Here is a 54,795-nt window from a genome sequence, read left to right as displayed (position 1 = left end):
GGGTGCGGCCGTGGGTCCTGGCCGCCTGGGTTCCGCTGACCCTGGGAATCACCCTGGGCAGCGCCTGGGCCTACTACGAGCTCGGCTGGGGCGGCTGGTGGTTCTGGGATCCCGTCGAGAACGCCTCGCTGATGCCCTGGCTGCTGGGCACGGCGCTCCTGCACTCGGCGCTCGTGCTGGAGCGGCGCGGCGCGCTGGTGAGCTGGACGATCCTGCTCGCGATCCTGACCTTCTCGCTCAGCCTCGTGGGCACGTTCCTGGTCCGCTCCGGCATCCTCACCAGCGTCCACGCCTTCGCCGTCGACCCGGAACGCGGGGTCTACATCCTGGGCATCATCATCCTGACGACGGGCCTGGCGCTCGGGCTCTACGGCTGGCGGGCCTCGGCCCTGCGGCCCGGGGCGGTGTTCACCCCGATATCCCGCGAGGGCGGGATCATCCTGAACAACCTGTTCCTCAGCGTGCTCTGCGCCGTCGTGTTCTGGGGCACCTTCCAGCCGGTCTTCATCGAGCTGGCCAACGGCGACAAGATCTCGGTCGGCCCGCCGTACTACACGCTCAACTTCATGCCGTTCGCCGCGGCGCTCATGCTGCTCGTGGTGGCGGGGCCGATGCTGAACTGGAAGCGCGACGAGGCGAAGCGCGTCTTCCAGAGGCTGCGCATCCCTGCCGCGCTGGCCGCGCTGGTGCTGGCGGCCGCCGCCGTCACGGGCGGCGTGAAGGGCCTGGTGACCGCGGGCGGCCTGGCGCTGGCGACCTGGCTTCTGGCGGGCTCGATCGCGATCCTGGCCCGGCGCTGGTGGGCGGGGCGCGCCTATCTGGCCCGGTCGATCCTCACGACGCCCAGGGCGATCGTCGGGCTGACGCTCGCCCATGCCGGCCTTGGCCTGCTGACGCTCGGCATCACCGGCGTGACCGCCTGGGAGACGGACAAGGTCCTCAACATGCAGCCCGGCCAGACCGTCGCCTTCGCCGGCCGCGAGCTCACCCTCACGACGGTGGAGACCACCCGGGGCCCCAACTGGGAGGCCCGGACCGCCCGATTCGCCGTGAAGGGTCCGGGACCCGACTTCCAGTTCCGCAGCGAGCGGCGCTTCTTCCCGTCGGCCCAGTCGCAGACCACCGAGGCGGGCATCCGCGTGGGACTGAGCGGCAACCTCTATGTCTCGGTCGGCGAAGAGTCGGCGCAGGGGATCGTCGTGCGCCTGTGGCATCACCCGCTCATCATCTGGGTCTGGATCGGCGGCGTCGTGATGGCGCTGGGAGGCGCGGTCTCGCTCAGCGACCGGCGTCTGCGGATCGGATCCACCGCCAAGGCCGCCCCCACGCGGCCGCAACCCTACGCCGCGCCCGCCGAATGAAGCGTCTCCTGTTCCTGGCTCCGGCCGTGGCGTTCGTCGCGGTCCTGGTGGTGTTTTTCGCAGGCCTCGGGCGCGACCCCAGCCGGCTTCCGACGGTCTATCAGGACAAGCCCCTGCCGGCGTTCACCGCGCCGCCGCTAAGGCCGGGCGACGTGGGGCTGTCGGCCGCCGACCTGCAGACCGGCGGGCCGGTGCTGCTGAACGTCTTCGCCTCCTGGTGCGGGCCTTGCCGAGTCGAGCATCCGGTGTTCATGCGGCTTCGGGCCCAGGGCGTGATCATCCACGGGCTGAACTGGAAGGACCAGCCGGGGCAGGGGCTGCGCTGGCTGGCGGAAAACGGAGACCCTTACGTCCGTGTCGGCGATGATCCCACCGGCCGCATCGGCATCGAGCTCGGGGTGGCCGGAGTGCCGGAGACCTTCGTCATCGATAAGCAGGGCCGCGTGCGCTATCGGCACGTGGGCGCCGTGACGCCCGAGGTCTGGAGCGGGAAGATCGAGCCCCTGATGGCCAAGCTGAGGAGCGAATCGTGAGGCGCATGGCCGTCGCCGCCCTGGCCCTGGCCCTGATGGCCGGGCCGGCCGCGGCCGTGAACCCGGACGAGCAGCTCGCCGACCCGGCGCTGGAGGCCCGCGCGCACAAGCTCAGCAAGGAGCTGCGCTGCGTGGTCTGCCAGAACCAGTCGATCGACGACTCCGATGCGGCGCTCGCCCGCGACCTGCGGATCATCCTGCGCGAACGGATCGCCGCGGGCGCGTCCGACGAGGAGGCCGTGGATTTCCTGGTTCAGCGCTACGGCAGCTTCGTCCAGCTCAAGCCGCCCCTGCGGGCCGACACCCTCGCGTTGTGGTTCGGGCCGCTGGGCGTCCTGCTCCTGGGCGGGCTCGGCGCCTACGCCTATATGCGCAGCCGTGCGCCGCAGAAGGTGGGCGCGCTCACCGCCGAGGACGAGGCCGAGGCCGCGCGACTGCTCAATTCCGACAAGGCGGGCTGAATGCTCTGGATGATCCTGACGCTGATGACGGTGCTTGCGGCGGTGGGCCTCGCCGTGCCGCTCGTGCGCCGCCGCGACGCCCAGCGCGCGCAGCGCGCCGACGCCGTGACGGTCCTCAAGGACCAGCTCGGCGAGATCGAGGCGCAGGCCGCCGCGGGCGTCATCGCCGAGCCCGAGGCCGAGGCGCTCAAGAGCGACCTGAAGCGCCGCGTGCTGGCCGAAGGGCGTCGCCCGGACGCGCCGGCCCGGCCGTTCGCCGAACGCACCCTGCTGATCGTGGCGCTGGGCGTGGTCGCCATCGTCACGCTCGCGGGCACCGGGCTCTACCTGAACATCGGGCGTCCCGACGTCCCGGCGAAGCCCGCGCTGCCGAAGGCCGCCGCATCCGCCGGCGATCTGCCCGGAGACCACCCGCAGGGCGACGTGGGCGCCATGATCGCCATGCTGGAGCAGCAGATGGCCCAGCGGCCCGACAACGCCGAGGGCTGGCGCATGCTGGGCTGGTCCTACCTGCAGACGGGCCGCAACGCCGAGGCGGCCACGGCCTACGGCCGCGCGGTGGCGCTCGACCCCGACAACGCGGAGTACCTGTCGGCGCAGGGCGAGGCCACGGTGCTCAGCCAGGATGGGCAGGTGGGGCCCGCCGCGCAGGCGCTCTTCCGCCGCGCTGTGGCGGCCGACCCGGGCGATCCCCGGGCCCGCTACTACCTGGCGGTCGCGAAGGACCAGTCGGGCGATCGCGACGGGGCCATGAACGACTGGATCGCGCTCATCCGCTCCGCGCCGCCTGAGGCGCCGTGGGCCATGGAGGTCCGCGCCTTCGTCGAGAAGGTGGCCGCCGAGCGCAAGATCGACCTCACCGGGCGGCTCCCGCCGGCGCCGATGGCCCAGGGCCAGGCGATGCCGCCCGGCGTCGGCGCCGCGCCGCGGGGGCCAACGGCCGAGCAGATGGCGGCGGCCCAGGACATGAGCGAGGGCGACCGCCAGCAGATGATCCAGGGGATGGTCGGCGGGCTTGCCGAGCGGCTCAAGCAGAACCCCCGCGACCGGGCCGGATGGGAGCGGTTGATGCGGGCGCGGATGGTCCTGGGGCAAAGGGATGAAGCGGCCCAGGCCTACCGCGACGCCACGCGAGCCTTCGCCGGCGCGCCCGCCGAGCAGAAGGCGCTCCGCGACGCGGCGGCCCAGCTCGGCGTGCCGGGCGCCTGACGCCATGGGCGGGGCCATCACCTCCGCCGGCGCCGGCGCGGCCGCCCAGATGATCCTGGAGCTGCTGCCGGAGCCCGTCATCCTCGTGCGCGGCCGGGACGGCGAGGCGCCCGAGATCGCCTACGGGAATCAGGCGGCGCGGGAGGTGTTCCGGGTGGAGCTCGCCGGCGCGCCCCTCGGGGTGGCCCTTCGCCGCCCGGAGGTGCTGGAAGCGATCGAGGAGGCGCTGTCCACCTCGACGGGCGTGGAGGTCGCCTTCGAGACCATCGGCGTGCAGCCGCGCTACTGGCGCGCCTTCGCGCGGCCGCTCGAGCCGGTCGACGGGCAGCGTCAGCTGGTGGTGGTCCTGCGCGACGAGACGGATGCGCGGCGGACCGAGCGCATGCGCGCCGACTTCCTCGCCAACGCCAGCCACGAGCTGCGTACGCCGCTGGCGTCGCTGGCGGGGTTCGTCGAGACCCTGCGCACCCACGCGAAGGACGACGCCCAGGCGCGCGAGAAGTTCCTGGGCATCATGGCGCAGCAGGCCACGCGGATGGCCCGCCTCGTGGACGACCTGCTCTCGCTCAGCCGCATCGAGCTCAACGAACACATCGCGCCGTCCGGCAAGGTCGACCTCGCCCGCACGGTGCAGGACGTGGCCGATGCGATCCGGCCCCTCACCGAGGAGCGCAAGGTCTCGATCGCCACCCGCGCCGGTCCTGGCGTGGGCTCGGTGACGGGGGACCGCGATCAGCTGGTGCAGGTCATCCAGAACCTCGTCGACAACGCGGTGAAGTACACGCCGCCTGGGGGGCGCGTTGAGGTGGCGCTGGAGGCCGCGTCGTCGCTCGAGGCCGCGCGGGCGCCCAGCCGCCAGGGCGTCGGGCTGTCGCTGCTGTCGCCGGACGCCGCCGACGGCCAGGGCTACGTGGTGCTGCGGGTGATCGACCAGGGCCCCGGCATCGCCCGCCAGCATCTGCCGAGGCTGTCGGAACGCTTCTATCGTGTCGAGGGACAGAAGAGCGGTGGGACGGGCCTGGGCCTGGCCATCGTGAAGCACGTGGTGAACCGTCACCGGGGCGGCCTGATGGTGGAGAGCGCGGAAGGCGAGGGGGCCACCTTCAGCGTCTACCTGCCGCTGGCGGCGGCGGGGTAGGGCGACGCTGTCGCAAAAGTGTCGTCGGACCGCAGTACTTTGCCCGCGGACCGAGAGAGGGCTTCGTGACTCGTTCGTATCAGGCGGAACTGCGCCAGCTCGTGGCCGAGGTCATCCGCATGGGCGGGCTTGCCGAAGCCCAGGTGGTCGACGCCGTGGACGCCGTGGTCCGGCGCGACGTCCCGCTGGCGCAGGCCCTCATCGTCCGCGACCTGCGGCTGGATACGCTGCAGAGCGAGGTCGAACGCCGGGCCCTAGACCTCATCCGCCGTCACCGCCCGGGCGACGCCGACCTGCGTCGGGCGATCTCGACGCTCAAGCTGGCGATGAACCTCGAGCGTTGCGGCGACCTGGCGCGCAACATCGCCAAGCGCAGCCTCGTCCTCTCGGCCGGCGAGCCTGTCCTGCCCCTCACGGGCGCCATCGAGCGGATGGGACGTCTGGTGGCCGCGCGCCTGCGCGAGGTGCTCGACGCCTACGCCGCCGGAGACGTGGAGCCGGCGCTGGATGTCTGGCGACGGGACGGCGAGGTGGACGAGCACTACGAGAGCCTGTTCCGCGAACTCCTCGCGATGATGCAGAACCACTCCAACTCGGTGGCGGCGGGCGCGCACCTGCTGTTCGTGGCCAAGAACCTCGAACGCATCGGCGACCACGCCACCAACATCGCCGAGATCCTGCACTTCCAGATGACGGGCGAGGAACTGGTGGGCGAGCGCCCCAAGGTGAGCTTGCCCGAGCTCGGAACGGAGGGCGGCGCGTGACGACGCCCTACCTGCTGGTGGTGGAGGACGAGGACGCCCTCGCCACCCTGCTCGACTACAACCTCGTCAAGGAGGGCTTCCGGGTCGAACGCGCCGCCGATGGCGAGGAAGCTCTGCTGCGGGTCGCCGAGGAGCCGCCGGATCTGGTGGTCCTGGACTGGATGCTGCCCAAGGTGTCCGGCGTGGAGGTCTGCCGACAGCTCCGGGCCGGCGTGGAGACCCGCCGCACGCCCGTGCTCATGCTGACCGCCCGGGGCGAGGAGGCCGACAAGGTGCGCGGCCTCGACACCGGCGCCGACGACTACGTGGTGAAGCCGTTCGCCATGAGTGAACTGGTGGCCCGCATCCGGGCGCTCCTGCGCCGCACGCGTCCTGAACTGCTCGAGGAGCGCCTCGAGTACGCGGACCTCGTGCTGGACCGGGCCCGGCACCGGGTCACCCGAAGCGGACGCGACATCCATCTCGGCCCGACCGAGTACAGGCTGCTGGACTTCTTCATGCAGCGGCCCGGCCGCGTCTTCTCGCGGGAGCGGCTGCTCGACGCCGTCTGGGGCGCGAACACCTACGTCGAGGTCCGCACGGTCGACGTCCACGTGGGCCGGCTCCGCAAGGCGCTTCGCCAGAACGGGGAGCCCGATCTCATCCGCACGGTGAGGTCCGCCGGCTACGCGCTAGACGCGGACGGCTGAGCCGTCACCGCACCGTCATCGACTCGCCGGAGCCTCGGAAGCGGCTGGCCGTTGGGGGCTCGAAGCAACATGGACCACGACCCTGCCGTCCGCTGCCGGACGGCGTTCATTTCGGACACCCACCTGGGCACGCGCGGCTGTCAGGCCGAGCTCCTGCTCGAGTTCATCCGGGAGTTGGAGTGCGAGACGCTCTACCTCGTCGGCGACATCGTCGACGGCTGGAAGATGAAGTCGGGCTGGTACTGGCCGCAGGCGCACAACGACGTCGTCCAGAAGATCCTGCGGCTGGCGCGCAAGGGCGTGAACGTTGTCTACATCCCCGGCAACCACGACGACCGCGTGCGGGACTTCTGCGGCGTCCACTTCGGCGGCGTGGTCGTGGCCCGCGACGCCATCCATGAGGCCGCCGACGGGCGGCGCTACCTCGTCACCCACGGCGACGAGTTCGACGGCGTGGTGCAGAACGCCCGCTGGCTCGCGTTCCTGGGCGACTGGAGCTACCGCCTGCTGCTGGCGATCAACACCCACTTCAACCGCGTCCGCCGGCTCCTGGGCCTCAACTACTGGAGCCTCTCGGCCTTCCTGAAGCACAAGGTGAAGGACGCGGTGGCGTTCATCGACCGCTTCGAGGCCGCCATGGCCGACGAGGCCCGCCGCCGCGGCGTCCAGGGCGTCATCTGCGGCCACATCCACAAGGCCGAGATCCGGGACATGGACGGGGTGGTCTATCTGAACGACGGCGACTGGGTCGAAAGCTGCACCGCGCTCGTCGAGGATTTCGACGGCCGCTTCCGCATCGTGAACTGGCTTGCCGCCCGCAAGACGCTCGGTTCGCGCGCGGCGCTCGCGCTCGCCGCCTGAGGCGCAGAAAAAGACGGCCGCGACCGAGGGGGAGGTCGCGGCCGTTGCGGCTTGGGGGCGCCGCTTGGAGAGATCTGCGAGGTAACGTCAGCAGACTAGCCGCCGGGCGTGTCGGCGCCGTGACGGATAGAAGACGCCTTCTCGGCGCCGCCGCGGGTTGGCGGTCAGTCGCCGCCGACGACGCCGTGGTCCCACATGTGGTCGGCGGCCGAGCCCAGCATCTGCAGGAACATGCGGTCGCCGCGCTCGGTCTGGGTGACGATCATGGCCGCGAAGAAGGCCGTCCCGAACAGGAGGTAGGCGCCGCGGGCATAGTGACGCCGCAGGTCGTCCATCCCGTAGCCCTGCACGCCGAGGCCCGTGAGGGTGTCGAGGTAGAGCTGCAGGAACTCGTCCTCGTGCGCGCGGCGGACGTCGCGAGGCAGGGCGCCTGCCAGGAAGTAGGCCAGGTCGGTGGGGCCAGACCCGTACGCGTACGATTGCCAGTCGAGCACCGTGACCGGGTAGCCGCCCGCCGCGGTGGCGAACATCATGTTGTCGGGCCGGAAGTCGTTGTGGGTCAGGCAGCGGGGTCCGTCGTGCGACGCGCCGAGGCTGCCGAAGCGGGGCGCGAGCCACTCGCCGGCCTCGATCCACTCAGGGGCCAGGTGCGGGCCGTAGCGCCCCTTGAAGGCCTCCCACAGCATCTTCACCGCGTCGGGGTTGGCCGCGCTGGCCGGCGCCGCGCGCGAGCCCGACACGAAGGGCATGTCGTCGAGGGCGTCGTCGCCCCAGTGGGATGCGTGCAGCTTGGCGGCCTCGATGGTGACCAGGCGCGCCTGCTCCAGGCTCACGCCCTGCAACTGGTCGCCCTGCTCGGCGGGCGCCAGATCCTCCATCATCAGCACGAACTCGCTGGTCGCCTCGTCGACATCGGTGAACCAGCACCTGGGCGTGTGGATCAGGGCCGTGGGCGCCAGGCGCTGGTAAAAGCGGACCTCGCGCACATAGTTGCCGAGCGCGATGCCGGTGTTGCGGCTCTCGTCGCCGGCCGCGGGGAACTTCCCCACCAGCGAGGCCGGGGCGCTCTCGCCGCCGCGTTCGTACTCGAGCTTGAAGCGCACGCTGTCGCCGATCTGGCCGGTGCCCACGCCCTTGGCCGTGAAGCTGCGGACGACCGCGTCGACGCCGGCGGACTGCAGCACGGCCGTCAGCCAGGCCGCGTCGATCGCCTCGGGCCGGCGGATGTCGGGTCGGGCGAGGACGGTCACAGCTGGTGCACGTAGACTTCGTTGAGCGCGATCCTGTCGCCGTCGAGGATCACCAGGTCGAACCCCCGCATCCGTCCGCCGCCTTCGATGTCGCAGTACCAGCGGCCGCAGAATCCGCCGGGGATCGGCCAGGTTTCGTCGGGCGTGTAGGTCATCTTCGGCGTCGCGCCGAACAGGCCGGTCAGATACTGGCGCAGCGCGGCGGCGCCGGTGAGGCCGGCGGCCGTCTGCGGGTCCTTGTAGACGCAGTCCTCGGCGTAGAAGGCGCACAGGCGATCCACGTCCTTGTCGCTCCACGCCTTCAGCCAGTCGGCGTTGTAGGCGGCGATGTCGAGGCTCATGCGGGCTCTCCCATGACGCGGTCCCAGGCTTCCTGCGTGAAGGCTTCCGCCGGCAGCGCCTCCGGCCCCGCCATGACGGCGAAGCCCTGGACCTTGAAGCTGGGGTCGGCGGCCGACTTGGCGAAGACGCGTGCGCGGCGGGCGCGGGCGGCCTCGTCGAACTCCATGTCGAGCGCCGCCTGCATCCGGGCCGCGAATCGGAGGCGCCGCATGCGCTCGGCGCGCTCTTCAGCGTACGGGGCGAACGACAGCTCCGCCCAGTCCTCGGTTTCCTTCAGCAGTTCGCTGACGATCCGCACGTCCCGGTAGGTGATCGACAGGCCCAGTCCCAGGATGGGGTCGTTCCATCCCGCGGCGTCGCCCACCAGGACGACGCCCGGCGCGAACGGCTCGTCGGTCCAGGAGTCGTTGTTGAAGTAGCTGAAGAGCGGGCCCGCCGGCTCGCCCGAGACCAGGTGGCGGTTCTGCGGGCTGCAGCTCATGGCGAAGGCGTCCAGGAAGCGCCGTGCGCCGTCCGGGCCCTTGAACCGCTGGGCCTGGTCGAGCGCGTAGCCGCCGTAGATCCGCACCTTGCCGCCGCCCTGCGGGAAGGCGAGGAAGGCGAAGTCGCCCTCGGTGCCGATCGCCTGCATGTCGGCGGGCCATTCGTCCGCGCCGTCGATCAGGAGGCCCCCGAACCAGTGGTGGGGCTTGTCCTGGTGCAGGGTGATGCCGGCCGCCTCGCGGACCTGCGACGTGCGGCCGTCGGCGCCCACCAGCAGGCGCGCGGTGGCGATGAAGGTCTCGCCGTCGACCTCGTACACGACCCTGGGCGTGGGGCCGCCCTGGAGCTCGGTCACGCGGGCCTGCCGCAGCGTGACGGCGCCGGCGGCGGACGCGGCGTCGAACAGCGTCTGGCAGTGGTGCGGATGGCCGAGGCAGAGCGGTCCGGGCACATCGGGCCGGAAGATGCCCAGCGGCAGCGTCCGGGCCTCGGCCGCCGCGGGGTCCAGGGTCTCGTCGTAGGTGACGTGGCGGTGCAGGTGATGGCCGCCGGCTTCGATCAGCAGGTCGTAGAGGCCGACGCGCTTCACCTCGTCGACGCCCCAGGGCGCGATCCACTCGCCGCGCACCCGGTCCTCATAGGCCGCCGACTGCTCCAGGAGGAGGACGGACGCCCCGGCGCGCGCCATGACGGTCGCCAGAGCTGATCCGCCGATCCCGCCGCCCACGATGATCAGGTCATACGCCGACACGTCCGTACTCCGCTTGTGCTTCGCCCGACTCTATTGATCCGCCTTACCCGGGGGCCGGCAAGCGCAGCGTGCGGCCGCTGAATCTGCGGATAAGTCCAAGCCTCGGGAAAGACGGCCGTTTGGCGAACGCTCCTCCGGCGCTCCACAGGTCCTCCACCCGCGGCGCCGCCGTCGCTCCACAGCCCCGCGCCGTGCGGCGGTTGCGCCCTGGGCGGGCCTCTGAGACGCTCCACTTGCCGAGAGGGACTGCGGCGCGGCGGACCGGGCGACCGGAACGCGGAGCGGGCAGGAGGCTCTCCAGGGCAGGCGGTGCGACACGGGGGCGACCCCAGGTGGCGCCGGCGGTTCCGGAGGTGGCACGGAGGGTGCGGTCGACGCCGAGCTGGGTTCGCCCAGCGAAGTCGAGACGGCCATCCACCTCGAAGGCTCAGATCCCCCAACGGATCTGGAAGAGAGGGCGGGGTTCCGGGCGACCGGGGCGCCGCCCTCTTCGTATGGACCCTGCGGCCCTGCCGCCCGTCAGCACCCGCTCGAGGGCCATGGCCGAAGGTTCGGGGACGGGGGCGCCTCGCGGCCGCCCCCCTCTTCGCGTCAGCCCATCTCGAGCTTCAGCTTCAGCGCCTGCGCGAGCGTCTGGGCCCGGCGCGTCGTCTGCTCGCCGAGCAGCATGTCTTCCCAGCCCGCCAGCACGTTCAACGCCAGGCGATCGCCGCGGATCGTCACGCCCGACTTCTCGAGCAGGCGCGGGTTGTGGCCCGAGAGGTCGCAGCCCAGCCGTATCGCGGAGCCGAGCGCCCGCGCTCGTTGCCGGCGCTCGGCGCTGAGCACGCGCGCCACCGTCGGGTGGGGCGGCTGCGCGGCCGAGTGGCGCGAGAAGGCGACGGCGGCCAGGAAGACGCGCTCGGGATGCCGCATGCCGGCCAGAGGCGCGCGCAGCACCTGGTCGAACGCCAGATCCGCCCGGTGGTCGGGATGTAGCCGCGCGCCGAGGTCGGCCAGGCGGCAGGCGGCGGCGACGAGGACCCGGTCGCGATCCCCGAAGAGCGGCGGAAGGCTCTCGAAGAGAGGCCCGACCCAGGCTTCCAGCGCGTGTCCCAGCACCGGCGAGATTCCGCGCTGCGCCGTCAGCGCCTCGCAGCCCTCGATGAGGGGATCGAGGCGGCGGACCTCGGGGGGCATGGCCTCGAGAAGCATGCCTTCCCGCACCCCGTAGGCGCTCACTACCACCTTTTCCACGCCCAGCCGCTCGAGGACGCGCTCGAGCACCAGCGCGGCGTACGGCAGCGTATCGAAGCGCTTCTTCGAAAGGCCATCGATGCCTTCGAGCGACGAGCGGGACTGCCGCTGGACGAACCGGGCCAGATCCAGCGCATCGCTGCGGCCGATCTCGTACTGATGCGCCACGTGCAGGGGATAGTCCGCCAGTTGCATGTGCAGCAGCGCGAGGTTGCGCCAGGCGCCCCCAACGGCATGGAACGCCGGGCTCGCGAAGCGCCGGGCCAGGGGCGCGAGATGGTCGTCGACGATGCGGCGCGTGCGCTCGATGTTGAGGCTCTTGGGAGCGCCCAGGGAGAAGGGACCCAGGGGCAGCGTGACGCCCTCCGGATTCGCCACGCCCCCGAGCCGGACCAGCTCGAGGCTGGATCCGCCCAGGTCGCCGACCACGCCGTCCGCCTCGGGCTGGCCGCACAGCACGCCCAGGGCGGCGTAGCGGGCCTCCTCCTCGCCCGAGAGGACGCGGACGTCGAGGCCCGTCTGGTCCAGGACGCGCTTCAGGAACGCGCGCCCGTCCGCCGCCTCGCGCACGGCGGCGGTGGCGACCGCGCTCACCTCCTCGGCGCGCCAGCCTTCGAGCAGGGCGCGGAAGCGTCGCAGGGCGCCCACCGCGGCCTCGACGCCCTCGGCGTTCAGCCGGCCCGTGGCCGGAAGGTCGCGGCCAAGTCCGGCGACCACCTTTTCGTTGTAGATGGTCCAGAGGGCCCGGCCGTCCACCCGGTAGATCACGAGGCGGACGGAGTTGGATCCCACGTCGATGACCGCGGCCTGCCGGCCGTCGGAGCGCGGCGCGCTATCCTCGCGAGGCCACATTTTCGATCGCGCGCGGCATGTCCTTCACTCTCTGCCCACGACCGGAAAGGCTCGGATTGGTCATGAAGTACTCGTGCGCCGAGAAGGCGTTCGGGTGGTCCCAGGCAGGATCACGCCTATAGCCGCCGTCGCCGTCGAGGGTCCAGCTTTGCGCTTCGTCCTTCAGGTTCGCGAGCATGATCTGCTGCAGGACCTGCTGGTGGACGGTGGGGTTCTCGACCGGCGTCATGCACTCGACCCGCCGGTCGAGGTTGCGCGGCATCCAGTCGGCCGAGGAGATGAAGACCCGGGCATGGGGCGAGGGCATCGCGTGGCCGTTGGCGAAGGCCACGATCCGCCCGTGCTCGAGGAACCGCCCGACGATGGACTTGACCCGGATGTTCTCGGAGAGCCCCGGCAGGCCGGGACGCAGGCAGCAGATCCCGCGAATCACGAGGTCGACGGGAACGCCCGCCCGGCTGGCCTCGTAGAGCGCGTCGATCACTTCCGGGTCGACCAGGGAGTTCATCTTGGCCCAGATCCCGGCCGGCCGGCCGGCGCGCGCGTTGACGCTTTCCTCGCCGATGAGCCGCAGCAGATCCCGCTTCATGGTGACCGGCGAGAAGGACAGCCGTTCAAGGCTCACCGGCTGGGCGTAGCCGGTGACGTAGTTGAAGAGCTTCGCCGAGTCCCGGCCGAAGGCGGGATCGGTCGTGAACAGCGACAGGTCCGTATAGATGCGCGCGGTGATCGGATGGTAGTTGCCGGTCCCGAAATGGCAGTAGGTGCGCAGGACGTCGCCCTCGCGCCGGACGACCGTCGAAAGCTTGGCGTGCGTCTTGTACTCGATGAAGCCGAACACGACGTGCACGCCGGCCCGCTCGAGGTCTCGCGCCCACTTCAGGTTCGCCTCCTCGTCGAAGCGCGCCTTGATCTCGACGACGGCGGTGACGTTCTTGCCGTTCTCGGCGGCCTCGATCAGCGCCGCGACGATGGGGCTGTCCTGGCTGGTGCGGTAGAGCGTCTGCTTGATCGCCAGCACGTTCGGATCGCGCGCCGCCTGGCGCAGGAACTGGACCACCACGTCGAAGCTCTCGAACGGGTGGTGGACCAGGATGTCCTTCTCGCGGATCGCGGCGAAGCAGTCCCCGCCGTGGTCGCGGATGCGTTCCGGGAACCGCGGCTCGAAGGGCTTGAACTTCAGGTCGGGGCGGTCGGCCGGGATGATCTGGGTGAGCTCGTCCAGTCCCAGCAGGCCGTCGAAGACGATGACGTCCTCGGGCTCCACGCGCAGGCTCTGCAGGATGAAGCTGCGCAGCTCCTCCGGCATGTCGTCCTCGATCTCGATGCGAACGACGGAGCCCAGGCGCCGCTGCTTCAGGCGCGCCTCGAACTCGCGCACCAGATCCTCGGCCTCTTCCTCCATCTCCACGTCGGAATCGCGGATCAGCCGGAACACGCCCTGTTCCTCGATCTCACAGCCGGGGAACAGGTGGTCGAGGAAAAGGGTGACCATGCTCTCCAGCGAGATCACCCGTCGTTCGGCCTTGCGCCGCGTGCTCTGGCGGCCGGGGGCGATGTCCCAGAAACGCGCCACCTGGGCCGGCAGCGGCGCCAGCGCATAGAGTTGCCGACCGTCGGCGGTCCGGCGGATCTTCAGCACCAGCGAGAACGCCAGGTTCGGGATGAACGGGAACGGATGCGCCGGATCGATGGCCAGCGGGGTCAGCACCGGAAACAGGTCGTTCAGGAACCGTTCCTCGAGACCCGCGCGCTCGGCGTCGGTGACCTCGGCGGCGGAAACGTATCGCAGACCCTCGGTGGACAGCTCGGCGCAAAGCTCGCGCCAGCGGGTCTGCTGGTCGGCCATCAGCTCGGCGGCGGCCGCGTTCACCCTGACCAGCTGCTCGGCCGCGGTCAGGCCGTCCTGGCTCACGACGCGTATGCCCTCGCGGACCTGCGCCTTCAGACCCGCGACCCGCACCATGTAGAATTCGTCGAGGTTGTTGGCGCTGATGGCCAGGAACCGCAGGCGTTCGAGCAGCGGATGCCGCGGGTTCATGCTCTCGGCCAGGACCCGGCGATTGAAGGCCAGCCACGAGAGCTCGCGGTTGAAGAAGCGCAACGGCGAGCCGGACAGGTCCTCCATCGCGAGCGCACCGGCGTCAGCCGGCGCGGGCGTGTTGGCGCTGATCGGAACGGCGTCGTTGGGCATGCAGACTCTCGGGCGGCGTCAGACGCTCTCTAAACGTGGTCTCGAAAGGTTAAGGTCCTCATGATCGTTCGGGGCCGACCAGTAGGGCTTCAGCTTCCGATACGCCTTGAACGTCGCGTTGGCCGCGTCGATGGCGTTATCTTCGCCTCTCGCGATGCGCCCCACCTCAAGCCCGGCCGCGAACGCGAGCTCCCCGCCACGCCGCCCGACAGCCCGCGCGGCCACGGTGCGGGCGACTGCGATGTCGTTCAGCAGTCCCAGCCGGTCCTGCAGGGCCCGCAGCACCGTCATGAAGCGCGCGCGTCGCTTCGGATGCTGCGGGAAGGTCTCGCCGAAGAAAGCGGCGGCATAGCGGAGCTTCTTGGCCTCCTTACGCAGGTCGTGCCGCGCCTCCGGGTCGAGCCGCCGGAAGCCGTGCGAGCGGCGGCGCAGGCGCCGGTCCTGGCGGTCCATGAGGGCGGCCGCCAGCGCGGCGGCCGATCCCTCGCGCAGGCGCCGGGCCCGTTCGTTCGCGAGACCCTGCCACGCGCCGACCTCGATCCACTCGCCGAGCGTCACGAGGAGGCTGCGGAAGCGCTGGGAGCGGACGGCCGCCAAGGCCTTCTCATAGGCTTCGGCCTGGGCGTGACGCAGCGCGCGGAAGAACGCCGCGCGGCCGGCGCTTTCCTCGATCTCGTCGGGCGTCGCCGCGAGCTGCAGGAACACGTCGAGGTCGCGCGCCTCCGAGAGTTCGCCGGCGAGCCACCGCGTCTCGGAGCGCGCCAGGTTGAGCCCGTTCGGGTCGAGCATGTTCCGGAAGACCGAAAGCGCCGCGCGCAGCCGCCGCAGGCCCACCCGCAACTGGTGCAGGACGTCCGGGTTGTGGGCCCGCTGCAGCAGGCGCGCATTGCCCGCGATCTGGACGAGGGCGTCGCGCGCGATCGACTGGAACGCGGCCGCTCCGGTCGTGTCCGGTCCGATGGCCGGGGACTGGGCCTTGAGCGCCGCGACGCCGTCGTGGCCCGCCAGCCGGTAGCCCCGCTCGGCCTTGCTTTCGAACGACAGCGTCAGCGCGGCGCGCTGCTGAAGGTCGCGCGCGAGGTCGAAGAGGTCCTGCTGGCTGCCCGAGATCAGCTCCAGCTCCAGTTCCGCGACCGGCTCGGTCCTCTCGCCGGCCGTGATCACGCCGGTGTCGAAGGTGACCTCGATGTGGATCTCGCCACGCACCCACGCATGCGTGCGCCGCTCGACCTCGACGGTGAAGGCCGGGTTCACGGCGGCGTCGGCCAGCACGTTCGCGGCCGGCGTGCCTGCAAGGGCGGCGAGGTCCAGGTCCGGGCCGGCGACTTCGGTCTCCCACTCGTCGCGCTGGAAAAGGCCGCCGCCGTTCCGGTGCTTGAGCGTCTGGATGTAGGTTTCGTCGCTGCGGCGGACGCGAAGGCTGAAGCCGCCGTCCCGCAGCCTGTGATCGGCGGTGTCGAAATAGACGGCGTGCAGGCGGGCGATGCGAGCCGCCTCGACGGGGAAAAGCGCCTGAAGGGCTTCGACGGCGCCATCGCCCAGCTGAAACTTGAGTTCCAGCTCAGGCGCCGCCGTCCCTGGGCCTGGCGCAAGCATCCGAACGTCCCGAAGCCGTGGCCCCGCCGCCACGGGTCGAACCAGTGGAGGAAAAAGAATCGGTTTGTCTATCGCGCCGGAAAATATTTCGGCCCTCACAGGTCGAGTTGCTGCGCGTCCTCGAGAATCTGCCGCGCCAGCACGCGGGTGACCGGCCGGAATCCCGCGTCGCCGGCCTCGTCCAGGCGGCGCACGATCTCCTCGGCGTCGGGGATCGACCGGTTCATGCGCGCCAGGAGGTAAGGATAGACCTCCTCGGGCGGCCGGATGTTGCGGTTCCGGAAGAAGCGCCGCAGCACGCCCTCGAGCACCGCATCGTCGGGCGGGGCGATCTCGGCCACCGGCAACGCGTTGAGGCGAGACCGCAGGTCGGGCAGGTCGGTCTGCCAGGTGGCGGGCCGCGTTCGGGCCGTCAGCAGCAGGCCGCCGCCGGCGCGGCCCGCCAGGTTGATCAGGTGGAAAAGGCCCTCGGCCGAGAAGCCGCGGTCGACGTCCTCCAGCAGAACCGGCCGGCCCGCGGCGGCCGCGAGATCGGGCGATTCAGGATCTGTCCGCGCAGCCTCGGCCCGCCGAGCCCAGGCCTGGGCGATGTGGCTCTTGCCGACGCCCTGCGGGCCGATCAGCGCCAGGCACCCGCCGGGCCACCGCGGGTAGGCCAGGACGGCGTCCACGGCGGTCGCGTTGGACGGGCCGAGCTCGAAGTCGCCGAAGGAGGGAGGCGTCTCCCTGCCGAGGTTCAGCCGAAGCTGCCGCGCCATGCGCTTGATCGAGGGGCTGACTTCACGCCCGCAGTCTATGGGCTTCTTCGGCGGCTTGCCACAGGTTGCGAACGCCGCCCCCGGGTTTCACAGGGTCAGGCCGGACGCACCGGCAGGTCCCGCGCGGCGGCCAGCGTCCAGCCGTCGGGCTTGAGGAGCTCGATGGGGGAGAAGCGGGCCTTGTAGTCCATCTTCTCGGAACCGCGGACCCAGTAGCCCAGATACACATAGGGCAGCGCGGTGAGGCACGCCTGGACGACATGGTCCAGGATCATGAACGACCCGAGGCTGCGCCGGGCGAGGGTGGGGTCGTAGAAGCTGTAGACCAGCGACAGGCCGTCGCTCATCAGGTCCACCAGGGCGCAGGCGATGAGGTCGCCCGGACCGCCGTCCCGTGTCTTGAGCCGATACTCGATGATGTGCGTGCGGACCGCCGTGTCCTCGACCATGGCGACATAGTCGGGCCAGGTCATCTCGGCCATGCCGCCGCTGGCGTGGCGCGCCAGCAGGTAGCGGCGGAGCAGGTCGAACTGCTCCATCGTCGCCTCGGCCTCGACGAGGTGGCGCTCGATGTCGGCGTTTCGGGCGAGGATCTTCCGCTCGGAGCGCGAGAAGACGTAGTCGGCGGCGGGAAGCCGGGCGGAGACGCAGGCGGAACAGGCCTCGCACGCGGGCCGATAGGCGATGTTCTGCGACCGGCGGAAGCCGACCTGGGTCAGGCTGTCGTTGACCTGGGCGCCGTCCGACAGCGGCAGGTGGGCGAAGACTTTCCGTTCGAACCGCTCGGGCAGATAGGGACACGGCGACGGCGCGGTCAGGAAGAACCGGAGCTGTCGGGTGGGAAAATGCTGCGTCACGGATCCGCGGTCGCCCTTTTCGCGTCGAGCGCCTTTCGCCCGAGATTAGGCGTCATGCGCGGCCTCCACGCAAGGACTACGCTAGAGTCCCGGTTCCGGAGGCAGCACCGGCGCCTCACGCAGCAACACGATGGCGATGCGGCGGTTGCCGGGCAGCATCGGATCGTCGGGATAAAGCGGTTCGGACCCGGCCTTGCCCGACACCTGGTAGACGCGGTCGGGGTCGACGCCGGCGCCTTGCAGCACCTTGCGGGAGCTGTCGGCCCGGGCCGACGAGAGCGACCAGTCCGATTCCGGCTTGGCGCCGTTGGCGCTCGCCGAGGTGTGGCCGTAGATCGAGATCCTGTTCGGAAGCTGGTTGATCACCTTGGAAACCGCCCGCAACAGGAGCTTGGCCCGGTCGTTCGGCTGGGTGGAGCCCTGGTTGAACATCGACCGGCCTTCCTGGTCGATGAGCTGGATGCGCAGGCCCTCGGGCGTCTCGTCGATGATGATGTTCTTCGAAAGCTCGGCCAGTTCGGGCATCGACTGCATCGCCTGCCGCAGGGACTGGGCGGCAGAGGCGAACGCCGCGTCCTCCCGGGCCGCCTGGGCGGCCGCCTGCTCGGCCGCGGCGGCCTCCTCGGCGGTCATCGGCTTGCCGCCTTCCTTCGAGTCGCCGTCGTTCGGATTGCGGGAGGACGGCGCCAACTCCTCGATCACGTCCGACGAGCCGGAGGCCTTGGAGCCGTCGTTGGCCAGCGCCGCGCCGCCCAGGATGCCGCCGGCGCCCGAGCTGGTCTGCGACACGCTGGCGGGGGCGAAGTAGTCGGCGATGCCGCGCTTCTGCTCGGGCGAGGTGGTGTTGATCAGCCACATCAGCAGGAAGAACGCCATCATCGCGGTCACGAAGTCGGCGTAGGCCACCTTCCAGGCGCCGCCGTGGTGCCCGTCGCCGCCACCCTTCTTGATCCGCTTGAGGATGATCGGCTGGTCGCCGCCCACCGCCATGGTTCACCCGCCTTAACTGTGTTTCGCCGGGCAAACTGCGCGAGCCGCGTTAAGATGGTGTTGCACGAGGGGGAGTTGCGGCGTGGCGGTGGTTCTTGAAACCGAGCGGCTGGTCCTGCGCGACGTCGAGGACGACGACGCGCCGTTCCTGGTCGATCTCCTGAATTCCCCGGGCTTCCTGGAAAACATCGGCGACCGGGGCGTGCGGAACGTGGCGGACGCGGCGCGCTTCATCGAAGACCGCATGCGCGCGAGCTACCGCGAGCACGGCTTCGGCATGTGGGTGGCGGTCCAGAAGCGCGACGGCGCGCCCGTGGGCATGGCCGGCCTCGTGCGGCGCGAGGGGCTGGATGTTCCCGACGTCGGGTACGCCTTCATCGAGCGGGTGTGGGGCCAGGGCTACGCCCAGGAGGCCGCGGCCGCGGTGCTGGCCCATGCGCAGGGGCCGCTCGGCATCCCGGCGCTGGCGGCGATAACCACGCTCGAGAACTTCGCCTCCATGGCGGTGCTCCGGAAGGTGGGCTTCACCTACCGGGGCGTCATCCAGCTTCCCGGGATGGACCGGGAGAGCGCGCATTTCACATGTCCCTGAGGGCCACATGACGATCACGACCCGCACCGTGGAGGCCAATGGCTTCCGCTTCGCCGTCGACGAGGCGGGGGAGGGCGATCATCTCGCGCTCTGCCTGCACGGCTTCCCGGAGAGCCGGTTCTCCTGGCGCTTCCAGCTGCCGTTCCTGGCCAGCATGGGCTACCGCGCCTGGGCGCCGGACCTGCGCGGATACGGCGAGACCGAGCCGAAGCCCGCGGAGGTGAAGGCCTATCTCATCGACCGGCTGATGGAGGACGTCGCCGCGCTCATCGACGCCAGCGGGGCGCGGAAGGTCACGCTCATCGGCCACGACTGGGGGGCGGGGCTGGCCTGGACGTTCGCGACCCACGCGCCGCGTCCGCTGGAGCGCCTGGTGATCATGAACGTCCCGCACCCCGGCGTGATGGCGCGGCACCTGTCGAAGGGCAACCTGCGCCAGCTGGGCCGCTCCTGGTACATGTTCTTCTTTCAGATCCCGGGCCTGCCCGAGGCGATGATGACCGCGAGCGACGCCCGCGCCATCCGCCGCGCGTTCCACGGCATGGCGGTCGACAAGTCCAACTTCGGCGACGACGTCCTCGACCGCTATGCGCGCGACGCCCAGCGGCCCGGAGCCATCCGCGGCATGATCAACTGGTACCGCGCGGCCTTCCAGCTGGGGGGCAAGATGCGCGGCCCCTGGCCGCGGATCGAGACGCCGACGCTTATCGTCTGGGGCGAGGAGGACGCCGCGCTGGGCGTCGAGCTCCTCGACGGCACGGACGAGTTCGTGCGCGACCTCACCATTCGCCGCCTGCCCAAGGTCTCCCACTGGGTGCAGCAGGAGGCGCCGGAGAAGGTCAACGCCATCCTGGGCGAGTGGCTTCCCGGGCCGGGCTGATCGCGGGTGACAGCCCGGGTCGCACGGCCGATCATGGGCGCCGCACGCTCGGGGAGACGCAGATGGGACGGACGACGCGGGAGGTGGCCGCCGGGCTTCAGTTCGGGGAGGGGCCTCGCTGGCGGGACGGCCGCCTCTGGTTCAGCGACTTCTACGATCACGCGGTGAAATCCGTGTCGCCCGCGGGGGACCTGCGGACGGAGTTCACCATCGACGACCAGCCGTCGGGACTGGGCTGGCAGCCGGACGGCTCCATGCTGATCGTCTCGATGACGCGCCGCCAGCTTCTGCGTCGCACGCCCGACGGCCGGATCTCGGTGCACGCCGACCTCGGCCACATCGCCACCTTCCACTGCAACGACATGGTGGTGGACGCGCAGGGCGGGGCCTACGTGGGCAACTTCGGCTTCGATCTGGACGCCGCGATGGCCAAGGGCGGCGTGGCCGCCGGCATGGTCAAGGCGAAGCTCGCCTATGTGTCGCCGGATGGACGGGCGCGCGTCGTGGCCGACGACCTGGCCTTTCCGAACGGGACGGTCATCACGCCGGACGGCAGGACGCTCATCCTGGGGGAGAGCTTCGGCCGCGTCCTCACGGCCTTCGACGTCGCTCCGGACGGCGGGCTGTCGAACCGCCGCGTCTGGGCCGAGCTCGGCGCCCGGGTCCCGGACGGCATCTGCCTCGACGACGAGGGGGCCGTCTGGGTCGCCAATCCCAGCGCGCCAGAGTGCGTCCGCGTGGCGGAAGGCGGCAAGGTTCTGGAGGTGATCGAGACGGGGCAGCCCTGCTACGCCTGCATGCTGGGGGGCGAGGCGGGACGCACGCTCTTCATGCTGACGGCGGCGGGGCTCGGCGGCGGCGCGGCCGGGCGCACCGGCAAGGTGATCGCGGCCGAGGTCGATGCGGGTCGGGCGGGCTGGCCCTGAGTTCAGGCCCCCAGCAGCCGCGCCGCCCGCGGGGCGAAGTAGGTGATGACCCCGGCGGCGCCCGCGCGCTTGAAGGCGCCGAGGCTTTCGAGGATCGAGCGCTCCTCGTCGAGCCAGCCGTTCCGGGCCGCGGCCATGATCATGGCGTACTCGCCCGAGACCTGGAAGGCGAAGGTCGGCAGTGAGAAGGCGTCCACCACCTGCCGGACGATGTCGAGGTAGGGCATCCCCGGCTTGACCATCACCATGTCGGCCCCCTCGGCGATGTCGAGCGCCACCTCGCGCAGCGCCTCGGCGTGGTTGGCGGAGTCCATCTGGTAGGTCTTCTTGTCGCCGGGGTTCTCGACCGAACCCGTGCCGAGCTTGCCCGAGCCGATGGCCTCCCGGTACGGCCCGTAGAAGGCCGACGCGTACTTCGCGGCGTAGGACATGATCATCACGTCCTGCAGGCCCTCGGCCTCGAGGGCGGTGCGCAGCGCGCCGACGCGGCCGTCCATCATGTCGCTGGGCGCAAGGATGTCGCAGCCGGCCTGCGCCTGGACCAGGCCCTGCGCGACCAGCGCCTCGACCGTGGCGTCGTTGACGATCCGGCCGTCCTGAAGGAGCCCGTCATGGCCATGGTCGGTGAAGGGGTCCAGCGCGACGTCGCACATGATCCCGACCTCGGGCGCGGCGTCCTTCATGGCCTTCACGGCGCGACACACGAGGCCGTCGGGGTCGGCGGCGAGCCTGCCGCTCGCGTCCTTCTTGGCGCCGTCGATGTGCGGAAAGACGGCGATCGCCGGGATGCCCAGCGCCTTCGCCTCCCGGGCCGCGGCGGCCGCGTCCTTCACGGACAGGCGGGCGACGCCGGGCATGGAGCCCACCGGGACCTGGCCCTCGCCCTCGTGCACCACCATCGACCAGATGAGGTCGGCCGGGGTGAGCACCGTCTCGCGGACGAGCCGGCGGATCCAGTCCGACTGTCGAAGCCGCCGCATGCGCAGGGCGGGATAGGCGGCGAGGCGAGCCTTGGTCATGCGCGGGCGTTTGAACCCGCTTCACGATCGACGCAACCCCCGCGACGCGGCGGGCGACCGAGCCGGCGGCTAGCACCGATGCAGGATGTGGCAGCGGACTCCCGGAAAGCCCGCAGCCCCCGGCGCTTCCCGGTAGCGGCGAAGGGCCTCGTTGTGCCGCGCCTCCCGGGCGAAGTCGCCGGCGCCGTTGGCGGGGTCGGCGTTGCGGGTCACGGCGGCGTCGATCTCACGCTCGCGCCGGCATTCGGGGGAACTGAGGTCGGGATCCTTCAGTGGATCGCAGCGCCGCAGCACGAGGCGTGGTCGCGGCCAGCGTCCGTCAGCGAACACGGGGCCGTACAGGTCGACGCCGCCCTGCTCACCGCCTGCGCCGTGGGTCGGCGGCGCGGCGTAGCGGGGTTGCGGGTCCGTGGCGTCGGGCGTCGTGCGCGCAGGATCGGCGCGGCGGGACAACGATGCGGTCGGGTCCGCGCGGGCTTGCCGCGGGGCTTCGACCAGCTGCACCTCGATAGCCGGCGTCTCGGAGGGTGGCGTCGCGCTGTCCTGGCGAAGCGCGAACCAGCCGAGCACGCCGCCGTGGAGGGCGAGCGAGAGGATGAGGGTCAGGAGCAACCGGCCGCGACGGCGGGCGAGCCCACGCAGCTCCAGCGCGCTCTCCACCACGTGCATACGCGCCCTCCCGTCGACGCAGCCAAGCTCGCAATAGCGTCGCCGATATGGCGCCGATTGACAGCCCGAGCGCGCCGCGCTCAACCGCGCCCATGGATTTCGACCTGACCGAAGACCAGCGCGCGATCGAGGACGCCGCCCGCGCCTTCGCCCTCGCCGAACTCGCGCCCAATTCCGCCCGCTGGGACGAAGAGAAGACCTTCCCCGTCGAGGTGATGCGCAAGGCGGCGGAGCTCGGCTTCGCCGGCCTCTATGTCCGCGAGGACGTGGGCGGATCGGCTCTGTCCCGGCTCGACGCCTCGATCGTCTTCGAGCAGTTGAGCTACGGCGACGTGACCACGGCCGCCTTCATCTCGATCCACAACATGGCCTCGTGGATGATCGACCGGTTCGGCGACGAGGACCTGCGGCGCCGCTTCCTGCCGAAGCTGACGACCATGGAGCTTATCGCCTCCTACTGCCTGACCGAGCCCGGCTCCGGCTCGGACGCGGCCGCGTTGACGACGACGGCCGTGCGCGACGGGGATCACTATGTGGTCAACGGCTCCAAGGCCTTCATCTCGGGCGCCGGGAGCTCGGACGTCTATGTGGTGATGGTCCGAACCGGGGGGCCGGGCGCCAAGGGCGTCTCGACGCTTGTGGTGGAGAAGGGGACGCCGGGACTCTCGTTCGGCGCCCAGGAGCGCAAGATGGGCTGGAACGCCCAGCCGACGGCCCAGGTGAACTTCGACGACTGCCGCGTGCCGGTGGCGAACCGCGTCGGCGAAGAGGGATCGGGGTTCAAGATCGCCATGGCGGGCCTCGACGGCGGACGCATCAACATCGCCTCGTGTTCGCTGGGCGGCGCGGGCTTGGCCCTCGACACCGCCAAGGCGTACCTCGAGACGCGCCGGCAGTTCGGTCAGCCGCTGAGGGAGTTCCAGGGGCTCCAGTGGCGCTTCGCGGACATGGCCACCGAGCTGGACGCCGCGCGCCTGATGGTGCGCCGGGCCGCCCACGCGCTGGACAACAGGGATCCCGCCGCGACGCGCTACTGCGCCATGGCCAAGCGCTTCGCCACCGACGCCGGATTCGAGGTCGCCAACCAGGCCCTGCAGCTTCACGGCGGCTACGGCTATCTGCGCGACTATCCGCTGGAGCGGATCGTCCGCGACCTGCGGGTCCACCAGATCCTCGAAGGCACCAACGAGATCATGCGGGTCATCACCGCCAGGGAGCTGTTCCGGTCATGAGCGAAGCGCAGGAAGTCCTCTGTCGGGTCGAGGGGCGCGTGGGGCGGATCACGCTGAACCGGCCGCAGGCGCTGCACGCGCTCACCACCAACATGTGCCGGCTGATGACCGACGCGCTGGTGGCGTGGCGGGACGATCCGGCGGTGGACCTGGTGCTGTTCGACCACTCGGGCGAGCGCGGCTTCTGCGCCGGCGGCGACATCCGCATGCTGGCGGAGAGCGGCGCGGGTGATGGACGGCTGGCCCGCGAGTTCTTCTTCGTCGAGTACCGGCTCAACCACCTTCTCTTCCACTATCCCAAGCCCACCGCGGCGATCATGGACGGCGTGACCATGGGCGGCGGCGTGGGCCTCTCGCGCCCCTGCCGTTACCGGGTGGCGACCGAGCGGACGACGTTCGCGATGCCGGAGACCGGGATCGGCCTGTTCCCCGACGTCGGCGGCGGTTGGTACCTGAGCCGGATGCCCGACCACATCGGCCTGTGGCTGGCCCTGACGGGCGCGCGGATCAAGGCGGCGGACTGCGAGCTCCTGGGCCTGGCGACGGACTTCGTGGAGAGCGGGAAGGTCGCCGACCTCAAGGCTGCGATCCTCGCCGAGCCGACGCGCATCGAGACGCTGCTCACCGAGTTCGAGGGGGACTCCGGACGGCCTCCGATCGCCCAGCATCAGGACGAGATCGCGCGCCTGTTCTCGGGCGACAGCGTCGAGGCCATCGTCGCGGCGCTTGAAGCGGCCGACACGGACTGGGCCCGCGAGCAGCTAAAGGTCATGGCCACCAAGTCGCCCCAGACCATGAAGGTCGCGTTCCGCCAGCTGCAGCTGGGGGCCCGGGCGAAGGACTTCGCCGAGAACATGGCGATGGAGTACCGCATCGGCGCGCGGGTCGTGCAGCGGCACGATTTCATCGAGGGCGTGCGCGCCGTGATCGTGGAGAAGGACAATGCGCCGACGTGGAGCGAACCGCGTCCGCACGACGTGAGCGAGGCGACGCTGGACGCCATCTTCGCCCCGCTGCCTTCCAACGAGGAGTGGTCGCCTCTAACGTGACCGCGACCGGCCGGTGCTGGCCGGCGGGAGGAACCCCATGAAGCCGATCCTGTTGCTGGCCGCATGCGCCGCCGCATCGCTGTCCTCGTCAGCGTCCGCAAGCGCTGCGCCCACCGCGAACCAGCTCGCCGCGGTGGCCGACAAGTCCCGACCGGAAGCCGACACGAAGCGCGACGCCGACCGCAAGCCGGCTGAGATGCTGGAGTTCGCGGGGGTCAGGCCGGGCCAGGCGGTGGCGGATTTCATCCCGGGCGGCGGATACTTCACGCGGATCTTCGCCAAGGCCGTCGGGCCCAAGGGGAAGGTCTATGCCGTGATCAACGCACCGCCGGCGGGCGCGGCCCCTCCGGCGAACCCGCCGCCGATCCGCGCTGTGGCGGCCGACCCGGCCTACGGCAACATCGAGGTCGTGCAGGTTCCGCTCGTCGAGATGAAGCTGCCGGCGCCGGTCGATCTGGTCTGGACGTCGCAGAACTACCACGACGTCTACGTCCGCAACCCCGAGAACGGGCGCAAGGCGACCAAGGCCATCTTCGACGCCCTGAAGCCGGGCGGCGTCTTCGTCGTGCTGGACCACGCCGCCGCCGCGGGCACGCCCCCGGATCCGCAGGACCGGCTGCATCGCATCGACCCGGCGCTGGTGCGCAAGGAAGTGGAGGCCGCGGGCTTCAAGTTCGAGGGCGAGAGCACGCTGCTGCGCAATCCCGCCGACGACCACGCGAAGGCGGTGTTCGACCCCGCCATCCGGGGCCGCACCGACCAGTTCATCTACAAGTTCCGCAAGCCCAGATAGTCACGAGATCGAAGAGGTAGTCATGACCCGCGTTGCGTTCATCGGCCTGGGCAACATGGGCGGCGGGATGGCCGCAAACCAGGCGAAGTCGGGGCGCGAGGTCATGGCCTTCGACCTGTCGCCTGCCGCCGTGGAGAGGGCTGCAGGCGCCGGCTGCCGCAGGGCCGGTTCCATCGCCGACGCGGTCAGCGCCGCCGAGGTCGTGATCACCATGCTGCCCGCCGGGCCGCACGTGCGCAGCGTCTACGCCGAGCACATCCTGCCGAATGCGCCGCCGACGGCCCTCCTGATCGACTGCTCGACCATCGACGTCGACAGCGCGCGCGCCGTGGCCGCCCAGGCGAAGGCCGCCGGCTTCCGCTTCGCCGACGCGCCGGTCTCGGGCGGCGTGGCGGCGGCCGATGCGGGCACGCTGGCGTTCATGGTGGGCTGCGACGAGGCCGACTTCGCCGCTGTCGAGGACGCGATCCGGCCCATGTCGCGTGCGACGATTCGCGCGGGGGATCACGGCGCCGGGCAGGCCGCCAAGATCTGCAACAACATGGTGCTCGGCATTTCGATGATCGGCGTCTGCGAGGCCCTCGCGCTCGCCGAGAAGCTGGGCCTGGACCCCGTGAAGTTCCACGAGATTTCGTCGCAGTCGTCGGGCCAGTGCTGGAGCTTGACCAGCTATTGCCCATGGCCCGGACCGGTGCCCGCCGCCCCTTCGAATCGCGGCTACGAGGGCGGATTCGCCACGGCGATGATGCTGAAGGACCTCAAGCTCGCCCAGGACGCCGCAGCCAAGGCGGGAGCGGCCGCGCCGCTCGGCGCCGCCGCGGAGGGGCTCTACGCATTGTTCGACCGGCTGGGCGGCGGCGGGAAGGATTTCTCCGGAATCCTGGAGATGCTGCGCGGCAATCTGCCGCCTGCGCAGCAGCGGACGAGTTGATCGGCGTCAAAGCCGAGCGTCGTTCACGAATTCTAGGTACTCGTTCACGAAACGTGGCCCGCGTGCGACAGCCGAACCAATGGACAACCTGAAATCAGGGCGCCAAAAGGCAGGCGTTGAAGAGGGGCCGGGGAACGCGCGCTCGCAAGGGCCCGCAGCCGGGATCGAGTCGATGGACTACAGGCAGGCTTTTGCGACGGCGCTTGAGCGCGTCCGGTCCGAGGGGCGGTATCGGGTCTTCGCCGATCTCAAGCGGCATCGCGGCGCCTTCCCGCGGGCGACCTGGACCCGCGACGACGGCTCGACCTCCGAAGTCACCGTGTGGTGCTCCAACGACTACCTCGGCCAGGGCCAGAACCCGATCGTGCTCGATGCGATGCACAAGGCGATCGAGGAAGCCGGCGCCGGCTCCGGAGGCACGCGCAACATCTCGGGCACCACCCACTACCACGTCGAACTGGAGCGCGAGCTGGCCGACCTTCACCAGAAGGAGGCGGCGCTGCTCTTCACGTCGGGCTACGTGTCCAACGAAGCCTCGCTGTCGACGCTCTACAAGATCCTGCCCGGCCTGATCATCTTCTCCGACGAGCTGAACCACAATTCGATGATCAGCGGCATCCGCGCCGGCAAGCGCGAGCAGCGGGTCGTCTTCCGGCACAACGACCTGGCGCACCTCGAGGAACTTCTGGCCGCCGCCGACCCGGCCGTGCCGAAGCTCATCGCGTTCGAGAGCGTCTACTCCATGGACGGCGACATCGCCGACATGCGGGGCACGGTCGCGCTCGCGAAGAAGTACGGGGCCATGACCTACCTCGACGAGGTGCACGCGGTCGGCATGTACGGCCCGCGCGGCGCCGGCGTGGCCGAGCGCGACGGCGTGATGGCCGAGATCGACATCGTCGAAGGCACGCTGGGCAAGGCGTTCGGCGTCATGGGCGGCTACATCGCCGCGGACGCCGTGATCTGCGACGCGATTCGCAGCTACGCGGACGGCTTCATCTTCACGACCTCGCTGCCGCCGGCGCTTGCCGCAGGCGCGGTGGCCTCGATCCGCTACCTGAAGGAACACGACGAGGTCCGCGTCGCGCACCAGGAGCGGGCTGCGGCGCTGAAGGCCAAGTTCCGCAAGGCCGGGCTTCCGGTCATGCCCAGCGTCAGCCACATCGTGCCGGTGCTGGTCGGCGACCCGGTCCACTGCAAGATGATCTCGGACATCCTGCTCGAGGATCACGGCGTTTACGTGCAGCCGATCAACTACCCCACGGTCCCTCGCGGCACCGAGCGTCTTCGGTTCACCCCGTCGCCGGCCCACGACGACCGCATGATGGACGAGCTCGTCGAGGTCCTCGAAGCGCTGTGGGTCCGCTGCAACGTGCAACGCGTGGGCGGCTACGCCGCCTGAGGCGGCCTTCGGATACGAATTCCGGGCGAACCCTCGGCCTCGCGCGCCTGCGCGACGGGCTGCGCATGCGCGCGCCCTGACGGCGCTCTCGTCTGCGGCGCCATGGCGCAACGCGGCCAAGGCCGAGGCGTGCTCAACTGCAGGAGAGGGCTCTGCGCCACCACAACCCGACATAGGGGTGGAGTCCCAGGGCGCCCCTGCTTCGCGCAGGGGCGTCCTCCGGTGCGCAGGCCGGGCCGATCGTCACTTCCGCCGGCGCACGCCCCGGCCGAGGCCGATCTGCTTGGCGAAGTCGGACCGGCGCGCCGCGTAGGCCGGCGCGACCATGGGGTAGTCCGGCGGCAGTCCCCAGCGGCGCCGATAGTCCTCGGGGCTCATGTTGTAGCGGGAGCGCAGGTAGCGCTTCAGCATCTTCAGCCGCTTCCCGTCCTCCAGGCAGACGATGTAGTCGTGCTGGACCGAGCGCCCGACGGGCACCGCCGGCTTGGGCCGCTCCTCGACAGGCGCGGGCGATCCGCCCGAAGAAAGCTGCGCGAGGGCCTGATGCACGGTGCGGATCATGTCGGGCACCTCCGCGATCGGCACCTGGTTGCGGCTCACATAGGCCGCCACGATGGCTGCGCCCAGGCGCAGGACGTCCTCGCCGGCCGAGCCCTCGTCGTTCATCCCTGCAGTCATACTTACGCCCCCCTCGATAAGCCACGCGACCGCCAGACCACCGCCCGCGGCGTCCCCGGCCTTTGGCCGCAACGTGCGGAGATCGAAACGAGTTCCCAGAAATACTGCGGGCGGCCGCGGTTGGAGCGGGAGGCGTTCGGGAGTAAAGGAGGCGCCTCCGCCGCTCAGACTCGGCGCTCCCGCGAAAGGCCTTGCCCTTGAACCTGCACGTCCAGTCCCAGCGCCCGTCCGAAGACTTCTTCCAGGGGGGAGTCGGCCAGACCGACCCGGCCATCGCCAGGATCCTGGACGGAGAGCTGAAGCGGCAGCAGGACCAGATCGAGCTGATCGCCTCGGAGAACATCGTCTCCAAGGCCGTGCTCGACGCCCAGGGCTCGGTGCTGACCAACAAGTACGCCGAGGGCTACCCCGGCAAGCGGTACTACGGCGGCTGCGAGGTGGTCGACGAGGCCGAGCTGCTGGCGATCGACCGCGCGAAGCAGCTGTTCGGCTGCGAGTACGCCAATGTGCAGCCGCACTCCGGCAGCCAGGCCAACCAGGCGGTCTTCATGGCCACCATGACGCCCGGCGACACGTTCATGGGCATGAACCTGGACCACGGCGGCCACCTGACGCACGGCAAGAGCGTCAACCAGTCCGGCAAGTGGTTCCACCCTGTCGCCTACGGCGTGCGGGCCCAGGACCACCTGATCGACTACGACGAGGCCGCCGAGGTCGCCCGGGCGCACAAGCCCAAGGTGATCATCGCCGGCGGGTCGGCCTATTCGCGCCACATCGACTTTGCGAAGTTCCGGCAGATCGCGGACGAAGTGGGCGCGCTGCTGATGAGCGACATCGCGCACTACGCGGGCCTGGTGGCCGCGGGCGAGTACCCCAACCCGTTCCCGCACAGCCACATCGTCACGACGACGACCCACAAGACGCTGCGGGGACCGCGCGGCGGCCTGATCCTGACCAACGACAAGAAGCTGGCGAGCAAGCTCAACTCGGCCGTCTTCCCGGGGCTCCAGGGCGGACCGCTGATGCATGTCATCGCCGCCAAGGCGGTGGCGTTCGGCGAGGCGCTGCGGCCCGAGTTCAAGACCTATGCGAAGCAGGTCATCGCGAACGCGCGCGCCCTGGCCGACAGCCTGCAGAGCGTCGGCTTCAAGATCGTGTCCAACGGCACCGACAGCCACCTGATGCTGGTCGACCTGACGCCCAAGAACGTCTCGGGCGCCCAGGCCGAGGTGGCGCTGGAACGCGCCGGGATCACCACGAACAAGAACTCGATCCCAGGCGATCCGCTGCCGCCGATGCAGACGTCGGGGCTTCGGGTGGGTTCGCCGGCCGGCACGACGCGAGGCTTCGGACCGGAGGAATTCCGCCAGGTCGGCCGCTGGATCGGCGAGGTTCTCGACGCGGTTTCCACCGGCGAGGACTCCTCGGCCGTCGAGCAGAAGGTCCGGAGCGAGGTCGTGGCCCTGACGAGGCGCTTCCCCATCTACAGCTAATAGCGTTAAGTGGCTGCAGGAGGGGCTAGATATGCGTTGCCCGTTCTGTGGTCATGACGAGACCCAGGTGAAGGACAGCCGTCCGTCCGAGGACGGCGCCGCCATCCGCCGTCGCCGCCTGTGCCCGGCGTGCGAGGGCCGCTTCACGACCTTCGAGCGCGTGCAGCTGCGCGAGCTGACGATCCTGAAGCGCTCGGGCCGCCGCACGCCGTTCGACCGGGACAAGCTGGCCCGCTCGATCTCCATCGCCATCCGCAAGCGCCCGATCGAGCCCGAGCGGGTCGAGCGGATGATCTCGACCATCGTGCGCCAGCTCGAGAGCATGGGCGAAACCGAGTTGCCGTCGTCGACCGTGGGCGAACTCGTGATGAAGCAGCTCAAGCAGGTCGATGACGTCGCCTACGTCCGCTATGCCTCGGTCTATCGCGACTTCCGCGAGACCCAGGACTTCGCCCGGTTCCTGGGTGAAGAAGGGCTGAGCGAGGCCGGGGCCGAGCCGAGGTAGCGGCGTGACGATCACGTTGAAGCTGGCCACCTCGCTGGACGGACGGATCGCGACCGCATCGGGCGAGAGCAAGTGGATCACCGGACCCGCCGCCCGCGAACAGACCCATCGTCTCCGGGCGGCGCATCAGGCCGTGGTGGTGGGAATCGAGACGGTCCTGGCGGACGATCCCGCCCTCACGGTCCGGCTGGCGGGATACGATGGCCGCCAGCCCGCGCGCGTGGTCCTGGACAGCCGCCAGCGGCTGCCGCTTGACGCCACGCTCGTGCGCACGGCGCGCGAGACGTCCACCTATGTCGTGGCCACCGGCGAGCCGGACCCGGCTTTGACCGCGGCGGGCGTCCGGGTGGTGACCGTGCCGGCGCTCGGCGAGGATCGGCCCGACCTTCACAAGGCGGTGGAGGCGCTGGCGCGGGAAGGCCTGGCGGACCTCCTGGTGGAAGGCGGCGGGCAGGTGGCGGGCAGCTTTCTCCGCTGCGGGCTCGTGGACGCGATCGAGTGGTTTCGCGCCCCGATCGTGATCGGCGGCGAGGGGCGGCCCGGCGTGGGCTCGCTCGCTGTTGCGGCGCTTGCCGAAGTCCCCCATTTCCGGCGCGTGGAGGTGAGCCAGCTCGGCGAGGACCTCTGGGAGCGCTACGCGAGGATCTGAGATGTTCACCGGCATCGTCACCGACGTGGGGCGCGTGCGCGCGGTCCGCGACACCAACCGCGATCGGCGGTTCGAGATCGAGACCCGGTTCGACCTGTCCACGATCGACATCGGAGCGTCCGTCAGCCACGCGGGCTGCTGCCTCACCGTGGTGGAGAAGGGCGACGGCTGGTTCGCGGTGGAGGTGTCGGGCGAGACCCTCGGCCTCACGACCCTCTCCGACTGGAAGGCGGGGGATCCGGTCAACCTCGAGCGCGCCGCGCGGGTGGGCGACGAACTGGGCGGCCACATTGTCTCCGGGCACGTCGACGGCGTGGGCGAGGTGCTTTCGGTCGAGAGCGAGGGCGGATCGCACCGTGTCCGCATCCGCGCGCCGCGGCCCCTGCATCGCTTCATCGCGCCCAAGGGCTCGATCACCGTGGAAGGCGTGTCCCTGACCGTCAACGCGGTGGAGGACGACGTCTTCGGGGTGAACCTGATCCCGCACACCTGGGATGTCACCACCCTGGGCCGCCTGCGACCGGGCGCGCGCGTGAACCTCGAGATCGACATGCTCGCGCGCTATCTCGCCCGGTGGCGCGAAACGGCCTAAGAGCAGCTTCCAACTGCCTGCAGGGACCGCCATGAGCGACGAGCCGCTTCACCTCCTGATCGTGGAGGCGCGATTCTACGACGACCTCGCCGACGCCCTTCTCGAGGGCGCCACCCAGGCCCTCTCGGCCTTCGGGGCCGAGTACGACGTGGTCACGGTGCCGGGCGCCTTGGAGATCCCCGGCGCGATCGCGCTCGCCGAGGAAGCCTCCCACCGACCCACCGGCAAGCACTACGATGGCTACGTGGCCCTGGGCTGCGTCATCCGCGGCGAGACCTACCACTTCGAGATCGTCTCCAACGAGAGCGCCCGGGGCATCATGGAGCTGACGGTCGGCAAGCGCCTGTGCATCGGCAACGGCATCCTCACCACAGAGGACGACGAGCAGGCCTGGGCGCGCGCGCGCATCAGCGAGGGCGACAAGGGCGGCGGCGCCGCGCGGGCCGCCCTCTCGATGATCGCCCTGAAGCGGCAGCTCACGGGCGGGCGTCGATGACCTCGCACGCCTCGCGCTCGGTCGCGCGTCTCGCGGCCGTGCAGGCCCTCTACCAGATGGAGGTCTCGGCGGCAGGCGTGGAGCACGTCATCCGCGAGTTCACCGACCACCGCTTCGACCGCGACGTGGAAGGGCCGGACGGGGAGGGGCAGAGGCTGGCGTCCGCCGACGAAGGCTTCTTCGCCGAGCTGGTGCGCGGCGTGGTGGCCCGCCAAGCGCAGGTGGACGCCGCGATCGCGCGCAGGCTGGCGGAGAACTGGCGGCTGGAGCGCCTGGACGCCACGGTCCGCGCCATCCTGCGGGCGGGCGCCTATGAGCTCACCCACCGCCCGGACGTTCCGACCGAAGTGGCCATCGACGAATACGTGGAGATCGCGAAGAGCTTCTTCGAGGGGACCGAGCCGGGCTTCGTCAACGGCGCCCTGGACGCCGTCGCGCGCGATGTCCGGCCTGGATGAATTCGGCGAGATCGCGCGGCTCTTCCGGCCGCTGACGCGAGGAGCGCCCGGCGCTCTGGAGCTGAAGGACGACGCGGCCATACTGCCCAGCCGCAAGGGCCACGACATCGTGGTCACCAAGGACGCCATCGTGGAAGGCGTCCACTTCCCGGTGGGGGAGGCCCCGGACCTCGTGGCGCGCAAGCTGGCGCGCGTGAACCTGTCGGACCTCGCCGCGAAGGCCGCCGAGCCGTTCGCCGCCTTCCTCGCCATAGCGTGGCCGGCGGCCACCGGCGAACGGGAGCGGGAACGCTTCGCCCTGGGCCTCGCCGCCGACTTCGAGACCTTCGGCGTCAGCCTCCTGGGCGGCGACACCGTCTCCACCCCCGGGCCGTTGATGGCCAGCCTGACGGTCATGGGCTGGGTCCCCCAGGGCCGGATGGTGCGGCGCGCGGGCGCCCGCCCAGGCGACCGGCTGCTGGTCAGCGGCACCATCGGCGACGGCGCCCTGGGGCTGGCGGCCGTCCGGGGCGAGATCTCCGACCCCAGCGGGCAGCTCGCCTTCCGCTACCGGCTCCCCGAGCCGCGCCTCGACCTGCGGGATGCGCTGCGCCGCGTGGCGACGGCGGCGGCCGACGTCTCGGACGGCCTGATCGCGGACGCGCGCCATATCGCCGACGCCAGCGGCGTCCAGATCGTCATCGACCTCGACCAGCTTCCCCTGTCCGGCGGCGCGGCCACCTGGCTGGAAGCCCAGCCCGATATCCCAGCGGCGCTCCTGCGCCTCGGTTCGGGCGGCGACGACTACGAGGTCGTCTGCACGGCCCCGCCCGGCGTCCGCAAGCCCCCGGGCTTCACCGTCGTGGGCGAGGTTAGGGAAGGGGCCGGCATCGAGGTGCGCGCCGCCGGAGCCGTGGTCGATCCGGGCGCCGGCGGATGGCGCCACGGGCAGGCTGGCGCGGATGAAGCCTGACCTGCCCGCGCACGCGAGCATCGCCTTCGAGGCGGAGGTCATTCACTGGCGCGGCCCGAGCCCGTTCTTCTTCGCCGTCGTTCCGCGCGACCTGGCCGACGACATGAGGGCCGCCGCGCGGCTCGCGAGCTACGGTTGGGGCGTCGTCCCGGTGTCGGCGATGCTGGACGGGGTGACGTTCACCACCTCGCTTTTCCCGCGCGACGGGACCTATCTCGTTCCGCTCAAGGACGCCGTGCGGCGCAAGGTCGGCGTGACCGCCGGGGATCGCATCGAGATCCAGCTTTCCATCGCGCCGCGCCGGCCGTGAGCGCAAGGAAACGCCCTTTGCCCCGATCAGCTCAGGGGCCATGCTGGCGCGCGTTCAATCCCGGGAGGCCCATATGACGCAGGTGCGCGAGGGCGGCTGCCGCTGCGGCCAGGTGCGGTTCCGGACCACCGCCCCGCCGCTGCTGACCATGGCGTGCCACTGCACGGGGTGTCAGCGGATGACGGCCAGCGCGTTCTCCCTCTCCGCGATGTACCCCGCCGGAGCGTTCGAGGTGCTCTCGGGCGAGCCGGTGATGGGCGGCCTGCATGGGCCGACGCAGCACTACTTCTGCCCGCACTGCATGAGCTGGCTCTACACGCGGCCGGAAGGCGCCGACTGGCTGGTCAACATACGCGCCACGATGTTCGACGAGGCGGGCGACTTCACGCCCTTCGTGGAAACCTTCACGGACGAACGGCTGCCCTGGGCGGTCACCCCGGCCAGCCGAAGCTTCCCGCGCTTCCCGGAGATGGCGCAATGGCAAGAGCTGGTGACGGCCTACCAGGCCGCCGCGGCGCAATAGCCGCTATGGCCCGCTCGGGCTCCAGGGCCAAGGGGCGGCCGGGAGCGGTCAGGCGGAGGGTCCGCTCGACCCACTCGGGAAGCCGGAATCGGGCGACTGCAAACGCGTTCATGCCGCATGTACGTTGAGAAATCCCACTTGGCCGCAGGGAATAAGGTGCAGCCCCGGCGCATCGCCCCGGATCGGCGAGCCCTGGCGGTCATGCTCGGGGCCCTCGCCGTGGCCGCCTGCGCGGATCCCCCGCCTTCCGGCGAACGCGCCGCCCTGGCTGTGGAGAGGTACTACCGGCTGGTCGAGGCCGGCCGGACGGCTGAGGCCGCGGCCCTCCGCGTCGACGGTCGGGAGGAGGACGTCTCGGCCTACCGCACCCTGCAGGCCGAGGTCGGCCCGCCGGTCCGCGTCCGCAGGGTTGCGGGCACGATCTATGTGACCGTCCCGTTCGTCATCTACGGGCTGGATCAGGCCGGCATGGCGTACAGGACCGCGGGCCGCGCCATCGTCCGGCGGGCCGACGACACGCCGGGCGCAAGCGCCGAGGAACTTCGCTGGAGGATCGACCGGCTGGAACTGCGGCCGGGCCTCAGTGGCGGACGACCCACTCGCTGACGTAGGCGTGGGTCGCCCGGGCGAGCTTGGGCGGGCCGGAGAAGTAAAACTCGCTGCCGAACATCACCCTGCGCTCACGCCACGTCAGCGCGCCGGTGTCCTCGGACTGCAGGACGGACCGCAGCTTTGCGCTCATTCCGGCGGGAACGAAGGCGACGTAGGTGGCGTCGGGCATGCGCACTCCACTCACAGACTTGAGCCCCTTGGCGGGCAAGGAAGCGTGAGTCCCGCCCAGCACCAAGCGTGGCCGGATGTCACGGCTGGACTTTCGCTGCGGGCGTGGGCGAGGTGGGGCGAAAGCCACGGTCTGGAGGGGCGTACGGTGGGGTGGAAAGGTCTGGTCGCGGCGGCGCTGCTCATCGCGACCCCGGCGATGGGCGAGCCCCGCGCGGAGTGGCGGGCGCAGGCCGCGCGGGTGACCATCGTCCGTGACGACTGGGGCATCGCCCATATTCGCGGCAAGACCGACGCCGATGCGGTGTTCGGCGCCGCCTATGCGCAGGCGGAAGACGACTTCAATCGCGTGGAGACGAACTATCTCGTGAACCTGGGCCGACTCGCGGAGGCGGAGGGCGAGGGCGCGATCTGGCAGGACCTTCGCCAGAGGCTGTTCGTCGACGAAGCGGATCTGAAGCGCCGATACGCCGCGGCGCCGGCCTGGCTGCGGGCGCTCATGGAGGGCTGGGCCGCCGGGCTCAACCACTATCTGGCGACCCATCCGGACGTGAAGCCGAGGGTGCTGACGCGGTTCGAGCCCTGGATGGCGCTCAGCTTCACCGAGGGCAGCATCGGCGGCGACATCGAGCGCATCCCGCTTGCCGGGCTGCAGGCCTTCTACGGCGGGGATCGGCGGGCGAGCGTGGCCGAGACGCCGGAGAGGCTGCGGGAGCCTTCGGGCTCCAACGGCATGGCGATCGGACCGCGGATCGCCCGCGACGGCCACGCCCTGCTGTTGATCAACCCGCACACCAGCTTCTTCTTCCGCTCGGAGCTGCAGATGACGAGCGACGAGGGCCTGAACGCCTACGGCGCCGTCACGTGGGGCCAGTTCTTCGTCTACCAGGGCTTCAACGCCCACGCCGGCTGGATGCACACCTCGAGCGGCGTGGACGTGGTCGACGAGTTCGCCGAGACGATCGTGCGGACCCCGACCGGGCTTTCCTACCGCTACGGGGACAAGCTGCGGCCGGTCAGGACCTCGACGGTCAGCGTCAGCTTCCGGAGGGCGGACGGCTCGCTCGGCAGCCGACAGTTCGCCGTGCACCGCACGCACCACGGGCCCATCGTGCGGGCCGAGGGCGACCGCTGGATCGCGTTCGCCATGATGTACAAGCCGGTCGAAGCCCTGACGCAGTCGTTCCTCCGCACGAAGGCGACCGACCTCGAGGGTTTCCTGCGCGTGGCCGAGGCCGCCAAGGCCAACTCGTCCAACAATACGCTCTTCGCCGATCGGAATGGCGCGACCGCCTATCTGCACCCCCAGTTCATTCCCCGGCGCGACGACCGGTTCGACTACGCCAAGGTGGTCGACGGCTCGGACCCGGCCACGGACTGGGGCCCGCTGCACGCCTTCGCCGAGCGGCCGAACGTAGTGAGTCCGAAGGGCGGCTGGGTGTTCAACGTCAACGACTGGCCCTACTCGGGCGCCGGTCCGGAGAGCCCCAGGCGCGAGGCCTTCCCGCGCTACATGGACGTGGCTGGACGGAACGCGCGCACGCTGCACGCGACGCGGGTCCTCGAGGGACGTCGCGACGTCACGCTGGAGTCGCTCCTGCGCGCCGCCTACGATCCGGACCTTCCCGCCTTCGACATCCTCATCCCGGCCCTGGCGAGCGCCTGGGATGCGCTTCCGCCCGGCGACCCGGTGAGAATCCGGCTCGCAGAACCGGTGGCGCGCCTGCGGGCCTGGGACCGGCGGTGGTCGGCGACGTCGACGGAGACGTCGCTGGCGGTGTTCTGGGCAGAGGCGCTGGCCGCCCGCACCCCGCCGGGGCGTCCCGGCAGCCTTTTGCTGCTCGAGGCCATGGCGGCGCGGCCCCCCGGCGAGCGGCTCGCGGCGCTGTCGGAAGCCACGGACCGCCTGGCGGCGGATTTCGGGAGCTGGCAGGTCCCGTGGGGCGAGATCAATCGCTTCCAGCGGCTGAGCGGCGACATTGTCCAGACGTTCCGGGACGACGCGCCGTCGATCGCCGTGCCCTTCGCGTCGGCGGCCTGGGGCTCGCTCGCGTCGTTCGGGGCCCGCCGCTACCCCGGGACGCGGCGCTACTACGGCACGAGCGGCAACAGCTTCGTGGCGGTGGTCGAGTTCGGGCCGCGCGTCCGGGCGCGGGCGGTGAGCGCCGGCGGCGAGAGCGGCGATCCGAAGAGCCCTCATTTCAACGACCAGGCCGATCGCTACGCCGCGGGCGACCTGCGGGAGGTCTACTTCCACCCGGACCAGCTGAAGGGCCACGTGGAGAGGACGTACCGGCCGGGCGAGTGACCGGCCGCGTCCGTTCAGCGATGTCGCTCGAGGAAAGCGAACACGGCGGCGTTGAAGGCGTCGTTGCGGTCGCCGGCGACCATGTGGTCGGCGCCCGCGATGTCGGCGTACTCGGCATGCGGGACCAGTTGCAGGAAGTCGTCGACCCCTTCCTGAGACAGCACATCGGAGAGGCGGCCGCGGACCAGCAGCGTGGGCGTCGTCAGCCGCCGCGCCGCATCGCGCAGCCCCTCGACGTCGCGCGCGGGGCGGTCCTCACGGAACATGCGCGGATCCCAGTGCCAGAAGTAGCGCCCGTCCCGCAGGCGCAGGTTCCGCAGGAGGCCCGAGGTGTCCTTCGGCCGCTTGCGGTGCGGCAGATAGGCGGCCACCGCGTCGGCGGCTTCCTCGACGCTGGCGAAGCCCTCGGGGGCGCTGTGCATGAAGGCCAGGATACGGTCCGTGCCGGCGGTGTTCACCGTGGGCGCGATGTCCACCATCACCAGTCCCGCCAGGGGGTGCTGAAGCGCCGCGTAGCAAAGGCTCGCCATGCCGCCCAGCGAGGCGCCGACCAGGAAGGGCGCCCGCGGCAATGCGGCGGCGATCGCCCGGATATCCCCGGCGTGGGCGGCCATGCCGTAGTCCGCGCCCGGCGACCAGCCGCTCTCTCCATGGCCGCGCAGGTCGGCGCTGATCATGCGGAAGCCCCGCCGCGCGCCCTCGGCCAAGGCGCCGCCCCAGGCGCCGCGCGTCTGCCCTCCGCCATGCAGCAGGATCACCGGGGCCCCGTCTGCCGGCCCGGCGACATCCGCAGTGATCTCAACGTCGCCGCTCTGGAAGCGGAGGACCTCGATGGGCATGGCGAGCTCGGACATGCCCGAGGGGTACCGGGTTGCCGCGGGGTCCGCAAAGCCCCGGTTCGAACGCCGGGCTTCCTTCGCACGGGCGCGGGCGATACGCAGGGCTGAGGACATGGGTGGCGCGCTCGAGGCGTCGCCAGGACGAGGACGCGGCATGAGAGTATCGGTGTTCCTGGCGCTGGCGGCCACGGGATGGGGCGCGGCGGCAAGCTCGCCGACCTGGTGGTGCTCGACGCCGACCCGACCGCAGATATCCGCAACAGCGAGAAGGTGCATCGCGTGATGCTTGGCGGGCGCCTGTATGACCCGATGACGATGGACGAAGTGGTGACCGGCGAGCGCAGGCGCGCCGCGTACTGGTGGGAGGGCAAGCGCTGATGGTGTCGGTGATCCTGAACGTAAGCGGCAGCGACCGGCCTGGACTTACGGAGGCCCTTGCGCAGGCCGTGCTGTCCGCGGGCGGCAACTGGCTGGAGAGCCACCTGAGCCGCCTGGGCGGCCTCTACGTGGGTTCGGTTCTCGTCGAGCTGGCCGAGGACCGGACCGACGCGCTGCGCGAGGCGGTGGCGTCGGTGGACGCGCGTGGGCTGGAGGTGCGGATCGCGCCTGCGGTCCCTGCCGGGGGCGGCGAGGGCGGCGAGGCGCTGCTGTTGAGCCTGGTGGGCCAGGACCGGCCGGGCATCGTCCGGCAGGTGACCGCCGTGCTGGCCGGGCTCGAGGTCAACATCGAGGCCTTCGACACGCGCCTGAGCGCGGAGCCCCACGCCGGCGGCGTGCTCTTCCACCTGGAGGCCCGGCTGCGGCTGCCGCCAGGCGTCGGGGCGGCCGACGTGCAGGCCGCCCTTGAGGAGATCTCCGCCGAGATCATGGTCGATACGGCCTTGACCCCTGTGCGCGAGGGGTAGGGACCGGCGTCAGCCCACCAGGCGCAGGCGTGGGAGCTGGCGCGAGCAGGGCGCGGGCGTGCTGTTCGCGTCCGCCGGGCGCGGCTGCGTGGGATAGCCGATCACCGTGTCCAGGGCCGGGTAGCCGGCGACGGCGTAGCTGGCGAGCTTGCCGCTCATGGCCGCGCCCTCGAAGCTGCCGACGTTGAGCCCGGTGTAGATCCAGTCCCCGGCGAGGGTGAGGTTCTCGAAGCCCGATCCCCAGGCCTCCAGGCGGTACTTCACGCTCCCGGGCGGCGTCGTCACGTACCGCTCGGTGGGGTCGATGTTGGCGCGCCAGAACTGACTGTCGAAGCGCTGGACACCCTGGGCGTCGACGTCGCGGGTGTCGACCAGCAGGTCGAAGTCGAGCCCCATCGGGTCGCCGATCGGGTTGTTGGCCCGCACGGTGGCGTTGGGCAGCATCGTGCCGATCGAGGTCTGCAGGTACTGAATGCACTGGGCCTTGACCCGCTGCGCCTGGCGCGCCGGGTACTCGTGGTCGGAAAAGGGCGGCATCGGCTCGTAGTCGGGCATCAGGCCGCAGAAGTACCAGAGCGCCTTGGGTCGGTTGTTCGCCGGCCAGTCCTCGTACTTGATCAGGTCGTGGTACTCGGCGTTGCCGTTGGGCGGGCAGAAGTAGGTGCCGCTGATCGGGATTTCGTTCTTGGCCGGGTCCAGCTTCTCGGACCAGCCCAGTTCGTAGAGGTCCTTGGAAAGCCAGATCTGCATCGCCTGAGTCTGCACGGTCGGGATGTGAGCGACCATGTCGCGCCAGCGGGGGCTTTCGTCGATCAGCTCGCGGCACAGGAACGGCGCGGCGCCGAGCGAGATGGCGAAGACCACTTGGTCGAAGTCCGCGCCGCGCCGCAGCACCTTGGGCGTCTTGAGGTGCGGGAACTCGGCCGTCGGCCACGGACACCAGTAGGACTCGAGATCCTGCTGCAGGGCCCGCATGAACTCGCCTTCGTTCAGCTGCTGGTAGAGGGGCCGGTGCGGCCACGACGGCAGCCCCTTGACCTCGATCAGCGGCTCGTAGCCCCGCGCGGGGTCCTTGAGGGTCGCCTGCAGGGTGAACTCGACCGCGTCGACGGCGCGACGGTCGGCGCTGAGGCGCAGGGCGTCCACCTTGTGGAAGAACTCGAACTTCACGCCGCGACGCTTCAGCACCTCGTACATCGGCGCCACGACGGTCTCCCCGGTCCCGGCGGCGAAGCTCCAGAGGAAGGCCTCGCGGTAGGCGCAGGTGCGCAGCGTCCAGTCCAGGAATGCGCCGGCGGCCATCCGCGCGGCGCGCGAGGTGTCGCCGTTCGGGCTCTGGTAGCAGATGTTCACCGTGATCATCACGACGGGAGACTTCAGGGTCGCCGCCTGGATTCCGTGGCGGATCAGCCAGTCGCTCCAGTTCTCGTCGTCGAGCACGTCGAAGCCGTTGACCACGACATTGTCCTTGAGCGCGCCGATGATCATCGTCGCGTAGAAGTCCAGCGTCAGCAGCGCATGGCGAAGGTCGTCGAAGTGATCGGCGATGCCGGGCGCCAGGACGTCCACCGTCTCGACGAAGCCCAGCACAAGCCGGCGGGCGGCCTCGATCTCGCCGACCAGCGGATGGTTCGGACCCGCGGAGAGCGGGATGTCGCGCACCTGCTCCCGCGCCCTGGCCAGAAGCGCCGAGATGGCGAGCTCGACGAGCTTGGGCACGCCCGCGACCGAGCTCTGCATCTGCTCGACTTCGTAGAAGATCGCCTCGAGGCAGCTCTCGAGACCCCGGTAGTCCGACGTATCGATCGGCGAGAGCTTGTTCTCGGGGAAGCGCGTCGGCCAGGGCTTGAGGCCGCCGTTCTCGAACTCCCACATCATGGCGAAGTTCGAGCGCAGGAACGCCTGGTCGAACGTGGCCAGGGGCATCCCCGCCGGGCGGTTCAGCTCGGCGTACACCTCGTGCATCATCGGGATGGCGTTGAAGTAGCTGCCGACGAAGCCGTGGATGCCGTGCTCTTCGATGCGCGCGTTCTCGCCGCGGGAGGAGGCGCACTTGCCGCCGAGCCGCCACCCGAGTTGGTAGACGGTGATCTCGTACTCGTCCTGCCAGCCCGGCCGGTTCGATAGGTTGAACGCGGTCGCAAGCCCGCCCATGCCGCCGCCCAGAATAGCCACCTTCTGCGGCTTGGATGTCTTCGTCATCCTGTCGAGACCTTACCCCACCTTTTAATCGTGAGAGTGGCCGGTCATGACTTGAGTTAGGGTTAAGCGCAGATCTTGCGATGCGAACGACTTCGCAGATCCTGACGCGACAGGTGGCAGAAGTTGATCGCTCAGCGGCCTTTCCAGCCGATCGCCTGCAAAGCCTTAACGAGGCGTTCGCTATCTTGCGGCCTGACGAACGGATGGCCCGTCCTGAGGGCCTCCAGCGAATAGCCCTCGTCCTTGCCGGGATGCTGCTCGCGGGCGAGCGCGTCGCCCTCGGCGAGGGCGCGTCGGGCCTGCTCGACCTGGCCGGCGGCGCTGTAGCAGGCCGCAAGAAGATAGCAGAGCGAGAACCTTTCGGGCTTGCGGGCGCGGGCGTCGGCGGCGTCCCGCGCCGCCTCGTGGTAGTCGCCGGCGGCGAAGCGGGCCAGCGCCTTCGCCCGGAACCAGAGCCAGGCCTGCGGGTCGTTCGGGCTCGCCGCGATCGCCCGGCTCGAATAGGCGATTGCCTCGGCGGACTCGCCCTCGAACGCGAGCAGCCGGCCCATCTCGCCCAGGGCTGCGGCGAGGTACGGGTTGAGCTCCAGGGCGCGCCGCTGCTCGGCCTTCGCCTCTGGCAGGCGGTCCATGAGGGACAGCACCACGCCCAGCGTGAAGTGCGCGAAGGCGTCGTTGGCGCCGGCGCTGACGGCGAGGAGGGCGATGCGATGCGCCTCGGCGATGTTGGACGCCGGCTCCCGGGCCGTGCCGCTCCAGACGTCGTAGAGCTTGCAGTGCGCCAGGATGGACAGGGCCGAGACGTCGTTGGGCTCGAGCCTGAGGGCCTGCTCGAGAAGCTCTTCCGCCGCCCTCACGTCCTCGGGCGTCGAGCGCCAGAAGGCGCGACGGCCCTGCACGAACAGGCGCCAGAACTGCAGGCTGTGCTCGGGGGTGGCGAGCGCCTTCGTCTCCTCGCGCTCGAGCACGGCGGGCTCGACGGTGCCGATGATCGAGGTGGTGATCTCGTTCATGAGCGAGAAGAGATCGACCATCGGCCGATCGTAGCGGCCGGACCAGGCGCTGGTCTCGTCGGCGCCCTGGATCAGGTCGACCGAGATCCGGACCATGCCGCCCAGGGCCCGCACCTTGCCGTCCAGGACGTAGTCCACCCCGAGGCGCGTGCAGATCGCGCCGGGCGGCGCGCCGACGACGTCCGAATACAGCAGGGACTGCCGGGGGGTGACGGCGAGCAGTGGCGACTTGGAGAGCCCGGCCGTGAGCTCGTCGGCCAGCGCTTCGGCGAACCAGGCCTGATCCTCGTCGCCGGGCTGGTGGGTGAACTCGAGCACCACGATCCGGGGCCGCGACGGCTCCGCCGTCCGCGCCGCCACACGGACCGGCTCGGCGGCGTCGGGGACCGTGAGGCGGTAGCCGACCCGGGGGATCGTCTCGATGGCGAATGCGCCGCCGCTTCGCGTGGCGAGCTTTCGCAGCTTGCCCATCACGAGGGTGATCGAGTCCTCCCCGACGACGCGGCCGCCCCAGCATCTGGCGATCAGGTCGTCCCGGCTGACCACCGCGCCGTCGGCCTGCGCCAGCATGACGAGCACCTGCATCACGCGGGGTTGCAGGACCTCGCGGCCGTGGGAAGCAATGACTTCGCGCGTCGACGGCCGCACTTCCAGGGAACCCAGGGAAAAGCCAGCCTCGTGGGCCAGTTGCATCGAACTCTTGTGTCCCGTTCTATCCGCGGAGCCGGCCCCCCGGCCGATCCCCGCCACAGCCCTGACTCGGACGCGCCGCTAACCTAGTGGGGCGAACCGTCGCCACCAAGCCGGAAAGATCGGCGTTTGCTCGGGGAAAGATCGGGACCGCTCCATGTCGATTCAGGGCTATCGCTGGTCTTCTCACGGTGGGTTCAGGCCTTATCGGGGGCCGGGCAGACCCGACACTTTGCCCACAAGCCCCAGTCCTCCGGCGCCGTCGCCCAGCTCCCGCAGGCTCGGCAGGAGGGCCGCGTCCAACGGGACGCCATGAAGGCCGGAACCTTCCCCCGGGCTCGCCGGTGCGAGCCCAACTCGTCCGGCGACGGTTTCGGAGGGTGGCTGGGGGGCCGCCCCCGGGGCCGCTCTGGCGGGAGCCTGCGGGTCCCTAGCCCTGCGGGCCCTCTTCAAGCCCCCGATCCCCGTGGATCGGGGGTCTTTTTTTGCGTGGAACGGCGCAGGGCGATTCGCGACGAGAGTAGCCTGGCCGGCGTCGCGACGATCGAATGTGGGATGTTCGGTGCGCCACGGACGTGGCGCGAGTGACGGGACTCGAACCCGCGACCTCCGGCGTGACAGGCCGGCGCTCTAACCAACTGAGCTACACCCGCGCAAAGCCGTCCGGCGATGCGAAGGCGGCTCTCATATGGGCGGGTCGGAATCGTGTCAACGGAAGAGTGCGGCGCCCGTCGGCGCGGCGCTTCCGCGACCATCCCCGCCGCGGCGTTTCGCAGCGCAAAACCCCTGTTTGAAACACCCGGTCGAACGGTCTAGAAGGGCGCCGCGACTCCCGCCGGAGACTTACGTGAACGCCTTCCTGCTCGAGTACCTGCCCATCGTGATCTTCCTGGGGATCGCGGCGGCGCTGGGCATCGTCTTCATCCTCTTCGCGACCGTGCTCGCGCCCAAGGCGCCCGACCCGGAGAAGCTGTCGTCGTACGAGTGCGGCTTCAACGCCTTCGACGATGCGCGCATGAAGTTCGACGTCCGGTTCTACCTGGTCTCGATCCTGTTCATCATCTTCGACCTTGAGGTGGCGTTCCTGTTTCCCTGGGCGGTCGCGCTGATGAACCTACCGCCCGACGTCGCCAAGTACGCCTTCTGGTCGATGATGACCTTCCTGGGCGTCCTGACCGTCGGCTTCATCTACGAGTGGAAGAAGGGCGCCCTGGAATGGGAGTGATCGTTCCGCCTGGCTCGGGCGTTCCCGCGGGCGCCGCGGGCCGGACGACCGTCGAGGGCTACGACCCGAAGCTGCACGACCCGTTCTTCGACGGCGTCTCGCAGCGTCTCGCCGACAAGGGCTTCGTGACCGCCGGCGTCGACGACCTCATCACCTGGGCCCGCACCGGGTCGCTGATGTGGATGACGTTCGGCCTGGCCTGCTGCGCGGTCGAGATGATGCAGGCCTCGATGCCGCGCTACGACCTGGAGCGCTACGGCTTCGCCCCGCGCGCGAGCCCGCGGCAGAGCGACGTGATGATCGTGGCGGGCACGCTCGTGAACAAGATGGCCCCGGCGCTGCGCAAGGTCTACGACCAGATGCCCGAACCGCGGTACGTGATCTCGATGGGCAGCTGCGCCAACGGCGGCGGCTACTACTACTTCAGCTACTCGACCGTGCGGGGCTGCGACCGGATCGTGCCGGTGGACATCTACGTGCCCGGGTGCCCGCCCACGGCCGAGGCGCTGGTCTACGGCGTGCTGCAGCTGCAGAAGAAGATCCGCCGCACCGGGACGATTGTGCGATGAGCTGGCCGGCGACCGCGACAGAGCTCGAGAAGCTCGGCAAGGCCATCTGCAAGGAGGCCAAGGGCGTCTTCACCGGCGCATCGACCGCGTTCGGCGAGCTGACGCTGACGGCCCCGGCCGCCCGGGTGCTCGAGGCGCTGAGCTACCTGCGCCACGCGCAGGGCTTCCACCAGCTGATCGACCTCGCCGGCGCGGACTATCCCGAGCGGCCCCTGCGCTTCGACGTCGTCTATCACCTGCTGTCGATGACGAAGAACCGCCGCGTGCGGCTCAAGGTGCAGACCGACGAGGACACCGCGGTGCCGTCCGTGGTGTCGCTGTTCCCGGCCGCCGACTGGTACGAGCGCGAGGCGTTCGACATGTACGGCATCTTCTTCGACGGGCACCCCGACCTTCGCCGGATCCTCACCGACTACGGCTTCCACGGCCATCCGCTGCGGAAGGACTTCCCGATGACCGGCTACGTCGAGGTCCGCTACGACGACGAGCTCAAGCGGGTGGTCTACGAGCCCGTGAAGTCGGTCGAATGGCGCAACTGGGACTTCCTCTCGCCGTGGGAGGGGATGGAGAAGGGCTTCTCGCCGGCGCTGCCGGGCGACGAGAAGGTTGAGAAATGACCGGCCAGAACGCACCCGCGGCGGCGACCGACCTACCGAGCACGATCGGGGAAGGCGAGACTCCGGTCCGCAAGTTCAACATCAACTTCGGCCCGCAGCACCCGGCCGCGCACGGCGTGCTTCGCCTGGTGCTGGAGCTGGACGGCGAGGTGGTCGAGCGGGTCGATCCCCACATCGGCCTCCTGCACCGCGGCACGGAGAAGCTGATCGAGGCGCGGCCCTACGGCCAGACCATCCCCTACATGGACCGCCTCGACTACGTGGCGCCGATGAACCAGGAGCATGCGTACTGCCTGGCCATCGAGAAGCTGCTGGATGTCGAGGTCCCGTACCGGGCGCTGCTGATCCGCACGCTCTATGACGAGATCGGCCGGATCCTGAACCACCTGCTGAACGTGACGACGCAGGCCATGGACGTGGGCGCGCTGACGCCGCCGCTCTGGGGCTTCGAAGAGCGCGAGAAGCTGATGGTGTTCTACGAGCGCGCGTCGGGCGCCCGGATGCACGCCAACTACTATCGCGTCGGCGGCGTGCGGCAGGACCTGCCCGAGGCGCTGGTCCGCGACATCCGGGACTGGTGCGACCACTTCCCGCGCATCTGCGACGACATCGAGGGCCTGATCACGGGCAACCGGATCTTCAAGCAGCGCAACGTCGACATCGGGAAGGTGACCCGGGACGAGGCGATCGCCTGGGGCTTCTCGGGCGTGATGGTGCGGGGTTCGGGCATCCCGTGGGACCTGCGCCGCAGCCAGCCCTACGCGGCCTACAACGACATGGAGTTCGACGTCCCGCTGGGCGTGAACGGCGACTGCTACGACCGCTACCTCTGCCGGATGCAGGAGATGCGGGAGTCCACGAAGATCATGATGCAGTGCTGCGACGCGCTGCTGAAGTCGCCCGGCCCGGTGAAGGCCGAGAACAACAAGATCACGCCGCCGGCCCGGGGCGAGATGAAGCGCTCGATGGAGGCGCTCATCCACCACTTCAAGCTCTTCACCGAGGGCTATCGGACCCCGCCCGGCGAGGTCTATGCCTGCGTCGAGGCGCCCAAGGGCGAGTTCGGCGTCTACCTGGTGAGCGACGGCACCAACAAACCCTACCGGCTCAAGATCCGCGCGCCGGGCTATCCGCACCTGCAGGCCATGGACTGGATGAACCGCGGCCACATGCTGGCGGACGTCTCCGCCATCCTGGGCTCGCTCGACATCGTGTTCGGGGAGATCGACCGTTGACCGCGCCCGCGACCCTCTCGCCGCTGGACGTCGCGGCCGGGCAGCTGGAGGCCTACAACCGCCAGGACCTGGACGCGCACTGCGCGTTCTTCGCCGACGACGTGGTGGTGGCCGACCTGAACGGCGACGTCACGCTCCAGGGCAAGGACGCCTACCGCGCGAAGTACCAGCAGGTCTTCGCCGACTTCCCGAAGAACCGGGCCGAACTGGTGAACCGCATCTGCGTGGGGGATACCGTCATCGACCACGAGCGGGTGTTCCGCGACGGCGTGACCGAGGCCTTCCAGGTGATCGCCATCTACACCCTCGCGGGCGGCCGGATCGCCCGCGTGGACTTCCGCAAGTGAGGCCCGCGTGAGCGTCCGTCGCCTTTCGCCGAACCAGCCCGCCAGCTTCACCTTCGCGCCCGAGACGCTGAAGGCGGCCAAGCAGTGGATGGCCAACTTCCCGCCGGGCCGCCAGCAGTCGGCCATGGTGCCGGTCCTGTGGCTGGTCCAGAAGCAGGAGGGATGGGTTCCCGAGCCCGCGATCCGCGCGGTGGCCGAGCTCCTCGGCGTGCCGGTGATCCGGGTGCTGGAGGTGGCCACCTTCTACACCATGTTCATGCTGGAGCCGGTGGGCACGCACGCGCTGGTGCAGGTGTGCGGCACGACGCCGTGCCAGACGCGCGGCTCCGAGGCGCTGATGGCGGTCTGCAAGCGGCGGATCGGCCCGCAGAACCATCGCTCGGCGGACGGCAAGTTCTACTGGCAGGAAGTCGAGTGCCTGGGCGCCTGCGCCAATGCGCCGATGGCCGCCATCAACGACCGCTACTACGAGGACCTCACGCCCGAGGGCCTCGAGAAACTGCTCGACGCGTTCGCGGCCGGGAAGGGGCCGCCGCCGGGATCGGAAATCGGCCGCCAGGGCTCGGCTCCGGAGGGCGGGCCGCTGACGCTGACCGACCCGAAACTCTTCGACGGCTCGCTGGGCAAGAAGATCAAGATCCCGAACCTGCCGCCGAAGGCCGGCAAGGCCCCGAAGGTGAGCGCATGACGCTCGACGTTGAGGCCATCAAGCGGCGGCGCAGCGTGATGATGATCGCCAACGTGGTGGCGGCGCTGGTCGCCATCGTGGGCATCGTGCTTTACGCCCAGGGCCAGTCCTGGGCGCTCGCCGTGGTGATCGCGGCGGTCGTGGGCGGCTTCGCCGTCCAGGTGTGGTTCATGGCCGCCCTGCGCGGCCGCAAGGGAGACTCCTGACGTGCCCGGTTTGCTGGCCGACAAGGACCGCATCTTCCTCAACCTCTACGGCCAGCGCGACTGGGGCCTGGAGGGGGCGAAGGCGCGCGGGGCGTGGAACGGGACGGCCGACATGGTCGCCCAGACGCCCGAGTGGATCTGCGACCAGATCAAGGCCTCGGGCCTGCGGGGCCGGGGCGGGGCCGGCTTCGCCACGGGCCTGAAGTGGACCTTCATGCCGAAGCAGGAGAGCGAGCGGCCGCACTACCTGCTGGTCAACGCCGACGAATCCGAGCCGGGCGCCTGCAAGGACCGCGACATCCTGCGCAACGACCCGCATCTCCTGATCGAGGGCTGCGTGATCGCCTGCCGCGCCATGCGCAGCCACAACGCCTACATCTACATCCGCGGCGAGTACGTGCACGAGCGCGAGCGCCTGCTGGCCGCCATCAGGCAGGCCTATGACGCCAAGCTGCTCGGGCCCGGATCCATCCTGGGCTACGACGTGGACGTCCGCGTCCAGCACGGCGGCGGGGCCTACATCTGTGGCGACGAGACCGCCCTGATGGAGAGCTTCGAGGGCAAGAAGGGCCAGCCGCGCCTGAAGCCCCCGTTCCCCGCCGGCGCCGGCATCTACGGCTGCCCGACCACGGTGAACAACGTCGAGACCATCGCGGTCGTGGGCACGATCCTGCGCCGCGGCGCCGACTGGTTCGCCCAGTTCGGCACCGAGAAGTCGACGGGTACGAAGCTGTTCGCGGGCTCGGGCCACCTGAACAAGCCCTGCGTGGTCGAGGACGCCGTCGGCATTCCGCTGAAGACGCTGATCGAAGAGCACATGGGCGGCGTGCGCGGCGGCTGGGGCAACCTGAAGGCCGTGATCCCCGGCGGCATCTCGGTGCGGATGATCCCGGCCGAGGAGGCCGAGGTCGCGGTGATGACCTACGAGGACCTGCAGGCGCGGGGCTCGGGCCTGGGCACCGGCACCATGATCGTGTTCGACAAGGACGCCGACCTGGTGAAGGCGATCGCCCGCGCGAGCTACTTCTACAAGCACGAGAGCTGCGGCCAGTGCACGCCGTGCCGCGAAGGCACCGGCTGGATGTGGCGGGTGATGGAGCGGATGGTCACCGGCGAGGCCGAGATGTCCGAGATCGACCTGCTGCTCGACGTGGCCAGCCAGGTCGAGGGCCACACCATCTGCGGCCTGGGCGATGCGGCCGCCTGGCCGATCCAGGGCCTCTTCCGCCACTTCCGCCATGAGGTGGAGGACCGCATCAACACCTATCGTGCGCGCAAGGGCTCCTACGCCGGCGCGTCGATCGCGGCGGAGTAAGTCGAGATGCCGATCGCCAAGGTCGACGGGGTCGAGGTCGAGTTCGAGCCGGGGATGAACGTCCTCCAGGTCTGCGAGCTGGCGGGCAAGGAGATCCCCCGGTTCTGCTACCACGAACGACTGAGCATCGCCGGCAACTGCCGCATGTGCCTGGTCGAGGTGAAGCCCGGCCCGCCGAAGCCGCAGGCGTCGTGCGCGCTGCCGGCCGCCGAGGGGCAGGAGATCTTCACCGACACGCCGATGGTGAAGAAGGCGCGCCACGGGGTGATGGAGTTCCTGCTCATCAACCACCCGCTGGATTGCCCGATCTGCGACCAGGGCGGGGAGTGCGACCTGCAGGACCAGGCCATGGGTTATGGCCGCGACGACAGCCGCTACGCCGAGAACAAGCGGGCCGTCGAAGAGAAGTACATGGGTCCGCTGATCAAGACGGTCATGACCCGTTGCATCCAGTGCACGCGCTGCGTCCGCTTCATCACCGAGGTGGCCGGCGTGCCGGACATCGGCCTTATCTCGCGCGGCGAAGACGTTGAAATCACGACCTATCTCGACAAGGCCGTGGCGTCCGAACTGAGCGCCAACGTGATCGATCTCTGCCCGGTGGGCGCGCTGACCTCCAAGCCGTACGCGTTCAACGCCCGGCCCTGGGAGCTGAAGAAGACCGAGAGCGTGGACGTCATGGACGCCCTGGGCTCGGCCATTCGCGTCGACGCCCGCGGCCCCGCGGTGCTGCGCGTGCTGCCGCGCATCAACGAGGCGGTCAACGAGGAGTGGATCTCGGACAAGACCCGCTACGCCGTCGACGGCCTGTCGCGTCAGCGGCTGGACCGCCCCTTCGTGCGCGAGAACGGCAAGCTGCGCGCCGCCACCTGGGCCGAGGCGCTGGACGTGGTCGCCGCCAAGGTGCGGTCGACCAACCCAGACCGCATCGGCGTCATCGCCGGCGACCTGCAGGACGCCGAGTCCATGAAGGCGGCGAAGGACCTGTTCGGCAGCCTGGGCGTCACCAGCCTCGACTGCCGCCAGGACGGCATGGTGCTGGGCCACGGCGCCCGCGAGACCTGGCTGTTCAATTCGTCGATCCAGGGCCTTGAAGAGGCGGACTATATCCTGCTGGTCGGCAGCAATCCGCGCCTCGAGGCGCCGGTGCTCAACGCGCGCATCCGCAAGCGCTGGCTGGCGGGCGCCACCCGGGTGGGCGTGGTCGGCGAGGCCGCCGACCTGACCTACGGCTACGAGCATCTGGGCGCGGGCCCGGCCTCGCTCGCGGGCCTCGCGAAGTCGAAGTCCGACTTCGTGAAGCGGCTCAGGGAGGCCAAGGCGCCGGCGATCGTGATCGGCGCGGGCGCTCTGAACCGGCCCGACAGCCTGGCTGTGCTTCGCGCAGCCGCCGACGTCGCCAAGGCGTTCGGCATGACCTGGAACGTGCTGCATTCGGCCGCGAGCCGGGTCGGCGGCCTCGACCTGGGCTTCGTGCCGGCCGAGGGCGGCCGCTCGGCCGCGGAACTGGCGGCCAAGGGCGGCGCCGACCTGCTGGTCCTGCTGGGCGCGGACGAGATCGACCTGTCGAAGTCCGACGCCTTCGTCGTCTACCTCGGCACGCACGGCGACGCCGGCGCGCACCGCGCCGACGTGGTCCTGCCGGGCGCGGCCTACACCGAGAAGAACGGCCTCTATGTGAACACCGAAGGCCGGGTGCAGATGGGCTTCCGCGCCGTGTTCCCGAAGGGCGAGGCGCGGGAGGACTGGGCCATCCTGCGGGCGCTCAGCGAACGCGTGGGCGCCACGCTGCCCTACGACAGCCTTGACCAGCTCCGCGCGAAACTGTTCGCCGACCATCCGAGCTTCGGCCGCATCGGCTATGTGGCCGAGACGCCGGCCGCCGTGGACTTCGCCGCCCTGGGCGCGAAGGGCCAGCTCTCGGACGCGCCGTTCGCGGGCGCCGTGCGCAGCTTCCACCTCACCAACCCCATCGCGCGCGCCAGCGTGACGATGGCCGAATGCGCCCAGCTCGCCTCGGGCGCGGCCAAGATCGCAGCGGAGTAGGGGCGTGGCGGAATTCTGGAGCTCCCCGATCGGCTGGACGATCATCACGGTGGCCCACATCCTGGCCGTCACCGTCGTCCTGCTGCTGACGATCGCCTTCATCATCTACGGCGACCGCAAGATCTTCGCGGGCGTGCAGGCGCGGAAGGGCCCCAACGTGGTGGGGCCGTTCGGGCTGCTGCAGTCCTTCGCCGACCTGGGCAAGTTCCTGGTGAAGGAGCTCGTGATCCCGGCCGGCGCCGACAAGGCCGTCTATCTGCTCGCGCCGCTCATCAGCGTGACCCTGGCGCTCGGCGCCTGGGCGGTGATGCCGATCGCGCCGGGCTGGGCGGTCTCGGACATCAACGTCGGCATCCTCTACCTGTTCGCGGTCAGCTCGATGGGCGTCTACGGCATCATCATGGGCGGCTGGGCCTCGAACTCGAAGTACCCGTTCCTAGGGTCGCTCCGCTCGGCCGCGCAGATGGTGAGCTACGAGGTCTCGATCGGCTTCGTGATCATCACCGTGATCCTGCTGGCCGGCACCATGAACCTGAACGAGATCACCCGCGCCCAGGAGGGCGGGTTCTGGCATTGGTTCATGTTCGGCGGCGGCCCGGACTGGCACGTCAACTGGCCGCTGGTGCTGATCATGTTCCCGATGGGCGTGATCTTCTTCATCTCGGGCCTGGCCGAGACGAACCGTCCGCCGTTCGACCTGCCGGAAGCCGAGTCGGAGCTCGTGGCGGGCTACGCCGTCGAGTACGGCTCGACGCCCTACATGCTCTTCTACCTGGCCGAGACGGCGAACATCGTCCTGATGAGCGGCCTGATGGCGGTGCTGTTCCTGGGCGGCTGGAATGCGCCGTGGCCGACGCCATACCTGGCCGCCTGGCCCGCGTGGCTGGTCGGCCTGCACGGCCTCTTCTTCTACGCGGCCAAGACCTTCTTCGTGTTCTTCATGAACGCGATGGTCCGCTCCATCGTGCCCCGCTACCGCTATGACCAGCTGATGCGGCTGGGCTGGAAGGTGTTCCTGCCGACCTCTCTGGTGGCCGTCGCGGTGGTGGCCGGCTGGCGGGTCTATACGGGGCTTCCGGGATGAGGGCCTTCGCACTGATCGCCGCCCTGGCGCTCACCGCGTGCAGCGGGGGAGCCGGCTTCGGCAAGGCCGGGGGGCTGGCGACCTACGACGAGATCAAGGCCGCGCAGAGGGCCTGCGCCGACAAGGGCGGCGCCCTGAAGCTTCAACGGAACGGCGACGCCCAGTACCTGGACGACTACGCCTGCGAGAAGAACAAGTAGATGCTGAACCGGATCGGACAGGCGCTGAAGGGCGCGGCGCTGATGGACTTCGTGGGGGCCTTCGGCCTCGGCATGAAGTACATGGTGCGGCCCAAGAAGACCGTGCAGTACCCGCACGAGCGGAACCCGCAGAGCCCGCGCTTCCGCGGCGAGCATGCGCTGCGCCGCTACCCGAACGGGGAAGAGCGCTGCATCGCCTGCAAGCTGTGCGAGGCGGTCTGCCCGGCGCAGGCCATCACCATCGAGGCCGAGCCGCGCGCCGACGGCAGCCGGCGCACGACCCGCTACGACATCGACATGGTCAAATGCATCTACTGCGGCCTGTGCCAGGAGGCCTGCCCGGTGGACGCCATCGTCGAGGGCCCGAACCTGGAGTTCGCCGTCGAAACCCGCGAGGAGCTCTACTACGACAAGGAGCGCCTGCTGGATAACGGCGACCGCTGGGAGCGGGAGATCGCGAAGAATCTGGAACTGGACGCACCGTACCGATAGGAGAGGCGGCGCGATTCCGCCGCAGCTTCCGCAAGCGTAATTCGAGGGGATTTAGAGAGCCGAAATGGCCCTGCAGGCGATCGCATTCTACCTGATGGCGGCGGTGACCGTGGCGGCCGGATTCTGCGTGGTCTCGGCCCGCAACCCGGTGCACTCGGTGCTGTGGCTGATCCTGAGCTTCTTCTCGGCGGCCGGGCTCTTCGTCCTGATGGGCGCCGAGTTCATCGCCATGCTGCTGGTGGTCGTCTACGTGGGCGCCGTCGCGGTGCTGTTCCTCTTCGTCGTGATGATGCTCGACGTGGACTTCGCGGCGCTGCGCCAGGGCTTTGCCCGGTACATGCCGCTGGGCCTGCTGATCGCGGTCTTCCTGGCGGCTGAGATGGTGCTGGTCTCGGCCACGGTCGCCGGATCGGGCGCCGCCAAGGACAACGAGAACCCGATGGCCTCGGGCGCCGGCAGCGCGCTCTCGAACGCCGAGGCGATCGGGCGGGTGCTCTACACGGACTACATCTACTTCTTCCAGGCGGCCGGCCTGGTCCTGCTGGTCGCGATGATCGGCGCCATCGTGCTCACGCTGCGCCACAAGCCCGGCGTTCGACGGCAGGTGATCATGGACCAGGTGCTGCGCACGCCGAAGACGGGGATGCGGATCACCAATCTGAAGCCCGGCGAAGGGATCGGCGAATGATCCTGCTCCGCCAAGGCTCTGAAGAACGAGCATCCATGAGCCCGAATTCTCGAACCGGAGGCTCGATCCTCCGTAGCTCCGAAGGAGCGTAGGCGGATGACCATCGGGCTCGCGCACTATCTGGCGGTCGCCGCCATCCTGTTCACGATCGGCGTCTTCGGCATCTTCGTGAACCGCAAGAACATCATCGTCATCCTGATGTCGGTCGAGCTGATGCTGCTCGCCGTGAACATCAACCTGGTGGCGTTCTCGGTCTTCCTGGGCAACCTCGCGGGCCAGGTCTTCGCGATGTTCGTGCTGACCGTGGCGGCCGCGGAGGCCGCCGTCGGCCTGGCCATCCTCGTCACCTTCTTCCGCAACCGCGGCGACATCGCCGTGGACGACGCCTCGATGATGAAGGGCTGATCGCAAGTGGATCCGAAAGTCCTCGTCACCGTCATCCTGTTCGGCCCGCTGATCGGGGCGATCGCCGCGGGCCTGTTCGGTCGCCGGCTGGGCGACAATCTCAGCCGCGGCGTCACCACGGGCTTCCTGTTCCTGTCGGCCATCCTGTCGTGGGTGGTGTTCGCCCAATGGACGTGGGGCGGCCTCGAGCCGTTCACGGTCATCTACGCGCCGTTCATCCACGTGGGCGACTTCGTCTCCAACTGGGCGTTCCGGCTGGACGGCCTGTCGGCGGTGATGCTCGTGGTGGTCACCACCGTGAGCTCGCTCGTGCACCTCTACTCCTGGGGGTACATGGCGGACGATCCCAGCAAGCCGCGGTTCTTCGCCTACCTGTCGCTGTTCACGTTCGCGATGCTGTCGCTGATCAGCGCGAACGACTTCATGCAGCTGTTCTTCGGCTGGGAAGGCGTGGGCCTGGCCAGCTA

Annotated in this window: 58 protein-coding genes, 1 tRNA gene and 2 pseudogenes (1 of these 61 only partly in view); 44 read left to right on the top strand and 17 right to left on the bottom strand. The window is 70.1% G+C overall.

Annotation, left to right across the window (positions count from 1 at the left end):
* The 8 genes and pseudogenes from JNK30_RS20200 to JNK30_RS20165 all read left to right on the top strand — a co-directional run.
* Nucleotides 1-1,361: the 3' portion of a heme lyase CcmF/NrfE family subunit gene (locus JNK30_RS20200; protein WP_293485091.1), read on the top strand. 616 nt of this gene lie to the left of the window's left edge; only the last 1,361 of its 1,977 coding nucleotides appear in the window; its start codon lies off the left edge, out of view; it ends in the stop codon at nt 1,359-1,361.
* Nucleotides 1,358-1,894, top strand: a complete 537-nt coding sequence (locus JNK30_RS20195; RefSeq protein ID WP_293485089.1) for a DsbE family thiol:disulfide interchange protein — start codon at nt 1,358-1,360, stop codon at nt 1,892-1,894. The genes JNK30_RS20200 and JNK30_RS20195 overlap by 4 nt, the downstream gene beginning before the upstream one ends.
* Before the next feature lie 5 nt (nt 1,895-1,899).
* The gene (locus JNK30_RS20190) at nt 1,900-2,355 is read left to right on the top strand and encodes a cytochrome c-type biogenesis protein (protein WP_293485119.1); all 456 of its coding nucleotides are present in this window, start codon (nt 1,900-1,902) and stop codon (nt 2,353-2,355) included.
* The gene (gene ccmI / locus JNK30_RS20185) at nt 2,356-3,564 is read left to right on the top strand and encodes a c-type cytochrome biogenesis protein CcmI (RefSeq protein WP_293485087.1); all 1,209 of its coding nucleotides are present in this window, start codon (nt 2,356-2,358) and stop codon (nt 3,562-3,564) included.
* A 4-nt stretch (nt 3,565-3,568) separates the two neighbouring features.
* Nucleotides 3,569-4,702, top strand: a complete 1,134-nt coding sequence (locus JNK30_RS20180; protein ID WP_293485085.1) for an ATP-binding protein — start codon at nt 3,569-3,571, stop codon at nt 4,700-4,702.
* Nucleotides 4,703-4,767: 65 nt separating this feature from the next.
* The gene (gene phoU / locus JNK30_RS20175; protein WP_293485083.1) at nt 4,768-5,466 is read left to right on the top strand and encodes a phosphate signaling complex protein PhoU; all 699 of its coding nucleotides are present in this window, start codon (nt 4,768-4,770) and stop codon (nt 5,464-5,466) included.
* Nucleotides 5,463-6,155 (top strand): phosphate regulon transcriptional regulator PhoB, encoded by a 693-nt coding sequence (gene phoB, locus JNK30_RS20170; protein ID WP_293485081.1) that lies wholly within the window; start codon nt 5,463-5,465, stop codon nt 6,153-6,155. The genes phoU and phoB overlap by 4 nt, the downstream gene beginning before the upstream one ends.
* 69 nt (nt 6,156-6,224) lie before the next feature.
* Nucleotides 6,225-6,923 (top strand): annotated as a pseudogene (locus JNK30_RS20165) (UDP-2,3-diacylglucosamine diphosphatase); the annotation flags it as partial.
* Nucleotides 6,924-7,180: 257 nt separating this feature from the next.
* Here the strand turns inward: JNK30_RS20165 and JNK30_RS20160 are convergent.
* The 9 genes from JNK30_RS20160 to JNK30_RS20120 form a co-directional block, all read right to left on the bottom strand.
* Complete coding sequence (locus tag JNK30_RS20160) at nt 7,181-8,266, bottom strand: phosphotransferase (RefSeq protein WP_293485079.1); 1,086 nt, start codon at nt 8,264-8,266, stop codon at nt 7,181-7,183.
* Nucleotides 8,263-8,607, bottom strand: coding sequence for a nuclear transport factor 2 family protein (locus JNK30_RS20155; protein WP_293485077.1), 345 nt, complete (start codon nt 8,605-8,607; stop codon nt 8,263-8,265). The genes JNK30_RS20160 and JNK30_RS20155 overlap by 4 nt, the downstream gene beginning before the upstream one ends.
* Complete coding sequence (locus JNK30_RS20150; protein ID WP_293485075.1) at nt 8,604-9,842, bottom strand: NAD(P)/FAD-dependent oxidoreductase; 1,239 nt, start codon at nt 9,840-9,842, stop codon at nt 8,604-8,606. The genes JNK30_RS20155 and JNK30_RS20150 overlap by 4 nt, the downstream gene beginning before the upstream one ends.
* 591 nt (nt 9,843-10,433) lie before the next feature.
* Nucleotides 10,434-11,930 carry a Ppx/GppA phosphatase family protein gene (locus JNK30_RS20145; RefSeq protein ID WP_293485073.1) on the bottom strand — a complete coding sequence of 499 codons (1,497 nt, stop codon included), beginning with the start codon at nt 11,928-11,930 and terminating at the stop codon, nt 10,434-10,436.
* Nucleotides 11,911-14,124: an RNA degradosome polyphosphate kinase gene (locus JNK30_RS20140; protein ID WP_293485071.1), complete on the bottom strand. Its 2,214-nt coding sequence runs from the start codon at nt 14,122-14,124 to the stop codon at nt 11,911-11,913. The genes JNK30_RS20145 and JNK30_RS20140 overlap by 20 nt, the downstream gene beginning before the upstream one ends.
* An 18-nt stretch (nt 14,125-14,142) precedes the next feature.
* Entirely contained in the window at nt 14,143-15,720 is a 1,578-nt protein-coding gene (locus JNK30_RS20135; protein ID WP_293485069.1) for a CYTH and CHAD domain-containing protein, read from the bottom strand.
* 95 nt (nt 15,721-15,815) lie between these two features.
* Complete coding sequence (locus tag JNK30_RS20130) at nt 15,816-16,478, bottom strand: chromosomal replication initiator DnaA (RefSeq protein WP_293485067.1); 663 nt, start codon at nt 16,476-16,478, stop codon at nt 15,816-15,818.
* Between the two features lie 95 nt (nt 16,479-16,573).
* Nucleotides 16,574-17,335: an arginyltransferase gene (locus JNK30_RS20125; protein ID WP_293485066.1), complete on the bottom strand. Its 762-nt coding sequence runs from the start codon at nt 17,333-17,335 to the stop codon at nt 16,574-16,576.
* A gap of 81 nt (nt 17,336-17,416) precedes the next feature.
* The gene (locus tag JNK30_RS20120; protein ID WP_293485064.1) at nt 17,417-18,325 is read right to left on the bottom strand and encodes a flagellar motor protein MotB; all 909 of its coding nucleotides are present in this window, start codon (nt 18,323-18,325) and stop codon (nt 17,417-17,419) included.
* Between the two features lie 82 nt (nt 18,326-18,407).
* Between JNK30_RS20120 and JNK30_RS20115 the strand changes: the two genes are divergently transcribed.
* The 3 genes from JNK30_RS20115 (at nt 18,408) to JNK30_RS20105 (ending at nt 20,723) form a co-directional block, all read left to right on the top strand.
* Nucleotides 18,408-18,917, top strand: coding sequence for a GNAT family N-acetyltransferase (locus JNK30_RS20115; RefSeq protein WP_293485062.1), 510 nt, complete (start codon nt 18,408-18,410; stop codon nt 18,915-18,917).
* Between the two features lie 7 nt (nt 18,918-18,924).
* Entirely contained in the window at nt 18,925-19,797 is an 873-nt protein-coding gene (locus JNK30_RS20110) for an alpha/beta hydrolase (RefSeq protein WP_293485060.1), read from the top strand.
* A 62-nt stretch (nt 19,798-19,859) separates the two neighbouring features.
* Nucleotides 19,860-20,723 (top strand): SMP-30/gluconolactonase/LRE family protein, encoded by an 864-nt coding sequence (locus JNK30_RS20105; RefSeq protein WP_293485059.1) that lies wholly within the window; start codon nt 19,860-19,862, stop codon nt 20,721-20,723.
* Nucleotides 20,724-20,725: 2 nt separating this feature from the next.
* Here the strand turns inward: JNK30_RS20105 and hemB are convergent, their stop codons facing one another.
* Together hemB and JNK30_RS20095 are read right to left on the bottom strand one after the other, a co-directional pair.
* Complete coding sequence (hemB, locus tag JNK30_RS20100) at nt 20,726-21,742, bottom strand: porphobilinogen synthase (RefSeq protein ID WP_293485057.1); 1,017 nt, start codon at nt 21,740-21,742, stop codon at nt 20,726-20,728.
* 69 nt (nt 21,743-21,811) lie between these two features.
* Nucleotides 21,812-22,411 carry a hypothetical protein gene (locus tag JNK30_RS20095; RefSeq protein ID WP_293485055.1) on the bottom strand — a complete coding sequence of 200 codons (600 nt, stop codon included), beginning with the start codon at nt 22,409-22,411 and terminating at the stop codon, nt 21,812-21,814.
* Nucleotides 22,412-22,503: 92 nt separating this feature from the next.
* Here JNK30_RS20095 and JNK30_RS20090 point away from each other — a divergent pair, with 92 nt between their 5' ends.
* The 5 genes from JNK30_RS20090 to hemA all read left to right on the top strand — a co-directional run bounded on the left by JNK30_RS20090 (nt 22,504) and on the right by hemA (nt 27,818).
* On the top strand, nt 22,504-23,643 hold the full coding sequence (locus JNK30_RS20090; protein WP_293485053.1) for an isobutyryl-CoA dehydrogenase: 1,140 nt from the start codon (nt 22,504-22,506) through the stop codon (nt 23,641-23,643).
* The gene (locus tag JNK30_RS20085; protein WP_293485051.1) at nt 23,640-24,692 is read left to right on the top strand and encodes an enoyl-CoA hydratase/isomerase family protein; all 1,053 of its coding nucleotides are present in this window, start codon (nt 23,640-23,642) and stop codon (nt 24,690-24,692) included. The genes JNK30_RS20090 and JNK30_RS20085 overlap by 4 nt, the downstream gene beginning before the upstream one ends.
* Nucleotides 24,693-24,729: 37 nt before the next feature.
* The gene (locus JNK30_RS20080; protein ID WP_293485049.1) at nt 24,730-25,485 is read left to right on the top strand and encodes a methyltransferase; all 756 of its coding nucleotides are present in this window, start codon (nt 24,730-24,732) and stop codon (nt 25,483-25,485) included.
* A 22-nt stretch (nt 25,486-25,507) separates the two neighbouring features.
* The gene (gene mmsB / locus JNK30_RS20075) at nt 25,508-26,416 is read left to right on the top strand and encodes a 3-hydroxyisobutyrate dehydrogenase (protein ID WP_293485047.1); all 909 of its coding nucleotides are present in this window, start codon (nt 25,508-25,510) and stop codon (nt 26,414-26,416) included.
* A 172-nt stretch (nt 26,417-26,588) separates the two neighbouring features.
* On the top strand, nt 26,589-27,818 hold the full coding sequence (hemA, locus tag JNK30_RS20070) for a 5-aminolevulinate synthase (protein WP_293485045.1): 1,230 nt from the start codon (nt 26,589-26,591) through the stop codon (nt 27,816-27,818).
* Nucleotides 27,819-28,061: 243 nt separating this feature from the next.
* On the opposite strand, the gene JNK30_RS20065 is transcribed toward hemA, so the two are convergent.
* A complete protein-coding gene (locus JNK30_RS20065) occupies nt 28,062-28,496 on the bottom strand; it encodes a MucR family transcriptional regulator (protein ID WP_293485043.1) in 435 nt (144 codons plus the stop codon).
* Between the two features lie 203 nt (nt 28,497-28,699).
* Here JNK30_RS20065 and glyA point away from each other — a divergent pair, with 203 nt between their 5' ends.
* The 10 genes from glyA (at nt 28,700) to JNK30_RS20015 (ending at nt 35,080) form a co-directional block, all read left to right on the top strand.
* A complete protein-coding gene (gene glyA / locus JNK30_RS20060; RefSeq protein ID WP_293485117.1) occupies nt 28,700-29,989 on the top strand; it encodes a serine hydroxymethyltransferase in 1,290 nt (429 codons plus the stop codon).
* A 31-nt stretch (nt 29,990-30,020) separates the two neighbouring features.
* The gene (nrdR, locus tag JNK30_RS20055) at nt 30,021-30,494 is read left to right on the top strand and encodes a transcriptional regulator NrdR (RefSeq protein WP_293485041.1); all 474 of its coding nucleotides are present in this window, start codon (nt 30,021-30,023) and stop codon (nt 30,492-30,494) included.
* Nucleotides 30,495-30,498: 4 nt separating this feature from the next.
* Entirely contained in the window at nt 30,499-31,143 is a 645-nt protein-coding gene (locus tag JNK30_RS20050; protein WP_293485039.1) for a RibD family protein, read from the top strand.
* A 1-nt stretch (nt 31,144) separates the two neighbouring features.
* Complete coding sequence (locus tag JNK30_RS20045; RefSeq protein WP_293485037.1) at nt 31,145-31,735, top strand: riboflavin synthase; 591 nt, start codon at nt 31,145-31,147, stop codon at nt 31,733-31,735.
* Nucleotides 31,736-31,766: 31 nt separating this feature from the next.
* On the top strand, nt 31,767-32,231 hold the full coding sequence (gene ribH / locus JNK30_RS20040) for a 6,7-dimethyl-8-ribityllumazine synthase (protein ID WP_293485035.1): 465 nt from the start codon (nt 31,767-31,769) through the stop codon (nt 32,229-32,231).
* Nucleotides 32,228-32,689 carry a transcription antitermination factor NusB gene (gene nusB, locus JNK30_RS20035; protein ID WP_293485033.1) on the top strand — a complete coding sequence of 154 codons (462 nt, stop codon included), beginning with the start codon at nt 32,228-32,230 and terminating at the stop codon, nt 32,687-32,689. The genes ribH and nusB overlap by 4 nt, the downstream gene beginning before the upstream one ends.
* Nucleotides 32,673-33,641: a thiamine-phosphate kinase gene (gene thiL / locus JNK30_RS20030; protein WP_293485031.1), complete on the top strand. Its 969-nt coding sequence runs from the start codon at nt 32,673-32,675 to the stop codon at nt 33,639-33,641. Before nusB ends, thiL begins: the two co-directional genes overlap by 17 nt.
* Nucleotides 33,631-33,951, top strand: a complete 321-nt coding sequence (locus JNK30_RS20025; RefSeq protein WP_293485029.1) for a DUF1905 domain-containing protein — start codon at nt 33,631-33,633, stop codon at nt 33,949-33,951. Before thiL ends, JNK30_RS20025 begins: the two co-directional genes overlap by 11 nt.
* 73 nt (nt 33,952-34,024) lie before the next feature.
* Nucleotides 34,025-34,474, top strand: a complete 450-nt coding sequence (locus tag JNK30_RS20020; protein ID WP_293485027.1) for a GFA family protein — start codon at nt 34,025-34,027, stop codon at nt 34,472-34,474.
* A 138-nt stretch (nt 34,475-34,612) separates the two neighbouring features.
* Nucleotides 34,613-35,080 carry a hypothetical protein gene (locus JNK30_RS20015; protein WP_293485025.1) on the top strand — a complete coding sequence of 156 codons (468 nt, stop codon included), beginning with the start codon at nt 34,613-34,615 and terminating at the stop codon, nt 35,078-35,080.
* On the opposite strand, the gene JNK30_RS20010 is transcribed toward JNK30_RS20015, so the two are convergent.
* Nucleotides 35,055-35,255, bottom strand: a complete 201-nt coding sequence (locus JNK30_RS20010) for a hypothetical protein (RefSeq protein WP_293485023.1) — start codon at nt 35,253-35,255, stop codon at nt 35,055-35,057. The genes JNK30_RS20015 and JNK30_RS20010 overlap by 26 nt on opposite strands.
* Nucleotides 35,256-35,402: 147 nt before the next feature.
* Here JNK30_RS20010 and JNK30_RS20005 point away from each other — a divergent pair, with 147 nt between their 5' ends.
* On the top strand, nt 35,403-37,562 hold the full coding sequence (locus JNK30_RS20005; protein ID WP_293485021.1) for a penicillin acylase family protein: 2,160 nt from the start codon (nt 35,403-35,405) through the stop codon (nt 37,560-37,562).
* A 14-nt stretch (nt 37,563-37,576) separates the two neighbouring features.
* Here the strand turns inward: JNK30_RS20005 and JNK30_RS20000 are convergent, their stop codons facing one another.
* On the bottom strand, nt 37,577-38,416 hold the full coding sequence (locus tag JNK30_RS20000; protein ID WP_293485019.1) for an alpha/beta hydrolase: 840 nt from the start codon (nt 38,414-38,416) through the stop codon (nt 37,577-37,579).
* 177 nt (nt 38,417-38,593) lie between these two features.
* On the opposite strand from JNK30_RS20000, the gene JNK30_RS19995 reads away from it, so the two are divergent.
* Together JNK30_RS19995 and JNK30_RS19990 are read left to right on the top strand one after the other, a co-directional pair.
* The gene (locus JNK30_RS19995) at nt 38,594-38,779 is read left to right on the top strand and encodes a hypothetical protein (RefSeq protein WP_293485017.1); all 186 of its coding nucleotides are present in this window, start codon (nt 38,594-38,596) and stop codon (nt 38,777-38,779) included.
* A complete protein-coding gene (locus JNK30_RS19990; protein ID WP_293485015.1) occupies nt 38,779-39,306 on the top strand; it encodes an ACT domain-containing protein in 528 nt (175 codons plus the stop codon). Before JNK30_RS19995 ends, JNK30_RS19990 begins: the two co-directional genes overlap by 1 nt.
* Before the next feature lie 9 nt (nt 39,307-39,315).
* On the opposite strand, the gene JNK30_RS19985 is transcribed toward JNK30_RS19990, so the two are convergent.
* The 3 genes from JNK30_RS19985 to JNK30_RS19975 all read right to left on the bottom strand — a co-directional run bounded on the left by JNK30_RS19985 (nt 39,316) and on the right by JNK30_RS19975 (nt 43,864).
* A complete protein-coding gene (locus JNK30_RS19985; RefSeq protein ID WP_293485013.1) occupies nt 39,316-41,508 on the bottom strand; it encodes an NAD(P)-binding protein in 2,193 nt (730 codons plus the stop codon).
* 131 nt (nt 41,509-41,639) lie between these two features.
* Entirely contained in the window at nt 41,640-43,214 is a 1,575-nt protein-coding gene (locus JNK30_RS19980) for a tetratricopeptide repeat protein (protein ID WP_293485011.1), read from the bottom strand.
* A gap of 573 nt (nt 43,215-43,787) precedes the next feature.
* Nucleotides 43,788-43,864: transfer RNA gene (locus tag JNK30_RS19975), tRNA-Asp, on the bottom strand.
* Nucleotides 43,865-44,058: 194 nt separating this feature from the next.
* Here JNK30_RS19975 and JNK30_RS19970 point away from each other — a divergent pair.
* The 15 genes and pseudogenes from JNK30_RS19970 to JNK30_RS19900 all read left to right on the top strand — a co-directional run.
* Nucleotides 44,059-44,436, top strand: a complete 378-nt coding sequence (locus tag JNK30_RS19970; protein ID WP_293485009.1) for an NADH-quinone oxidoreductase subunit A — start codon at nt 44,059-44,061, stop codon at nt 44,434-44,436.
* Nucleotides 44,406-45,005, top strand: a complete 600-nt coding sequence (locus tag JNK30_RS19965) for an NADH-quinone oxidoreductase subunit B family protein (RefSeq protein ID WP_293485007.1) — start codon at nt 44,406-44,408, stop codon at nt 45,003-45,005. Before JNK30_RS19970 ends, JNK30_RS19965 begins: the two co-directional genes overlap by 31 nt.
* Complete coding sequence (locus tag JNK30_RS19960) at nt 45,002-45,622, top strand: NADH-quinone oxidoreductase subunit C (protein ID WP_293485005.1); 621 nt, start codon at nt 45,002-45,004, stop codon at nt 45,620-45,622. The genes JNK30_RS19965 and JNK30_RS19960 overlap by 4 nt, the downstream gene beginning before the upstream one ends.
* On the top strand, nt 45,619-46,857 hold the full coding sequence (locus JNK30_RS19955; protein ID WP_293485003.1) for an NADH-quinone oxidoreductase subunit D: 1,239 nt from the start codon (nt 45,619-45,621) through the stop codon (nt 46,855-46,857). Before JNK30_RS19960 ends, JNK30_RS19955 begins: the two co-directional genes overlap by 4 nt.
* The gene (locus JNK30_RS19950; protein WP_293485001.1) at nt 46,854-47,204 is read left to right on the top strand and encodes a nuclear transport factor 2 family protein; all 351 of its coding nucleotides are present in this window, start codon (nt 46,854-46,856) and stop codon (nt 47,202-47,204) included. Before JNK30_RS19955 ends, JNK30_RS19950 begins: the two co-directional genes overlap by 4 nt.
* Before the next feature lie 7 nt (nt 47,205-47,211).
* The gene (gene nuoE / locus JNK30_RS19945) at nt 47,212-47,892 is read left to right on the top strand and encodes an NADH-quinone oxidoreductase subunit NuoE (protein ID WP_293484999.1); all 681 of its coding nucleotides are present in this window, start codon (nt 47,212-47,214) and stop codon (nt 47,890-47,892) included.
* Complete coding sequence (locus JNK30_RS19940) at nt 47,889-48,098, top strand: hypothetical protein (RefSeq protein WP_293484997.1); 210 nt, start codon at nt 47,889-47,891, stop codon at nt 48,096-48,098. Before nuoE ends, JNK30_RS19940 begins: the two co-directional genes overlap by 4 nt.
* Nucleotide 48,099: 1 nt before the next feature.
* A complete protein-coding gene (nuoF, locus tag JNK30_RS19935) occupies nt 48,100-49,413 on the top strand; it encodes an NADH-quinone oxidoreductase subunit NuoF (RefSeq protein WP_293484995.1) in 1,314 nt (437 codons plus the stop codon).
* Between the two features lie 6 nt (nt 49,414-49,419).
* Entirely contained in the window at nt 49,420-51,459 is a 2,040-nt protein-coding gene (gene nuoG, locus JNK30_RS19930) for an NADH-quinone oxidoreductase subunit NuoG (protein WP_293484993.1), read from the top strand.
* A gap of 4 nt (nt 51,460-51,463) precedes the next feature.
* A complete protein-coding gene (gene nuoH / locus JNK30_RS19925; RefSeq protein ID WP_293484991.1) occupies nt 51,464-52,543 on the top strand; it encodes an NADH-quinone oxidoreductase subunit NuoH in 1,080 nt (359 codons plus the stop codon).
* The gene (locus tag JNK30_RS19920; RefSeq protein WP_293484989.1) at nt 52,540-52,743 is read left to right on the top strand and encodes a hypothetical protein; all 204 of its coding nucleotides are present in this window, start codon (nt 52,540-52,542) and stop codon (nt 52,741-52,743) included. Before nuoH ends, JNK30_RS19920 begins: the two co-directional genes overlap by 4 nt.
* Nucleotides 52,744-53,235, top strand: a complete 492-nt coding sequence (gene nuoI, locus JNK30_RS19915) for an NADH-quinone oxidoreductase subunit NuoI (RefSeq protein ID WP_293484987.1) — start codon at nt 52,744-52,746, stop codon at nt 53,233-53,235.
* A 64-nt stretch (nt 53,236-53,299) separates the two neighbouring features.
* Complete coding sequence (locus tag JNK30_RS19910) at nt 53,300-53,923, top strand: NADH-quinone oxidoreductase subunit J (protein WP_293484985.1); 624 nt, start codon at nt 53,300-53,302, stop codon at nt 53,921-53,923.
* 96 nt (nt 53,924-54,019) lie between these two features.
* Entirely contained in the window at nt 54,020-54,328 is a 309-nt protein-coding gene (nuoK, locus tag JNK30_RS19905; RefSeq protein ID WP_293484983.1) for an NADH-quinone oxidoreductase subunit NuoK, read from the top strand.
* Nucleotides 54,329-54,334: 6 nt separating this feature from the next.
* Nucleotides 54,335-54,795: pseudogene (locus JNK30_RS19900) on the top strand (NADH-quinone oxidoreductase subunit L); the annotation flags it as partial.

The organism is Phenylobacterium sp. (assembly GCF_016793225.1).
Classification (GTDB): Bacteria; Pseudomonadota; Alphaproteobacteria; order Caulobacterales; family Caulobacteraceae; genus Phenylobacterium.
Note: the sequence above shows the minus strand (reverse complement) of the source record. Positions and strands in the feature narration are given on the sequence as shown.

What these genes read in the sequence shown, in the direction of transcription:
- JNK30_RS20195 (WP_293485089.1), top strand. Translation starts at nt 1,358, where the DNA reads ATGAAGCGTCTCCTGTTCCTGGCTCCGGCCGTGGCGTTCGTCGCGGTC.
- JNK30_RS20190 (WP_293485119.1), top strand. Translation starts at nt 1,900, where the DNA reads ATGGCCGTCGCCGCCCTGGCCCTGGCCCTGATGGCCGGGCCGGCCGCG.
- ccmI (WP_293485087.1), top strand. Translation starts at nt 2,356, where the DNA reads ATGCTCTGGATGATCCTGACGCTGATGACGGTGCTTGCGGCGGTGGGC.
- JNK30_RS20180 (WP_293485085.1), top strand. Translation starts at nt 3,569, where the DNA reads ATGGGCGGGGCCATCACCTCCGCCGGCGCCGGCGCGGCCGCCCAGATG.
- JNK30_RS20155 (WP_293485077.1), bottom strand. Translation starts at nt 8,607, where the DNA reads ATGAGCCTCGACATCGCCGCCTACAACGCCGACTGGCTGAAGGCGTGG.
- JNK30_RS20145 (WP_293485073.1), bottom strand. Translation starts at nt 11,930, where the DNA reads ATGTGGCCTCGCGAGGATAGCGCGCCGCGCTCCGACGGCCGGCAGGCC.
- JNK30_RS20140 (WP_293485071.1), bottom strand. Translation starts at nt 14,124, where the DNA reads ATGCCCAACGACGCCGTTCCGATCAGCGCCAACACGCCCGCGCCGGCT.
- JNK30_RS20135 (WP_293485069.1), bottom strand. Translation starts at nt 15,720, where the DNA reads ATGCTTGCGCCAGGCCCAGGGACGGCGGCGCCTGAGCTGGAACTCAAG.
- JNK30_RS20130 (WP_293485067.1), bottom strand. Translation starts at nt 16,478, where the DNA reads ATGGCGCGGCAGCTTCGGCTGAACCTCGGCAGGGAGACGCCTCCCTCC.
- JNK30_RS20120 (WP_293485064.1), bottom strand. Translation starts at nt 18,325, where the DNA reads ATGGCGGTGGGCGGCGACCAGCCGATCATCCTCAAGCGGATCAAGAAG.
- JNK30_RS20110 (WP_293485060.1), top strand. Translation starts at nt 18,925, where the DNA reads ATGACGATCACGACCCGCACCGTGGAGGCCAATGGCTTCCGCTTCGCC.
- JNK30_RS20105 (WP_293485059.1), top strand. Translation starts at nt 19,860, where the DNA reads ATGGGACGGACGACGCGGGAGGTGGCCGCCGGGCTTCAGTTCGGGGAG.
- hemB (WP_293485057.1), bottom strand. Translation starts at nt 21,742, where the DNA reads ATGACCAAGGCTCGCCTCGCCGCCTATCCCGCCCTGCGCATGCGGCGG.
- JNK30_RS20095 (WP_293485055.1), bottom strand. Translation starts at nt 22,411, where the DNA reads ATGCACGTGGTGGAGAGCGCGCTGGAGCTGCGTGGGCTCGCCCGCCGT.
- JNK30_RS20090 (WP_293485053.1), top strand. Translation starts at nt 22,504, where the DNA reads ATGGATTTCGACCTGACCGAAGACCAGCGCGCGATCGAGGACGCCGCC.
- JNK30_RS20085 (WP_293485051.1), top strand. Translation starts at nt 23,640, where the DNA reads ATGAGCGAAGCGCAGGAAGTCCTCTGTCGGGTCGAGGGGCGCGTGGGG.
- JNK30_RS20080 (WP_293485049.1), top strand. Translation starts at nt 24,730, where the DNA reads ATGAAGCCGATCCTGTTGCTGGCCGCATGCGCCGCCGCATCGCTGTCC.
- mmsB (WP_293485047.1), top strand. Translation starts at nt 25,508, where the DNA reads ATGACCCGCGTTGCGTTCATCGGCCTGGGCAACATGGGCGGCGGGATG.
- hemA (WP_293485045.1), top strand. Translation starts at nt 26,589, where the DNA reads ATGGACTACAGGCAGGCTTTTGCGACGGCGCTTGAGCGCGTCCGGTCC.
- JNK30_RS20065 (WP_293485043.1), bottom strand. Translation starts at nt 28,496, where the DNA reads ATGACTGCAGGGATGAACGACGAGGGCTCGGCCGGCGAGGACGTCCTG.
- nrdR (WP_293485041.1), top strand. Translation starts at nt 30,021, where the DNA reads ATGCGTTGCCCGTTCTGTGGTCATGACGAGACCCAGGTGAAGGACAGC.
- JNK30_RS20045 (WP_293485037.1), top strand. Translation starts at nt 31,145, where the DNA reads ATGTTCACCGGCATCGTCACCGACGTGGGGCGCGTGCGCGCGGTCCGC.
- ribH (WP_293485035.1), top strand. Translation starts at nt 31,767, where the DNA reads ATGAGCGACGAGCCGCTTCACCTCCTGATCGTGGAGGCGCGATTCTAC.
- nusB (WP_293485033.1), top strand. Translation starts at nt 32,228, where the DNA reads ATGACCTCGCACGCCTCGCGCTCGGTCGCGCGTCTCGCGGCCGTGCAG.
- thiL (WP_293485031.1), top strand. Translation starts at nt 32,673, where the DNA reads ATGTCCGGCCTGGATGAATTCGGCGAGATCGCGCGGCTCTTCCGGCCG.
- JNK30_RS20025 (WP_293485029.1), top strand. Translation starts at nt 33,631, where the DNA reads ATGAAGCCTGACCTGCCCGCGCACGCGAGCATCGCCTTCGAGGCGGAG.
- JNK30_RS20020 (WP_293485027.1), top strand. Translation starts at nt 34,025, where the DNA reads ATGACGCAGGTGCGCGAGGGCGGCTGCCGCTGCGGCCAGGTGCGGTTC.
- JNK30_RS20010 (WP_293485023.1), bottom strand. Translation starts at nt 35,255, where the DNA reads ATGCCCGACGCCACCTACGTCGCCTTCGTTCCCGCCGGAATGAGCGCA.
- JNK30_RS20000 (WP_293485019.1), bottom strand. Translation starts at nt 38,416, where the DNA reads ATGTCCGAGCTCGCCATGCCCATCGAGGTCCTCCGCTTCCAGAGCGGC.
- JNK30_RS19995 (WP_293485017.1), top strand. Translation starts at nt 38,594, where the DNA reads ATGGGGCGCGGCGGCAAGCTCGCCGACCTGGTGGTGCTCGACGCCGAC.
- JNK30_RS19990 (WP_293485015.1), top strand. Translation starts at nt 38,779, where the DNA reads ATGGTGTCGGTGATCCTGAACGTAAGCGGCAGCGACCGGCCTGGACTT.
- JNK30_RS19985 (WP_293485013.1), bottom strand. Translation starts at nt 41,508, where the DNA reads ATGACGAAGACATCCAAGCCGCAGAAGGTGGCTATTCTGGGCGGCGGC.
- JNK30_RS19980 (WP_293485011.1), bottom strand. Translation starts at nt 43,214, where the DNA reads ATGCAACTGGCCCACGAGGCTGGCTTTTCCCTGGGTTCCCTGGAAGTG.
- JNK30_RS19960 (WP_293485005.1), top strand. Translation starts at nt 45,002, where the DNA reads ATGAGCTGGCCGGCGACCGCGACAGAGCTCGAGAAGCTCGGCAAGGCC.
- JNK30_RS19955 (WP_293485003.1), top strand. Translation starts at nt 45,619, where the DNA reads ATGACCGGCCAGAACGCACCCGCGGCGGCGACCGACCTACCGAGCACG.
- JNK30_RS19940 (WP_293484997.1), top strand. Translation starts at nt 47,889, where the DNA reads ATGACGCTCGACGTTGAGGCCATCAAGCGGCGGCGCAGCGTGATGATG.
- nuoG (WP_293484993.1), top strand. Translation starts at nt 49,420, where the DNA reads ATGCCGATCGCCAAGGTCGACGGGGTCGAGGTCGAGTTCGAGCCGGGG.
- JNK30_RS19920 (WP_293484989.1), top strand. Translation starts at nt 52,540, where the DNA reads ATGAGGGCCTTCGCACTGATCGCCGCCCTGGCGCTCACCGCGTGCAGC.
- nuoI (WP_293484987.1), top strand. Translation starts at nt 52,744, where the DNA reads ATGCTGAACCGGATCGGACAGGCGCTGAAGGGCGCGGCGCTGATGGAC.
- JNK30_RS19910 (WP_293484985.1), top strand. Translation starts at nt 53,300, where the DNA reads ATGGCCCTGCAGGCGATCGCATTCTACCTGATGGCGGCGGTGACCGTG.
- nuoK (WP_293484983.1), top strand. Translation starts at nt 54,020, where the DNA reads ATGACCATCGGGCTCGCGCACTATCTGGCGGTCGCCGCCATCCTGTTC.